Below are 54,993 nucleotides of genomic sequence, written 5' to 3'. Positions count from 1 at the left end.
CCAGAGCGCGACCGCGGTGTGGCGCATGTCGTGGATGCGCAGCGGTTCGACGCCGGCTGCGCGCACGGCCGGGGCCCAGAAGCGCCGGCGCCAGAGCGAGAGACGTACAGGGCCGCCCTCCGGTGCGGGGAAGAGGAGCTGATCGACCACGCAGGCGCCACCAGCGCGGGACCGGTGCCCGTGACCGCGTAGGCGACCCGACGCCCGGCGCGCTGCAAGAACCGGATCTCCGACTCCCACCCCACCGAACGAAGCGTAGGGGATGCACACATCGAACGACTCCGACACGATCGGTGCCCGAGCCCCGGTGAGTTCGCGGCGTCCGCGACGTCAAGGTGGAGGGAGTGCCGCCGACGCGGAAGGGACCAGACATGCCTGCTGCACCCGATCTCCAGCCGCTCGTCGCGCAGTGCTACGAGGCGCTCGCGGACGAGCTCGAGGCACTGGACACCACACGATGGGACGTCCCGTCACTGTGCGAGGGTTGGCGCGTTCGCGAGGTCGTCGCGCACGTCACCATGCCGGCGCGCTACGACGAGCAGACGTTCATGGCCGAGCTGCGTGACTGCGACTTCGACTTCACGCGCCTCTCCAACCGGATTGCCGCGCGCGACGCCGAGCTGCCGAACGCCGAGCTCGTCGCCAACCTGCGCGACGAGACGTTGCACCGGTGGACGCCGCCCGGCGGCGGGGTCGAGGGCGCGCTGAACCACGTCGTGATCCACGGCCTCGACGTCACCGTCCCGCTCGGCGTCCCGCGGTCCTCGCCTGACGCGGCCGTCGTGCACGTGCTCGACCAGCTGACGCGCGGTGGCGGCCGCGCCAACTTCGGTGTCGACCTCGGCGACGGCGCGTTCGAGGCGACTGACGTCGACTGGTCGTTCGGCCGCGGATCGCCCGCCCGAGCTCCGGCCGGCGACCTCGTGCTGCGGTTCGCCGGGCGGTCCCGCGGGACCACATGAGCGTGCCTCTCATTGGCACTTGAGTGCCGTATGACGACCGAAATCCATCAATGAAGGACGGCGGCAGGGAGGGTGCGGCGCGCCGTCAGCGGCGCGGGCGGCGGCGGAGGTGGAGCGAGACGACCCGCCAGATGCACGTGGCGACGTCGGGCGCGGCCTCGATGCGCTGCTGCAGCCCGTCGTAGAACTCGGTGATGACGGCATCGCGCTGCGCCTCGGTGCGCGCAGGGTCGAGCGAGCGGAAGAAGGGGTTCTCGGTGACCGCTCGGACGAAGCCGATGTACGCCCGTGCGAACGCGGCGGCGTCGTGGTCGCGCGCGTACTGCGGGAACGTGGCGCTGTCGTCGCTCGCATCTTCGCGGTGCTCGAGCACCTCGAAGTCGTCGGAGGCGGGGCCGGACGAGAAGGGTGCGAGCCACTCCGCGAGCGTCCGGTTCCAGGTCGGGTAGAAGATCCGCTCGGCCTCCGCGCGCTGCAACGAGCCCCGCTCGACCATTGCGTGCAGCTCGTCGCCGATCAGCCCGAACAACCCCTCCGCGCCCGCACGCCCGGCGTCGTCGGAGGCGCCGGCGACGATCACGAGCTCGCCGCCGTCGACGAGCTCACGCGCGCGTTCGCGTAGGAACGTCGACCAGTCGTCGGCGGCTTGACGCTGCAGCGCGTCGCGTACCGCGCCGGTGGTGAGGTTCGAGAACACGGCGTCGGGGACCGGGCACGGCACCGTGCTGAGCCAGTGCAGTGTGATGCCCGACCAGCCGAGGTGGGTGCTCCGGTCGGGCACGAGCGGCCCGTACAGCGTCCGGCCGACGGCCGACGGGAACACGCTGTCACGTCCGGCTGTGTAGCTGCTCGCGCTGTCGAGCAGCGCGAACAGGGAACCGAAGTCGTTCTCGGGGAGGTCCGTGTGGAGGACGCAGACCGGTGTGCGGGCGTCTCGCGCGCGCACGCCGTCGATCGCCAGCGCGATCGGCTCCATCTCGTTCTGGCCGCCCGCGCAGCCCATGTCGAGGATCTGCAGCGGCGCCGGCGCGTCCGGGAGGGGAACCCGTGCTGCCGCGCTCCGCAGGTACGGGTACGCCACTGCGGCCGCCGCGTGCTGCGGGCGCGAGTGCCGGCTGTACTCGCCGTGCGTCGCCATGACGCTCTCGTCGATGCGTGCCTGCTCCACCATCGGTCAGCTCGCGCCCCACTCGCGCTCGGCCCACGGCTCGCCCGCGGTCGACCCGAGCTCATCACGCAATTGCGGGAGCAGCGTGTCGCGGACCTCGAGCCACGCGGCGTGCATCTCGTCGAGCGACTCGAACGGGAACGGCGCCATCGCGCCCTGCTGCGCGGGCAGCGGTGGCCCGGCCTTGAACAGGAGCCGCACCATCGGGTCGCTCACCCAGCGACCCGCGGCGGCGTTCGTGCTCTGACGCTTTCGAAGTTGTGCCATCGCGGCCTCCGACCGTCCGGCGGTGACACGTCAATTGAACATCACCGCCGGACGGTGCCGTGCCGCCTAGTTGCCGCCTCAGTTGCTGGCCACCGTGAACTCGGGGAACGCCTGGAGCGGCGCGCCCACGAGGTTGCCGGCCGCGTGCACGTTCGTGTTGCCGGGGTAGAACGCGATCGGCGCGATCGCGTCGGGGAAGGTGTTGCCCGACACGTCGACGTTCGTCGTGTTGGCGAGGCCGACGCCCGAGATCCCGCGATCGGGCTGCGCGGGGACGACGTTGCGCTGCACGACGACGTCGCTCGTGCCGTCGAAGTAGATGACTCCGCCACCGGACTGGCTCGCCGCGGTGTCGCTCGTGTTGCCGATCACGCGGAAGTGCGACCGCACGCCGGGCGTGCCTTCGACGTGGATCGTCATCGGCATCCCGACGAGCCGGTTGCCGAGGAACGCGAAGTCCTCGGTCGGCGCGGACGCGCCGTGGAGCGACACGAGGAACAACCGGCCCTCGCCGATCGTGTTGTTGCTGAACGTGATCCGGGTCTGTGCCGACTCGACGGAGTTCGGCTCCATGTCGATCGTCGCCCGGCGGGTGTCGCTGATCGTGTCGTGGTCGAACGTGACCTGGTCACCGCCGGCGACCGTCCAGCCCTGCCGGCCGTTGCGGCGGAACACCGAGTTCTCGACGGTCACCTGGCGGCTGGGCGCGCCGACGTACACGAAGTCCCCGTACACGTCGTAGACCTGTACGTGGTCGAGGACGATCCCGACGGTTCCGCCGATCACGAAGCCGTGCTGGGCCTCGAGATCCGCGACGTACGCGCCGTCGTCCAGGCCGGCGTCCGGGTTCGCGCCGCGCACGATCACATCGCGCACGGCGATGTCCGACCCGCCCGCGAACACGAACTGGCTGCGCGCGCGGGCAGCCGACGGGCCGAGCTCGCGTCCGTCGGTGAACGCGCGGAACGTCGCGTTGTCGCCCTCGAACGTCAGGTGGTTGCGGTTCTCGATCCGCAACGTCGCGTCGATCCGGTAGCAGCCGTTGGGCGTGAAGCGCAGCACGGACCCGTCGCCGATCGTGGCGATCCACCGCGTCAGGTCGGGGGTCACGTCCCGCGAGCAGTCGCTCGGGATCGACGCCGGGACGGTGAAGGTCCCGTTCGGGCGGGGGACGGTAGACACGGGCGCGACCCGTGCGCACGCGGACAGGGCAGCGGCGAGCAACGCGGCACACGCGAGCACGGGACCGAGACGACGGGCACGGACGGTCGGACGGTGATGCACGGAGTGACCCCCCTCGGTGCAGGACGCACGGATCCCGCGCGCTCGGCGTGAACCCCTGCCCGGCTCACCTCACGGTCTGTGTCATCGGCGTTCGGAGCGGGCGAGCTTGAACGGCACGCGACGACCACCGCACGCCGAGCGCTCATCGCGGTCTCATCCGCCTGTCAGGAGGGCTGGTGAGCGCGACCCGTCGCTCATGGCGTGCTCACGTCACAGTTCGCACGGTCGCGGCGGATGGCGATCGGAAGCGATGTGCGTGTGCGGGAGGGGCGACCCCGTGTGCGGCCCGGGCGGCCGCGTCCGGCCCGCCGCGACACCGTCCTCGCGGTAGCCCGGCGCGGACCGGAGCTCGATGCCGCGTTCGCGTTCGCCGGGGTCGCGGTCCTCGTGTACGCGGCCGTCGGCTTCTCGCCGGCCTTGCTCGCGCCGGTGCACACCAACCACGCCTTCGGGTCCACCGGCGTCGCGGTCCTCGACGGGTGGATGCACTGGGACGCGGGTTGGTACGCCAACGTCGCTCGGCACGGGTACGGATACCGCACCGGCGGCCAGTCGAGCGTCGCGTTCTTCCCGCTGTACCCGTTCCTCATGCGGTCGGTCGCGCTCGCGACGCGGGATGTGCTCGTCGCCGGTGTGGCCGTGACCGTCGCGTCCGGGCTCGCGTCCGTCGCGCTGTTCGCGCACTGGCTCGACGGTCGCGTCGAGACGCGCGCGCGTGCGCTCGCCGTCTCGCTGCTGCTCGTGTTCCCGTACGCGTACTTCCTCTACGGCGCGGTCTACTCCGACGCGCTGTTCCTCGCGTGCGCGCTCGGCGCGTTCGTGCTCCTCGAGGACGGGCGACCGTGGGCCGCGGGCGTCGTCGGTGCGCTCGCGACCGCCGCACGTCCGATCGGGCCGTTCCTCGTCGTGGGACTCTTCGCACGCACGATCGAGCTGCACCGGCAGCGGGGGGAGGGGAGCGCGGTTCGCGCCGTCCTCCCGGTCGGGACGTCCGCGCTCGGGCTCGTCGCGTACGCGACCTACCTGGGTGCACGGTTCGGCGACCCGCTCGCGTTCGCGCACACGCAGACGGCATGGGGTCACGGTTGGTCGATCGCCACGCTCGCGAAGATCCCGCTCGTGCGCGACCTTGCGCATGCGTCGTATCCGTACGCGCTCGTGCGCTACGCCGCGGCGCCGGCCGTCACGCTGGCCGCGCTCGTCGCGATCCCGTTCGTGTTCCGGCGCTTCGGTGTCGCGTACGGCCTGTACGCGCTCGGGGTCGTCGCGTTCCCCGCGCTCGTCACCGACGACCTGTTCAGCATGGGCCGCTTCCTGCTCGCCGCCTTTCCGTGCTTCGCGGTCGGGGGAGTGGCACTCGCGAGGTGCAACCGGACGGCGGGCGCGGCGGTCGTCGTCGCGAGCGCGACCGGCCTTCTCGTGGTGTCCGCGATGCTCGCCCGGGGCTACTACCTCGCGTGAACCCTCATCCCGCTCTCACTCCCGACCACAATGGTTGTCGCACCGGCCGGACGCGCCTGCGTCCCCGGCCCCGATCCGACGCGCGCGAGGAGGTGCGACCGTGGTGCGACGACCGCCGTCACCGGCCGACGCGCTGCGTCGCCGGCGCCGCGCCCGTTCGGAACGGCTCCTGGCGCGCCGCGCGGTCCGCGAGTCGCTCGTCTCGCTCGCGGGGCTGATCGGCAGCCCCGTCCGCCACGGCGAGAGCGCTGAGCTCGGCCGGCTCGTCGACGTGGTCGCGCGATGGGACGGCGCCGTTCACTACCCGCCGGTCACGGGGCTCGTCGTGCGCGTCGCGCGCCGGCTCGCGTTCGTTCCCGCCGCGCAGATCGAGACCATCGCGGCGAAAGCCGTCACCCTGCGATCGGCGCGCCTCGACCTCCAGGACTTCCGCCGGCGATCCGGCGAGGTGACCCTGGCCAAGGACGTCCTCGACCACCAGCTCGTCGACGTCGACGGCGTGCAGGTGATCCGCGCCGCGGACCTGTACCTGGCGCCCGTCCTCGGACGCATCCTGCTCGTCGGCGTCGACGTGAGCGTGTCGTCACTGCTGCGCCGCCTCGGACCCGCGCGCTGGCGCACACGACCGACGCCCGAGCGCGTCATCGACTGGGCCTCCATCCAACCGTTCAGCGACCCCGAGGCCGACGTGCAGCTGCGCGTGCCGCACGCGGGCCTGCGCGAGCTGCGCCCGAGCGAGCTCGCCGATCTCCTCGAGGACCTCGGGCGCGACGAACGCCACGAGCTGCTCGGCTCGCTCGAGCCCGAGACCGCCGCGGACGCGCTCGAGGAGATGGAGCCGGGCGAGCTCGAAGCGCTGCTGCGCGAGGCACCGCCCGAGCAGGCCGCGATGCTCGTCGCCGCCATGGAGCCCGACGAAGCGGCGGACGCGCTGCGGACCCTCGGCGCCGACGAGCGCGCCGCGCTGCTCCTCCGCATGCCGCGCGAGACGTCCCGTCACCTTGCCGAGCTGCTCGAGTACCCCGTCGGCACCGCGGGCGGGATCATGACGACCCACGTCGTGTGCGTTCCCGCGTCGGACACGATCGCGTCCGTGAAGCGCGCGCTCGCCGACATGCGCGAGCACCGCTCGGACATCGACGCGGTCGCGGTCGTCGACGGCGACGGGTACCTGCTCGACGACGTGACGTTGTTCGACGTGTTGCTCGCGCCCGACGACCGCCACGTCGGTCAGCTCGTCGGCGAGCCGCGCTGCGCGGTCGTGGAGCCCGACATGCCGATCGACGAGCTCGCCGACCGCCTCATCGACGCGCGGCGCTCGTCGCTCGTCGTCGTGGACCACGACAAGCCCGTCGGCCGGATCCTCGCCGACGACGTCATCGACGCGCTCGTGCCCGGGCGGGGCCGCTTCCGCTTCCCGCGGCTGCTGCAATGAGGGAGGGGACGCGGCGGCGGACGCGCTTCCTCGCCTACCTCGCGATCGCCGGACCGGGTCTCATCGCCGCGAACGCCGGGAACGACGCCGGCGGCATCGCGACCTACGCGTCGGCGGGTTCGCAGTACCGGTACCGGACGCTCTTCTTCATGGTGCTCGTGACCGTCGGGCTCGTCGTCGTGCAGGAGATGAGCGCGCGTCTCGGTGTCTTCACCGGCAAGGGGCTCGCGGCGTTGATCCGCGAGCAGTTCTCGATCCGGTTCGCGACGCTCGCGCTCGCGTGCCTGCTGCTCGCGAACCTCGGGCTCGTCGTGTCGGAGTTCGCCGGCATCGGCGCGGCGCTCGAGCTGCTCGGCGTCACGCGCTATCTGAGCGTGCCGGTCGCGGCCGTCGCGCTGTGGGCGCTGGTGATGTTCGGCTCGTACCGGTACGCCGAGCGCGTCTTCCTGCTGCTGTCGCTCGTGTTCCTGACCTATCCGATCGCGGCGGTGCTCGGTCACCCGGACTGGCACGCGGTCGCGTCGCAGACGGTGCTGCCGCACTTCACGGGTGGGCAGGCGTTCGTGTTCGTCGGCGTCGCGCTGATCGGCACGACGATCTCGCCGTACATGCAGCTCTACACCGCCGCCGGCGTGGTCGACCGTGGCATCACGGCGGACGAGTACTCGCTCGAACGTGTCGACGCGGTCGGGGGCGCCGTGTTCGGTGACTTCATCGCGATGTGCATCATCATCGCGACCGCGGCGGCGATCGGCGGACACGGGCCGCTGTCGAGCGCGAAGCAGGCCGCGGAGGCGCTGCGCCCGGTCGCGGGCGCAGGCGCAGAGCTGCTCTTCGCGATCGGCCTGCTCGGCGCGTCGGCGCTCGCCGCCGCGGTGGTGCCGCTGTCGACGTCCTACGCGATCTCCGAGGCGGTCGGCGTCGAGCGATCCGTGTCGCGGCGCTTCCGCGAGGCGCCCGTGTTCCTCGGCCTGTTCACGTTCCAGGTGTTCGTCGGCGCGCTGGTCGCGCTCACACCGGTCAACCTGATCCGGCTGCTCGTCGGCACGCAGGTGCTGCAGGGGATCATCACGCCGGTCATCCTCGTGTTCATCCTCACGCTCGCGAACCGTCGCAGCCTGCTCGGTGACGCGGCGAACGGCCCGGTGTTCCGGGCCGTCGCCTGGGTGTGCGTGATCGCCGTGGCCGTGCTGTCGAGCGTGCTGCTCGCGCAGACGGTCCTCGGCTGGTTCGGCGTCGCCTGACGCCGTTCAGCACCCTGCGGCGTTGATCGTGTACGTGAACGGGTGCAGCCCGCCCCAGCCGTCGAGCACGACGCCGTTGCCGTTGTTGTCGATCGCGACGCCACGCGCGATGTCCCACGCCTTGTGCCCGAAGGACGGCCCCCAGTACGTGTCCGGTGGCGTCGCCAGCTGCGCCTTGCCGAACGCATGGACACCGCCCCAGCCGTCGAGCGTGAAGCCGCCCTGGCCGTTGGGCAACAGCGCGAGGCCGCGCACGATGTTCCACTTTGGCCAGTAGGGCGCGTTGCACGTGTCGATCGTCTCGGTCACGGTCGAGAACGGATGGATCCCGCCCCACGCGTCGATCGTCGCGCCGTTGAGGTTGTACGCGCTGCCCGCCGGCGCGGGGTCGAGCGAGATCGCACGCGTCGGCACGTTGTACAGGTACGACTGGTCGTTCGTGGCGTAGGTCACCGGGGTCACGCCGTTCGCTCCGAACGGGTAGGCCTTGGCGTGGGTGTTGATGACCGCACCACGGACCGGCGGATTGGTCGGGTTGAGTACGTCGCTGCCCTCGATCGCCATGTTGTGCGCAACGACTTGTCCCACGGCGTGCTTGCCGCCGAACAGCGCGGGCGGCGGTGGGTTGCCGAACGGATGGAAGCCGCCCCAGCCGTCGAGGACGTACCCGCGGCAGGTTCCGTCGTGGAGCAGCGCGACGCCCGTCGCGATGTCCCAGCCCTGCCAGTACGGCTGGTTCGGGAATGGCGGCGTGCACGGGCTCGTCGCCGCGGCGCGCACCGTCCCACCCTGGGCTGCACCGGCCGTGGCCGTGCCGACCGACCCGATCCCGAACGTCGCGAGCGCGACCACCACACTCGAACCGACCAACCATGACCAGAACCGACGCATCGGTCCCCTCCCTGCCACGTCGCCCCATTGCGACACGATTGCGATCCTGCGCGGCGCTCCATGAGCGCGTCGTGAAAGCGGATGCGCGTGGGGCTTGACGCGTGGCGTCAGGCGTGATCGCGGTCGTGGGCCGCGCGGGCACGCGCCTGGAGCTCGCGCAGCCACCGCTCCAGATCCGCCCGGGGAATGCAGATGCGGCGGTTCTCGAGCAGCGCACGCAGGTCCTCGCGCGCGAGGACGTCCTCGACCGCGTCCGGTCCGAGCCAGGCCGCGAGGTCGTCGACGTGGAACGCCAACTCGTCGGTCTCGCCGGTGCGCGCGGCCTCGTCCTCCACGTAGTGGGTATCGGCACCGGAGCGCCCGTCCGAAGGGGAAATCTCGTCCGGGGCTGGTGACGCGCCGGTCAGCGGCCGGCCAAGGCCCGCGCGATCACCTTCCCGACGGCCTCGTGCTCCACGAGGAACCCGTCGTGACCGGAGATCGACTCGACCACCTCGACGCTGCTCGCGCGGGGTATCAGCTCGGCGAGCTCGTGCTGGAGGCGGAGGGGGTAGAGGCGGTCCGACGAGATGCCGGCAACGGTCACGTCGGCCGTGATGCGCGCGAGCGCGGCCGCGATCCCGCCCCGGCCGCGACCGACGTCGTGGTGGTTCATCGCCTCGCTCAGGACGACGTAGCTGTTCGCGTCGAAGCGGCGCGCGAGCTTCTCGCCCTGGTACTCGAGATACGACTCGATCGCGTATCGGCCACCCGCGAGCGGGACCTCGTCGCCCTGGTGGCCGCGACCGAAGCGCCGTTCGAGCTCGAGCTCGCTGCGGTAGCTCACCTGCCCGATGCCGCGCGCGAGCGCGATCCCCGCGTGTGGACCGTCGCCCGGTCGCGCGTCGTAGTACTCGCCGCCGCGGTAACGGGGGTCGCTGCGGATCGCGCGGACCTGCAACGAGCACAACGCGATCTGCTCCGCGCTCGCGGTGGCACCGCAAGCGATGACGACCGCGCTCCCGACACGATCGGGGAACGCGACGGCCCACTCGAGCACGCGCATCCCGCCCATCGAGCCGCCGACCACCGCGTTCCATCGTTCGATGCCGAGCCGGTCCGCGAGCGCGGCCTCCGCGACGACCTGGTCGCGGATCGTGATGACGGGGAAGCGCGACGCGTACGGCTTCCCGTCCGGCGCGAGCGACGCGGGACCGGTCGTCCCCTGACATCCGCCGAGGACGTTCGGACACACGACGAAGAACCGCTCGGTGTCGATCGCCTTGCCCGGCCCGACGACCGCGTCCCACCAGCCTTCCTGCACGTGCCCGGGCCCGACGGACCCGGCCGCGTGGCTGTCACCGGTGAGCGCGTGGAGCACGAGGACCGCGTTGGAGCGCGACGCGTCGAGCTCGCCCCAGGTCTCGAACGCGACGGTCACGTCCGACAGCCGGCCGCCCGCTTCCAGAACGTGCGGGCGCGTGTCGAACACCGTCGCGAACCGGCGGTGCCCCGGCTCGTCGCCGGGGCACCACGCGCCGGTTGCGGGAATCAGGTCACGCGCGCCCACCGAATCGTCAACACTAAGCGCTCGCGACGACAGGTCCGCTCGGGTTACGCGCCCTTGGCGGCGCGGAACCCGGCCTCGAGGTCGGCGAGGATGTCGTCGAGGGTCTCGATGCCGACCGAGAGACGCACGAGATCCGGCGTCACGCCCGCGGTCGCCTGCTCCTCCTCGGTGAGCTGTGAGTGCGTCGTCGACGCGGGGTGGATCGCGAGGCTGCGCACGTCGCCGATGTTGGCGAGGTGGCTGTGGAGCTCGAGCGCGTCCACGAAGCGACGGCCGGCTTCGAGACCGCCCTCGATCCCGAACGCGAGGATCGATCCCGCACCCCGCGGCATGTACTTCTTCGCGCGGTCGTACCACTTGCTCGACGTGAGCCCTGCGTACGAGACCCACGCGACCTCGTCGCGTGCCTCGAGCCACTGCGCGACGGCGAGCGCGTTCTCGCAGTGCCGCTCCATGCGCAGACTCAACGTCTCGAGTCCCTGGATGAAGAGGAACGCGTTGAACGGCGAGACCGCGGGGCCGATGTCGCGCTGGTACTGCAGACGCGCTTTCAGGATGTACTGCGCGGGACGCAGCTCGTCCGGCAGCTGCGAGAAGACGAGACCGTGGTAGCTCGGGTCCGGTTCCGTGAAGCCTGGGAACCGGCCGCTCGCGACGTAGTCGAACGAGCCGCCGTCCACGATCACGCCGCCGATCGACGTGCCGTGACCGCCGATGAACTTCGTCGCGGAGTGCGTGACGATGTCGGCGCCGTGACGCAACGGCTGGCAGAGGTACGGCGTCGCCACGGTGTTGTCGATCACCAGCGGGACGCCCGCCTCGTGCGCGACCGCCGACACACCCTCGAAGTCGAGGACGTCGTTCTTCGGGTTGCCGAGCGTCTCCGCGTAGAACGCCTTCGTGTTCGGGCGGATCGCGGCGCGCCACGCGTCGAGATCGTCGGGGTCGTCGACGAAGCTCACGTCGACGCCCGCCTTCGGGAACGTGTAGTGCAGCTGGTTGTACGTGCCGCCGTAGAGCGACGCGGACGAGACGATGTGGCCGCCGTTCTCGGCCAGGTTCATCAGCGCGACGTACTGCGCCGCCTGCCCGGAGCTCGTGGCCAGGGCACCGACGCCCCCTTCGAGCGCGGTCATCCGCTGCTCGAAGACGTCCTGGGTCGGGTTCATGATGCGCGTGTAGATGAACCCGAGCTCCTCCAGCCCGAAGAGCGCGGCGGCGTGCTGGGTGTCTCGGAACACGAAGCTCGTCGTCTGGTAGATCGGCACGGCCCGCGCGCCGGTCGCCGGGTCCGCGACCGCTCCCGCGTGGACCTGACGAGTCTCGAATCCCCAGTCCGGCATCACGTGCTCCTGTCGTCGTCGAGTGCGGCCCACCGTAAGCAGCGAAATCCGAGTGATCAAGTCGGATTTTGCGGACGGGATCTCGTGCGGCCGGAATGCGCAGCGGCGTGACGCGGTTGTGCCGTTCGCGGGTCGAGCGGCGGGCACCTGCTCTGGCCCTCCCCCTCCGGCTCGGTGCAACGCTCGCCGCTCCCCGCGCTGTTCGTGTCCGTGCGGCGATACCGCGGATGAACCGACGCGCGACGGGGTAGAAGCACCCACAGATGACCGCGGCGACGACGCCACCGCTCGTGATGGTCCTCGACCGCATCGGTCCCGGCACCGTCGCGGAGACGAGGCTGGCGGTCCGCGAGCTCGTGCGGCACGCCGGCATCGGCGATCTCGCCGACTCCGCAGCGCTGCTCACCACCGAGCTGGTCGCGGACGCGGTCGCGCGCGAGCCCGACGCGCTGATCGTCTACGCCGAGTGCGACCGCCGCCACGTGCGCGTCGAGGTCGGCGAGACGGGCGAGGCCGCGAGCACCGCGGCGCGCCGTGCTCCCGGGTCGGTCGCCCACGGCGAGGCGCGCACGGCGGGCGCGCTGCGCAGTCGCCTGCTCGACGAGCTCGCCGACGGGTGGGGCAGCATCCGCACCGGCGACGGCGGGATCGTCTGGTTCGACGTCGGGATCCGCACCTCCGTCTGAACGCGCGGCGGCAGACTCTCTGCCGGTCGATCGGTGAGCGGTCCCGCCGGGCCGTTTCGAATCGCGTTCGGAGCTCGCGTCAGACGAGCCGCGGGCTCCCGCGGCGAGTGCAGGTCACAGCGCGAGCCCGCGCGAGATGTCCCAGCCGTGCCAGTACTGCCCGGTCTGGAGTGGCGGCGCAGGCTGTGTGAGCTGGAACGGGTGCACACCGCCCCAGCCGTCGCCCACGTATCCGCCCGTCCCGTCGTGTGAAACCGTGATGCCGCGTGCGATGTCCCACGGCTTCCAGTACGGGCCGTTCGATGCGCTGGGCGTTGCCCCGCCGAGGGAAAAGCCGTGGATGCCGCCGTACCCGTCGAGCACCAGCCCGCCGGCGGACGTCAGCGAGAGTGAGCCGCTCGGGACCGTCGCGATGCCCCGCACGATGTCCCAGCCCGGCCAGTAGTTCGGCGTCGACAGGTTGGGCGGCATCGGCGCGTTGCCGACCGCGAACGGGTGGAGCCCGCCGTAGCCGTCGACGACGTAGCCGCCCGTTCCGTCGGGCAGGAACGCGACGCCGCGCGCGATGTCCCAACCGGGCCAGTAGCCACTCACGCGCGCGCCCGGCGGCGGGGTCTGTGTTCCGACACCGAACGGGTGCAGTCCGCCATAGCCGTCGAGGACGTAGCCCCCCGCGCCGCTCGGGAGCACCGCGACGCCGCGCGCGATGTTCCACGTTCGCCAGTACGGCCCGCCACTGGTTGTCGGCGGTGCGGTCCCACCACTCGCCGCGACCGGATGCAACCCACCAAACCCGTCGAGCTCGTATCCACCGCTCAGCGGGGTGACGAGCACGGTCGACGAAGCACGTGGGCTGCCGCTCATCCGTGCGGTGACCGTCACGGTGTACGCCGCGTTCGTCGTCAGTGACGAAAGGGTTGTCGTCGACGATGCTGTCGTCGTACTGCCACCCCCGCTCTGGCTGATCGCGTAGTCGGTCGCGCCGCTGCAGGGCGCGTTCCACGCGATGAGCGCGCTGCCGTTCGACTGCGTCGCACGAAGACTCTGTGGCGGGGTGAAGACGCCAGCCTGAGCGAGCGCCTTGCACACATCCAGGCGGCCGCCGCTCGAGACCTTGGACGACAGCGAGCTGCTCGGGTCGACGCTGTTCACCATGTCGACACGCAGCTGCGTCGCGTCCGCGCTCGGCGCGGCCGCTGCGATGAGTGCCGCGGTGCCCGAGACGAACGGTGTCGCCATCGACGTGCCGTCGAGGTACGCGTAGTTGCGCGGTGGCGTCCCGCAGTACGGATCGTTCTCGCCGAAGGGGAACTCGGTGGGGACCGTGGACAGGATGCACTCGCCTGGCGCGGCGAGCGCGACCGTGCTCGCGCCGTAGTTCGAGAACCACGACAGCCCGTCGTACGGGTCGCTCGACGCGACGCACAGCACTCCCGACGTGGAGCACGGGTACTGAGGCGTCGTGTCGACGTCGATCGGCGTTCCCGAGTTGTCCCCGTTCCCCGCGGCGGCGACGAAGAGGATGCCGGCCGCGTTCGCGCTCTGGATCGCGTTGTCGAGCGCGGTGTCGTCGCCGCTGCCGCCCCACGACGCGTTGATGACGCGCACGTTGACGCCGTGGTTCTTCGCGTCGACCACCCAGTTGATCGCGGCGATCGCGGCGACGTCGTCACCCGATCCCGAGCTGTCGAGGAACTTGACCGCCATGATGCGCGCTTGCCACTCGACGCCGGAGACCCCCGTTCCGTTGTTGCCCGCGGCGCCGATGATCCCTGAGACGTGGGTGCCGTGGCCGTCGTCGTCGAACGGGATGCACGGGTCGAGGCCGTAGTACGGGGAGCCCGCCTCTTGTGCCAGCGCGTCATAGCCGTGCGTTCCCGCGCGACAGGAGCCGATGCCGCCGGGGTTCGTCCACATGTTGGTGGCGAGGTCGGGGTGCACGTAGTCGACCCCGCTGTCGATCACGGCGACGACGGGCGCGTTGCTCGCGGCCGACCCGCGCGCGACGTCCCACGATTCCGGCGCAGCGATCTTCGCGGGACCCCATTGCTGCGCGTAGTAGGGATCGTTCGGGATCGTCTCGGTTGCGTGGTAGAGGTAGTCCGGTTGCGCGAGCGTGACGCTCGGGTCCGCTTTCAGGTGGGCAATCACGCCCATGACGTCACCGTTCGGGACGGACACCGTCTGCACATCGCTCCCGCGCGCGACGGTGCGTGCTCGAGCGCCATGGAGGCTTCGCGCCTGCTGCTGGGCGCTCACGCCGGGCTTGAACTTCACGAGCACACGGTCCGTGCGGTAGCGCGCCGTCGCCGACGAGGGCGAGGGGCGCGCCGCGCGCGGCGTCGCCGGTGACGCGCCCGCGGGGTTGGGGACCACGACCAGCGCGGTCGCGACGGTCACGAGGACCGCGACGAGCACACGGATGGGCGAGCGGGTCATGAGCGCACCAGCGTGCCATGTCCCACGCCGTGGCTCGCGCCACTGGTGGACGCGCCCGTAGCGCTTGCGCGGGCCGGGATCACGTGTGCGCTACGCGGGTCGGCGCTGGTCCTGGGATGCGGACGAGACCGCCGTCTCCCACGCGGCGTGCAGACCGGTCCGCGTGTCGCGCGCCGCGTACGCCACGGACGCGAGCGCGTCGTTCGCGGCCAGCTCGCGCTCGAGGCGAGCGGCGAAGGCCGCGACGCCGGCGTCGTCTGCGCCGACCGAGAGCACTGCGAACGTGCCGTCGCCGGTACGCGCGACGACGTCCTCCTCGCGACACTCCGTCCGCAGGACGCGCGCCGCGCGTCGCAGCAGCACCTGTGCGGCGTCGTCGCCCTCGATCCCGCGGATGACCTCGTATCCGGCGAGCTCGACGACTGCGATCGCGGCGCGGTCACCGTAACGACGGCACCGGCTCTCCTCCGCGACGAGGACCTGCTCCCAATACGCGCGGTTGCCCACGCCTGTCACGCCGTCGTGCATGTCGGCGGCGTCCGCGCGCGCGACCGTGCGCGCCGCGTCGGATTCGCGCAGCTCCGCTGCGAGGTGCGTGCCGAGCAGGCGGGCGAGGAGCTCGATCAGCGCGGTCGTCTCGGTGACCGCGACGTCAGCGGGCCGCGTGCCGACACCCGCGACGATCCCGAACAGTGTCCCGTCGGCACGGCAGAGGGGCGCGCCCGCGTACGCGGTGATGCCGTGTTCCCGCGCGGCGGGTGCGTCCCGGTACGACTCGACGTCGGCGAGCGGGGCGGCGACGCGCGGTCCGCGCTCGGCGAGCATGCGCGCCGAGATCGACGCGGTCCACGAGAACGTGTCGCCCGGACGCGCACGTACGGAGGCTCCCGCACTCGCGAGCACCACGGCCTCGTCGCCGTCGACGCGCGCGACGACCCAGGCGTCCAGGGGCAGCGTCGCGTCGAGATGGGCCAAGACGGCCTCGCAGGCGTCTGCGAAGTCCCCGAAGGGCGCGAGCGACCAGCCCGGCAGCGGCGACGGCTGGGCGAGGTTTGGCACGTCTGTGTTGTCGGCAGATCGGTTCCGGAGTTGAACACCGTCCCGCTTGTACGCTCCCGTCCCCACCGGCCGGAACCGTGACGAGGAGGACCCGTGCCGACGCCCGAGCAGGTCCGCGCCGCCGTCGACGCGTACGTGGACGCCTACAACCGCGACGACCGCCAGGCGTTCCTCAGCGCGTTCAGCGACGACGGCGTCGTCGTCGACCCGGTCGGGACGCCGCCCCACGAGGGGATCGACGCCCGCGGCGGGTTCTGGGACTCGGTCCACGCCCTGGCGGATCGGCTCGAGCTGGTCCCCGAGGACGTGATCGTGTGCGCCGACGAGGCGGTCATGGTCTTCGAGATCCTCGCGACCAGCGGCGGAGCGACGACCGTCCTCGACGCCGTGGACGTCTTCCGAGTGGACGACGACGGCCGGATCACGTCGATGCGGGCCTACTGGGACCTCACCCGGGCCCGTCCCGCCTGACGCCCGGGGACCGCATCGGAGCCGGCGAGACCGGGATCGACTGGCTCGCTCCGGCGCGCGTCGGCAAAAATGAACGAGCGATGCATGTCGAATCCCGTGATTCCGTCTCGCTGAAGCCGGCCGAGCTCGACGAGCTGGGCCAGCTCCTCTCCGCCGTCGGCGTCTCACTGGGCGACAGCGACCTCGATCAGCAGGTCGAGCAGTTCGCGCTGGTGGTCCAGGCGTCCGAGGACGGCGACCGCCAGGGCTTCCTGTTCGGCTCGCTCGAACGGGTCGGCGGCACGCCGTGCATCCTCTGGGGCCTCGGAGCCGTCCGCCGGTCGCGCAACGCCAACGCCGTGCTGAAGGGGCTCGTCGCGGAGCTGTACCGCAGGGCCGCGATCTCCTTCCCCGACGAGGACGTGCTCGTCGCCGGGCAGGTCGCCCACCCCGCCGCGTACGCGCTGCTGTCGCCGTTGACCGACATCGTGCCGCGCCTCGACTACTCGCCGACCGGCGAGGAGCGGGCCTGGGGGCGGCGCCTCGCGCGCCGCTTCGGGTGCGACGGCCGCTACGACGACCGCCGGTTCCGGCTCGCGGCGATCGGCAAGCACGCGCCGATCCTCGACGCCAGCACCGTGAAGGCGGGTGGCAAGGCCGCCACGACGCTGCTCGATGGTGTCGACGCGACCCAGGGCGAGGCGATGATCGCGTTCGGCTGGGCGCTGGCGGACGCGCTCGCCAACGGCCTGTCGTCCGGCAGCTGACGGCTCGCCCGGCGCGTCCTAGATGCCGGCCCGCGCTGCGAGCGCGTCGTCGAGCTGCGCGCGCAGGCCGGCTGGGTCGGTGACCGGCTGCTTGCACGCGTAGTACTCGCACACGTACGCGCTCGGCCGTCCGTCGACCGTCGACCGGTCGGCGAGCAGCGGACTCAGGTCCGAGGCGCCCCGCTGGGGGCGCGCGACGGTCACCACGCTGTCGGGGAGGAATCGGCCGCTCACCTCGCGCCACAGCGCGCGGGTCGCCGCGTCGTCGGGCTCGCCGACGACCGCGACCTCGATCGGCGCGCTCGTCGCGCGCTCGAGCGCCTCGAGCGCGTAGATGCATGCCGACGGCTGCCGCTGGAGCAGCGGTGACAGGAAGCGCAGCGCGCCGAACGCCGGCTCGTCGTAGCCCGTCCGGCCCGACAGCGCGGCGAGCCGGAGCAGCGCGTCGGCGGCGAGCGAGGTGGCGCTGGGCGTCGCGCCGTCGAACAGGTCCTTCGGGCGGACGATCAACGTCTCGGCGTCGGTCCCGGTCGTGAAGAACCCGCCTGCGTCACGGTCCAGGAACAGGTGCAGCAGGCCGTCGGCAACCTCGAACGCCGGTTCGAGCCAGCCGATCTCGTCACGCTCGGCGAGGGTCACGAGCGCGGCGAGCAGCGCGGCGTAGTCCTCGGCGTACGCGAGATGGCGGGCGCGTCCCGTCGCGCCCCACCCGTCGCGAGCGCCGACGGTCGCCTGCCACGACCGCAGGAACCGGCCGTCGTCACGCCGCAGCTCGCGCAGCAGGAACCGCGCGTTGGCCCGTGCCGCATGGAGCCAGTCGTCGCGGTCGAGCGCGCTCGCGGCTTCCGTCAGCGACCGCAGGAACAGCGCGTTCCAGCCGAGCAGCACCTTGTCGTCGAGCCCGGGCCGCACGCGGGGCGCGCGCGCCGCGAACAGCGCGTGCCGCGCGCGCTGCACCGCGGCCGGTCGGTCCTCGCCCGGATCGACGACGTGGAGGATGTTGCTGCCCTCGAAGTTCCCGCCCGCGGTGACGCCGTAGTAGCGGACCGCCTCTGGCGCGTCGGCGCCGCACACCCGCTCCAGCTCGTCGAGCGACCAGACGTAGTAGCGACCCTCGTGGCCCTCGGAGTCGGCGTCCTCGGCGCTGAAGAACCCGCCGTCGGGATGGTGGAGGTCGCGCAGGACGTACGTGATCGTCTCCTCCACGACCCGGCGGTAGCGCGCGCGGCCCGTCACGAGGAACGCGTGCAGGTACGCGCGCGTGAGCAGCGCCTGGTCGTAGAGCATCTTCTCGAAGTGGGGCACGAGCCAGTGCGCGTCGACCGAGTAGCGGTGGAACCCGCCGCCGATCTGGTCGTACATGCCGCCCGCGGCCATGTGGTCGAGTGTCGTCGCGGCCATCGCGATCGTGTGGTCGTCGCGGTCGCGCAGGTACGCACGCAGCAGCAGCTCGATCGTCCCGGACGGCGGAAACTTCGGCGCGGGACCGAAGCCGCCGAAGCGCGCGTCGAACTGGTCGCGCGCGTTCGCGACAGCGAGACGGATCGCGTCACGGGAAAGGTCGGCCGGCTCCTCGCCCGCCGGCGCGCGGAACGACGCCTCCGCCGCGATCACGTCGTGCACCTTGCCCGCCTGGTCGAGGAGCTCGGCGCGTCGGGTGCGCCATGCGCCGTCGATCGCGGCGAGCACGCGCGGGAACCCGGGCATGCCGTGACGATCCTCGGGCGGGAAGTACGTGCCCGCGAAGAACGGGAGGCCGTCGGGTGTGAGGATCACGGTCATCGGCCAGCCGCCCCGGCCGCTCATCGCCTGGACGGCCTGCATGTAGATCCCGTCGACGTCGGGCCGTTCCTCGCGGTCGACCTTCACGCTCACGAACCGGTCGTTCATCACGCGCGCGATCTCGGGGTCCTCGAACGACTCGTGGGCCATGACGTGACACCAGTGACACGACGAGTACCCGACCGACAGCAGCACCGGGACATCGCGCCGGCGCGCCTCGCTGAACGCGTCGGCGCCCCACGGGAACCAGTCGACCGGGTTGTCGGCGTGCTGGCGGAGGTACGGGCTGGACTCCTGCGCGAGCCGGTTCATGGTTCGACGGTACCCGGGCGGTCACGCGCCGACGCCGAGACGCTCCTTCGCGGTCTGCTTGCCCCAGCGGTAGTCGGGCTTGCCCGACGGTGACCGGACGATCGCGTCCACGAGCAGAACCTGACGCGGCACCTTGTAGCCCGCGACGTGGCGGCGGACGTGCGCGTCGAGCTCGTCGAACGTCGGTTCACGACCGGGTCGGGGTTGCACGAGCGCCACAACTCGCTCGCCCCAGCGCTCGTCCGGCACCCCGACCACGACGGCGTCGAACACCGCCGCGTGCCCCTTGAGCGCGGCCTCGACCTCCTCGGGGTAGACCTTCTCGCCGCCGGTGTTGATCGACACCGACCCGCGGCCGAGCAGCGTGATCGACCCGTCGGGCTCGATGCGCGCGTGGTCACCGGGGACCGACCAGCGCACGCCGTCGACGACCGGGAACGTCGCCGCGGACTTCTCGGGATCGCGGTAGTAGCCGAGCGGGATGCGACCGCGGCGCGCCAGCTTCCCGACGACGCCGGGCGCCGCGGGACGGAGATCGTCGTCGAGAACGGTGGTCTCGTCGTTCACCATGAAGCGCGGCTGCGTGCTCACGTCCGCGCCGGCGACGGTGACGGACTGGCCCTGCCCACCCGCCTCCGACGATCCGTACCCGTCGACGATCAGCGAACCGGGCAGCTTCTCCGCCAGCGCGCGCTTGACGGACGGCGACAGGATCGCACCTCCACTGAGGATGACGGAGCAACCCGACACGTCCACGCCGGGTGGTAGCCGGTCGAGCGCCTCGGCGAGCGGCCGCGCGAACGCGTCGCCCACGATGACGAGAAAGTTCACGCGCTCACGCGCGACGAGCTCCCACAGCCTGACCGGATCGAGCCGGTGCTCGGGCGAGATCACCACCGCGCCGCCCGTGTACAGCGTGGAGAACGCCATCCAGTGCGCGGTCCCGTGCATGAACGGGCACGCGGGGAGACAACGGGTGATGCGCGCGTCGCGGGCGCGGTCGGCGAGCTCCTCCGGCGTCGACACCTCGTTGCCGATCCCGCCGCCGCCGAAGGCGCCGAAGAAGATGTCCTCGTGGCGCCACATCACGCCCTTGGGCATCCCCGTCGTGCCGCCGGTGTAGAGGATGTAGAGGTCGTCGGCCGAGCGAGGTGCGAAGTCGCGCGCGGGTGACGCGTGCGCGAGCGCATCCTCGTAGTCGGTGGCACCGAGCGTGCGCGCGGCGTCGTGCGTGTCGCTGCCGTCGTCGACCGCGACGAACGCGCGGAGGTTCGGGAGCTGTTCGCGGATCGCGACGAGCTTCGGCGCGAACTCGCAGTGGAACACGACCGCGACGGCGTCGCAGTCGTCGAGCAGGTAACGGAGCTCCTCCTCGACGTACCGGTAGTTGACGTTGATGGGGACGGCTCGCACCTTGTACGCGGCGAGCATCGCCTCGAGGTACTCGGTGCCGTTGTAGAGGTACAGCGCGACGTGATCGCCGGCGCCGACGCCCGACGCGGCGAGATGGTGCGCCAGCCGGTTCACGCGCGCCTCGAGCTCGCGGTACGTCAGCCGGCGGTCACCGCAGACGAGCGCCTCGCGGTCGGGGACGGTGTCGACGACGATCTCGAACAGGTCCGCGAGGTTGAACTGCACGATTACATGGCTCCCTCGGGCCGGGCCGTCCCGTGCTCCGCACACGGCCCGGCTTCGTCCGCACTCGTGGCTCCCTCGGGCCGGGCCGTCCCGTGCTCCGCACACGGCCCGGCTTCGTCCGCACTCGTTCGCTCCCGCTCCGCTCGGGCGGCGAACGTAGCGGGCGCCCGGCGCGCCCGGGCAAGCTGACAGCGCGTCAGACGCGCAGCGCCCGCAATGCGTCGTCCACGAGCGGCCACGCGCCGTCGACCACACGACGCAGCGCGGCCTCGGTGCCGGTGGCGACGGCGTCGTCGGCCGCGTCCCACAGCTCGGCCTCGACGGGGGCGAACCGGGCCCGCACGCCAGCGAGCGCGTCAGCGTCCTGCTCCACACGAGATCGCAGCGCGGCGAACCGCGACCACGTCTCGGTGCGGGCGAGCTCCGCGGGCACGGTCGCGGTCGGGAACACGGGGACGTACACGCTCGCGCACGGGCTGCCGAGCGCGACCCAGGCGCGCACCGGCTCGTCCTCGTCGCGAGGTAGCTCGGCCACCATCGACGCCGCGGTCGCCTGGTAGCCGCGGAGGTGCATGCACACGGTCACCCCCGTTCCGTCCGCCTCGATGCGTGTCGGCAGGGGCGAGGCGTCGTCGGCTGCGGCGCCGGGCCGTCCCCATGGGCGCTCGCCGTGATGGCGCAACGTCGCGACGACGTCGCGCGCGCTCACCGCGCGTGCGCTGGTCGCGACGCACGCACCGGTCGCGGCCAGGCGGACATCCGCGTGGCCGGTCGGCTGCGTCGGGTCGCGCCACGCGCCGAAGTCGGCATCCGGAGGCACGTCGGACGACGCGCGCGTCCAGTCGCGGCCGAGCGAGACGCGATTCGAGATCGACGCGCCGTCCTCGACGGGCCGCGCTGCCCACGTGCGGGCACTCGTCTCGAGCACCCACGCGGAGCTTGGATCGGCGACGAGGAAGGAGGAGAAGTACGGCTCGTCGTGCTCCTCCTCGCCGCTGCCGCCTTGACCGTGGCGCTCGAGCAACGAGGTCGCGACGTCGATCGCCTCGTCAGCGTTCGCCGCGCGCTCGAGCGCGAGACGCACGAGGTCCATGCCGATGAGCGCGCGCGGCGCGACGCGCGCGTCGTCGACCGTCCAGACCCGCTCGTTGCCCATCGCGACGCGGCGCTCGTTCACGCCGTGCTCGAAGCCCCACAGCCAGGCGGGGCGCGATCCGAGCACGGGCATCGCGCCCGCGTCGGGCACGTCGACGTACTGGGCGCGCACCGACACGCCCCGTGGGCGCGGGCCGAACGACTCGACGACCTGGGCCTCGCGCACCGGCCGGTCCGAGTTCTTGGCGAAGACCGTGCGGTCCCGGCCGATCAGGCAGAGCGTGTCGCACACGGCTCGTGCTTCCGACGGAAGCGGGCTGGGGGCGGGGCTGGGGGCGGGGGTGGGGGCGGCATCAGAAGAAGTCGCTGCCGCCGTCGACGGGGATCGTCGCGCCGACGATGTAGCTCGCCGGCTCCGAGCACAGGAACACGACGAGCGCGGCGACCTCCTCGGGGAGGCCGATGCGGCCGATGTCGTTCGGCGTCGCGAAGTCGCGCTCGATCGCGGCGTACGCCGCCTCGAGCGGGCCCTCGGGGAGGTCGCTGCGGTCGGACTCGTCGAGGTACGTCTCGATCGCCGGGGTCATCACCATCCCGGGCGCGACGGTGTTCACGATGATCCCCTGACCTGCGAGCTCGCGGGCGAGGTTCTTCGACGCGCTCGCGAGCGCGGACTTCGCCGCCGTCCACCCGATGAGCCCGGGGCTCTGGTGCCGGATGTTGCTCGACGCGACGTTCACGATCCGGCCGAACGCGGCCTTGCGCATCAGCGGCAGCCCGGCACGCACGCAGCGGATCGCGGACACCACGCCGGCATCGAACGCGTCGAGCCATTCGTTGTCGGTGAGCTCGTCGATCCCGCCGAGGTGCGCGGGGCCGGCCGCGTGCACGAGCACGTTCAGCTCGCCCCACCGCTCCTCGAGGAACGAGAACGCGGCCTCGACCTCGCCGGTGTCGAGCAGGTCGCACTGCAGGCCGAGGGGGTCGGGAGAGCCGCACTCGCGCAGCTCGTCCTCGGTCTCACGCAGGTCGGACTCCGTGCGTGCGAGCACCGCGACGCGGCAGCCCTCCGTCGCGAGGAGCTCGGCCGTCGCGCGGCCGATCCCACGCGAGCCGCCGGCGACGACGGCGGCCCGTCCGCGCAGTCCGAGATCCATCCCGCGTGAACCTCCCGGTCGTGCCCGCCCGCGTGACGCGGCGGCAATCTACGCGGGCGACGCGAGCTGCGCGGCGAAGTGCCGCGGCGTCAGCGGCTCGCCGGTCGCGTGCTCGACGAGACGGTCCCACCGCATCGACGTGCCGGGCCCGAAGAAACGGTCGGCGAGCAGCGCGCCCGCCTCGGGCCGGCCCACGAGACCGCCGGCGCGCGCGTGCAACGTCGCGTCGAGCTGCGACGCGACCATCTCGCCGTACAGGTAGTTCTGGTAGTAGACGGGCGCCGCGGCGAGATGGATCTTCGCCGCCCAGTCGGGCGCGCGGCGGCCGGCCGGACGGGGCACCTGTTGGTACCGCTCGACCAGGTCCCACCAGCGCGTGTCGTGGTCCGCGTCCGGATCCGCGTACAGGCCCCGTTCGAAGTTCGTCATCACGAGCACCCATCGCGCGAACACGAGCAGGGCGCCGCGCTGCATGCGCGCGAGGCCGTCACGCAGCGTGTCGACGCGCCCGTCGTCGAGCCCGGCGACGCCCGCGAGCCACCGCGGGTCGCGCGGCAGCCTGCCGAACAGCATCGCCACACCCTCGGTCGTCAGCGGGTGCATCGTGCGCAGCAGCCACGGCAGGTCCCGGCGCACCCCGAGGTCGTAGACGGCGTGCCCGAACTCGTGGAGCATCGTCTCGACCCAGCGCTCGTTCGGGACGATGTTGCACAGCACGCGGACGTCACCCTCACGGTCGACGTCGATGCAGAACGCGTGCTGGCTCTTCGCGTCGCGGGGCAGCAGGTCGCTGCGCCCCAACGCGGGACGGATGTCCAGCCCGATCCCGTCGTAGGTCCGGAGCGTGAGCGCCTCGACGTCCGCGTCCGCGAAGAGCGGATCGAGGTCGACGTCGTCGCCGCCGGGAGGGTCCTGGAAGAACGGGTCGTCGTAGTGCCACGGGCCGAGCGCGGCGACCGAGCAGCCGAATCGGGTCGCACGTCGCTCGTCGACCTCCACCTTCCACCGCGTGAACGGCTCGCGCGTGACCCGGTCGACCTCGTCGAGCGTGGCCATGAGCCGGTCTTCGTCGAGCTCGCCCGTCGCGAGCGCGAGCTCGAAGTGATCGCGGAAGCCGAGCGTCCGTGCCGCCTCGTTGCGCAGACGCGCGAGCTCGCGCACGAGCTCGGCGACCTGCGCGCCGACCTGCTTCGACGCCTCCCACGCGCGGCGTCGCAGGTCGCCGTCGTCGCTCGCCCGGAGGATCTTCGCGATCTCGTTGTCGTCGACGGGCGTCCCGTCGAGGTCGCCGCGGAACGCGTTGAACGTCCCCTCGACCTGCGCCTCCAGCTCGACGATGCGCGTCCGCAGCGCGGCCGGGACCTGCTGCGGCGCGAACCCGTCGAACAGCACGTCGAGCTGGCGCGCGACGAGCGGGTCGAGATCGCGCTGCTCGCGTGCGTCGCGGATCGCCGCGAACGCCTCGGGGTCCGCGAGCGCGTCGCGCAGCGCGACGTCGGCGGCGACGCGTCGTGCCTCGGTCTCGTCGGACACGAAGTTCGCGGCGTCCCACCACGCGTGCGCGGCCGCGATCTCGAGCGGCTTGATGCGCGCCTCGAGCTGCGCGACGAGCTCGACCGGATCGGGACGCACGCCTGCTAGTGGAACCAGATGCGCTGGTAGTCGCGACTCATCGGGTGGACCAGGAGCGCGACCAGGGCGACGTCGAAGATCGTGTTGAGGATGTAGCTGCCCTGGAAGTAGAAGCCGACTCCGAGCCCGAGGATCAACGGCCAGCACAGGTTGAGCACGGCCCCGACGACGCCGAGCGCGTACCCCCACTTCTTCTCGTTCGCGATGCCGAAGGCACCGACCGCCATCGCGGCCATGGTGATCAAGAAGAGCGGATAGGTGAGCGCGCCGCCGATCAGCATGAAGACGGCGTCGAGGTACAACAGGATGACGGCGATCTGGAGCGTCTGTGGTTGGTGCGGGTTGAACCACCGGCGTTCGTTCACGGGACCATTGTGGCCGACAGGCGGCCGGAAGGAGAGCCGGGTCGCCGGCGGAGCTGCCCGCAGGCGGCGTCGATGTCGGTGCCGCGGTTGCGCCGGACCGTCGCCCGGACGCCGGGACGCTCGACCCGCGCCGCGAACGCGCGTGCCCGGCCGACGGACGGCGCGCGCCCGGCGAACCCGGCGGTCGGGTTCAGTGGGATGACGTTCACGTGAGCACCGCCGCGCAGGCCCGCATCGGCGAGCAGCGTGCCCAGCCGCGCCGCGTCGGCGGGCCGGTCGTTCACACCGTCGATCAGCGCGTACTCGAACGTGACCCGGCGACCCGCAGCCGCGGCGACCTCGCGGGCCGCGTCGAGGACGGCGTCGATGGGGTAGTGACGGTTCAGTGGGACGAGCGACGCGCGCAGGTCGTCGTCGGGCGCGTGCAGGGAGACGGCCAGCGTCACGGGGAGACCGGCGCGCGCGAGGCGACGCATGCCGGGCACGACGCCGACGGTCGACACCGTGATGTGGCGGGCGGAGATCCCGACGTCGTCGTGCAACCGCTCGACGGAGGCCCACACCGCGTCGAAGTTGGCGAGCGGCTCGCCCATCCCCATGTAGACGACGTTCGAGACCCTCTGCGGCGAGCGGTGCGCGGCTCGCAGGACCTGCTCGACGATCTCGCCGGCCGTCAGGTGACGCTCGAAGCCGGCCTGGCCGGTCGCGCAGAACGTGCAGCCCATCGCGCACCCGGCCTGCGACGACACGCACACGGTGGCGCGGTCGTCGGAGCGCATGAGGACCGTCTCGACCTGCGCGCCGCCGTCCGCGCACGCGTAGAGCCACTTCGTCGTGAGGCCGTCGCGCGACGTCTGCTGCAGGACCGGTTCGAGCGCCGTCGGGAGCGCGTCCGCGAGGTGTGCTCGCAGACGCTTGGGGAGGTCGGTCGCGTCCTCGAGGGGTTCCGCGCGCCGGTACAGCGCGTCCCACACCTGGCGCGCGCGATACGCGGGCTCGCCGCGTTCGCGCACGATCGCGGCGACGTCGTCGAACGTCGCGCCGTAGCGGGGCGCCGGCGCGGTCGTCATCGCGACGCTCCGTCGTGCAGGTCGCGCTCGTACGCGCGGTCGACGCGTACCGTGCGGAACCCGAGCGACCGGTAGAGGGAGACGGCGGCGTCGTTCGCGGCGTCGACGTAGAGCATCCCGGTCGTCACGCCGCGCGCCGCGAGGGACTGGAGACCCGCGACGACGAGCGGACGGCCGAGGCCCCGGCCCTGTCGTGACGGGTCGACGCCGATGACGTAGATCTCGCCGACGCCGTCGGCGTGTATCTTCGTCCAGCAGAAGCCGGCCAGGCCACGCTCGTCGAACGCGACGACGAAGCCCTTCGGGTCGAACCACGGTTCCCGCATCCGCCGTTCCAACGTCGCGTGCGTCCAACCACCCTGCTCGGGGTGACCGGCGAAGGCGGCGTTGTTGACCGCGAGCCAGCCGTCGTCGTCACGGCCGGGGACGAACGTGCGGACGTCGACACCGTCGGGCCAGCGGGGCTCCTGGCCGAGGGGGAGCAGGACCTCCATGCGGTGCAGGTCACGCGACGGCCGGAAGCCGGTCCGGGTGGCAACCGCGTCGCTGCTGTCGTCCGCGCCGATCCGCCACCAGGTCGCCGACGTCGCGTGCTGCGCGCGTGCCGCGTCGACCGCGGCGTCGAGCAATGCCGCGGCGACCTCACGGTCACGCGCGTCCGGGTGCACGACGAGGCCGATCTCGGCGTCACGCGTGGCGCGCGCGCCGTCGCCGGTCGCGACGTGTGCGAACCCGACGAGGCGATCCCGGTCTGTCGCGACCACCTCCGCGTGCGGCCCCGCACTCGCGGGATCGGCGAGGTCGCGCCAGACAGCGTCGCCGAGCGACTCGTGCCCGTCCGCCGCGACCGCGGCGGCGTGGAGCCCGCGCACGTCCTCGAGCTGCGCGCGGTCGAGGGACGCGACCGTGCGGACGGCGACCGTGGTGGGATCGGTCACGGCGTCCGAGCGTACCGGCGACCGTGTCGGGCCGAGCCGGTAACGTCGGCGCGATGGCCCGACCCCGAGGAGCGCGGGCGCGCGCGGCCGAGGTCGTGCGCCGTCTCGCCGAGGAGTATCCCGACGCGCGCTGCGCGCTCGAGCACCGCAACCCGTTCGAGCTGCTCGTCGCGACGATCCTGTCCGCGCAGAGCACCGACGTCATGGTCAACAAGGTGACGCCCGCGCTCTTCGCGCGGTGGCCGGAGCCCGCGGAGCTCGCCGCCGCCGACCCGGCCGAGCTCGAGGACGTCATCCACCCGACGGGCTTCTTCCACGCGAAGGCGAAGAGCCTGATCGGGATGGCGAGCGCGCTGCAGGACCGCTACCAGGGCGAGGTCCCGACCGAGCTCTCCGACCTCGTCACGTTGCCCGGCGTCGGTCGCAAGACGGGCAACGTCGTGCGGTCGGTCGCGTTCGATCTCCCCGGGTTGCCGGTGGACACGCACGTCAAGCGGCTCGTCGGCCGGCTGCGGCTCAGCAACGAGACCGACCCGGACAAGATCGAGGCCGACCTCGACGCGATGGTCGAGCCGGCGGACCGCGGCCTGCTCTCGCTCCGGCTCATCGAGCACGGCCGCAGGGTCTGCCTGGCCCGCAAGCCGCGCTGCGACGCGTGCGTGCTGGCCGACATCTGCCCGTCCGCCCAGCTCCCGACGGCCGCGCCGGCAGCCGCGAAAAAATCGCGCGGTCGCGGTTTGGCGGCGCGAGGGGCCGGGTAACCAACCCTCGTCCGCAGCCCACCCTGCCGGACCTGAGCGAGCGGCGCCTCCCTGCCGGCGCCGCTCGTTCGCGTCTGCGGAGATCTCGCAGCGGTGTTCCGTGAAGCGTCAAGCACACATCGTGTGCATGACGCTTCACAGAACGGACGCGGTGGTCACTCGAGCGCGCCGATGGCCTTGTCGAGCGATCGGCGCGCCGCCGTGAGCGACCGCTCGGCGGCGAACAGATCGAACGCGACGGCCGAGTCCGGTGTCCTCCCGAAGCGCTCGGCGATGCGCGTGACGCGCTCGCTCAGGTCGTCGAGCTGCGATCGCAGCGTCGAGAGCTCGGCGTGGTCCGATGCGGGGCTCACGGTGCACGAGCGTTACCCGTGGTCGTGACGGCCGCAATCCACCGCGGCCGGCCGGGACCCCGTGGTTACGATGGCCGACCGCATGCTCGCCCGCCTCGACCTGCGCGGCAACCACCGCGACCTGCACCGCGCCCTCGAACCGCCGCGCGCCGAGCGCAGCGACGACGGCGACGCGCGGGCCGCGGTCCGCGCGATCGTGGACGACGTCCGCGCGCACGGCGACGCGGCCCTGCGCGAGTACACGGAGCGGTTCGACGGCTGCGTGCCGGAGCGGCTTCGTGTCCCGTCGCCCGATCTCGACCGCGCGCTCGACGGGCTCGCGCGCGACGTCCGCGACGCGCTCGAGTTCGCGGCTGACCAGATACGGGCCTACCACCGCCTGCAGGACGTGCCCGAGATCCGGACCGTCCGCTCGGGCATCAAGGCCCACGAGGTCGTCCGGCCCGTCGACCGCGCCGGGCTCTACGCGCCCGGGGGTCGCGCCCCGCTCGCGTCGACCGTCCTCATGACCGCGATCCCGGCCCGCGTGGCGGGCGTCCCCGAGATCGCGCTGTGCGTCCCGCCCGGCGAGGACGGGCGTGTGCACGAGGTGATGCTCGCCGCGGCCGCGCTCGGCGAGGTCGACGAGGTCTACGCCGTCGGGGGCGCGCAGGCGATCGCGGCGCTCGCCTACGGGACGGAGACGATCCCGGCCGTCGACGTCGTGGTCGGTCCGGGCAACAAGTACGTGGCGCTCGCGAAGCAGGAGGTCGCGGGCGTGGTCGGGATCGAGTCCACCGCGGGTCCGTCGGAGCTCGTCGTCCTGACCGACGGCTCGGCGCCGCCCGAGTACGTCGCGATCGACCTCATGGCCCAAGCCGAGCACGGGCCCGACGGTGCGGCGATCGTCGTCGCGTGGGACGAGAACGTGCTCGACGCCGTCGACCATGAGCTCGCGCGCCTCGTCGCCGAGGCACCGCGGCGCGCCGAGATCGAGCAGACGATGACCCGCGGCGGTCGCAGCGTCCTGGTGGACGACGCGTCGCACGCGGTGCAGCTCGCGAACGCGGTCGCACCGGAGCACCTCGAGCTCATGGTCGCCGGACCCGAGCGGCTCGTGGGAGGCGTGCGCAACGCCGGTGCCGTGTTCTGCGGCGAGTGGGCACCCGCCGTCATCGGCGACTACGTCGCGGGGACGAACCACGTGCTGCCCACCGCACGATCGGCCCGGTTCGCCAGCGCGCTGCGCGTCGACGACTTCCGCAAGCACATCCACGTCGTGGGGCTCGACCGCGACGCGCTCGAGCGTGTCGCCGATCGCGTCACGACGCTCGCCCACGTCGAGGGCCTCGACGCGCACGCGGAGACGATCACGATGCGGGTCGGAGGCGACAACCGATGACCCGAGCGACGCGCACGTTCGCGCCCGTCCCGCCGCGTGACGACCTGCAGGCGCTCGAGGGCTACCACTCGCCGCAGCTCGACGTGCGGGTCCGCCTCAACACGAACGAGAGCCCCTTCCCCCCGCCGCGCGCGTTCGTGGACGCGTGGCTGGCGGAGCTGGGCACCGTCCCGTTGCACCGGTACCCCGACCGCGCCGCGCGCCAGCTGCGGGTTGCGCTCGCCGAGCGGCTCGACCAGCCCGTCGAACGCGTCTTCTGCGCCAACGGGTCGAACGAGGTGCTCCAGACGCTGCTGTTGACCTACGGCGGCGCGTCGCGTCGCGCGCTCGTGTTCGAGCCGACATACGCGCTCCACTCGCACATCGCGCGCATCACCGGGACGCCGCTCGTCGAAGCCGAGCGCCGTGACGACTTCTCCGTCGACGTCGACGTCGCGCGCGCCGCGATCGCGGAGCACGACCCGTCGCTCGTCTTCGCGTGCAGCCCGAACAACCCGACCGGCACGGTCGACGAGCACGGGACGATCGACGCGCTCACGTCGACGCTCGCCGACACCGGCCGCGCGCTGCTCGTCGTCGACGAGGCGTACGGCGAGTTCGCGCCGCGCACCGCGATCGACCTCGTCGCCGAGGACCGGCCGCTCGTCGTCGTGCGGACGTACTCGAAGATCTGGTCGATGGCGGCGCTGCGCCTCGGTTTCTGCGTCGCGCCGGAGTGGGTGGTCGAGGAGCTCGAGAAGGTCGTGCTGCCGTACCACCTCGGCGTGCCGACCCAGGTCGCCGGGCGGCTCGCGCTCGAGTACGAAGAGGCGATGCGCGCGCGGGTCGACGAGCTCGTGCGCGAGCGTGACCGCGTGCAGGACGCGCTGGAGTCGCAGCCCGGCGTGACGCCGTTCCCGTCGGGCGCCAACTTCGTGCTCTTCCGCGTCGACGGCGACGGGCACGCGGTCTGGGAGCGGCTCGTGGCGCGCGGCGTGCTGGTCCGTGACTTCGCCCGCTGGCCCCGGCTCGACGACTGCCTGCGCGTCAGCATCGGGACGCGTGACGAGAACGACGCGTTCGTCGCCGCCCTGCGCGACGCGGTCGCGGAGGAAGGGTTGCACCGGTGAGCGCGCAGATCAGGGAGTCGCAGCAGCACCGCGAGACGAAGGAGACGACCGTCGACGTCGAGCTGCGCGTCGACGGTGACGGCCGCGCGTCCGCGGACACCGGCATCCCGTTCCTGGACCACATGCTGGAGCAGCTCGGCAAGCACGCCGGCTTCGACCTCACCGTGCGCGCCCGCGGCGATCTCGACGTCGACCTCCACCACACGGTCGAGGACGTCGGCATCGTGGTCGGAACCGCGCTGAAGCAGGCGCTCGGCGACAAGGCGGGTGTCCGGCGGTTCGCCGACGCGCTCGTCCCCCTCGACGAGGCGCTCGTGCAGGTGGCGCTCGACCTGTCGGGCCGTCCGTTCCTCGTCTACGAGGTCGACCCGGTCGCCGAGTGGATCGGCACGTTCGACCCGCAGCTCGCCGAGGAGTTCTGGCGCGCGTTCGCGTTCGCGGCGGGCATCACGTTGCACCTACGCAGCGTGTCGGGCCGCAACGGGCACCACGTGATCGAGGCGTCGTTCAAGGGCGTGGCGCGCGCGTTGCGGGACGCCGTGCGGGTCGAGGGGACGACCGTCCCCTCGACGAAGGGCGCGCTCTGAACCTCTATCCCGCGATCGACCTGCGTGGCGGCCATGCGGTGCGGTTGCGACAAGGCGACTTCGCGGCCGAGACCGTCTACGACGACGACCCGGTCGGTGTGGCGCGGCGGTTCACGGACGCGGGTGCGCGCTGGCTCCATGTCGTCGACCTCGATGCGGCGCGCACGGGGAGCGCGGCGAACCTCGAGGTCGTCCGGGCGGTGTGCGCGGCGGTCGACGCCCGCGTGCAGGTCGGCGGCGGTGTGCGTGACGCGGCCGCGGCCGCCCGTCTCCTGGACGCGGGTGCGGCGCGCGTCGTCGTCGGGACCGCGGCCGTGGAGACCCCCGCGCTGGTGGGCGAGCTGTGCGCCGCGCATCCCGGTCGCGTCGCCGTCGGGCTCGACGCGCGTGGGCGCGAGGTCGCGGTGCGGGGCTGGACCGAGGTGAGCGGCCGCGATCTCGTCGAGCTCGCGGTGGCGTTCGCGGAGACCGGCGTCGCAGCGCTCGTCGTCACGGAGATCGGGCGTGACGGCACGATGACCGGCCCTGACGTCGGGCAGCTCCGGGCCGTGCTCGAGGCGACCGACGTGCCCGTCGTCGCGAGCGGCGGCGTTGGCACGATCGACGATCTGCGGACGCTCGCGACGCTGCGGGTCGGGACCCGGGCACTGGCGGGCGTCATCGTCGGGCGGGCGATCTACGAGGGACGCGTCGGGGTGGGCGAGGCCGTGCGTGCGCTCGGGACGCCGGCCACCTGATCCCGCGCGCGGGGCGGTCACGAGGGGGTCGCCGGGCGGGTACGGTCGGCACGCGCGCCGCGGGGCGCGCGAGCCACGCCGGCCGACGACAGGAGCAGGCATGACGGAGACGAATGCCGTGTGCGACGAGGCCTTCCTGCGCAAGTACCGCGAGCTGCTCGACGCGGAGGACGCCGCGTTCGACGAGCTCGAGCATGCGTACGAGGACGGGGACCGCGCCCACTTCGAGCAGGACCTGTCCGAGTGGAAGGCGATCGTCGCACGCAAGCGCGAGTTCCTCGACCGCCACGGCATCACGCTCCAAACAGCCTCGACCTGACGAAGATGCGGCACTGAGTCCCGGAATCCGGGACTCAGTGCCGCATCTTCAGCCCAGCAAGAACTCCGGCGACGCGAGGGCGACCGCGACGACGCGTCGGGTGTCCGCCGCGCCGGCCGACGCGTGCAGCGCGCGCTCGGTGCGCGTGCTCCAGCCCGGCAGCCCGAACGCGTTGGCGAGCACCGCGGGACGACGCGTGGGAACGACCTCGGCGAGCCACCGCACGTCCGCGTCCCGGAGCAGGTGCGTGGCGATCCGGAGCCGCGCGTCCGCGGGCCAGTCGCGCAGCCACGCGCGGCGGTCGGGCCAGCCCGCGATGCTCGGCGGCCGGTACGGGAGCTGCCCGAGCGCGTCGAGGACGCGCACCGTCGTGTCGCCGACCGGGATCGCGAGCGCACGGTGCGCCGAGACGACCCACTCGAGCGGCGACTTCACGAGCGCGGCGCGGGCGTGCGCCGACTGGAAGAGCGGGTGGTGGAACACGTCGCGAACCAGCGCCGCGATCTCGAGATCGTTGTCGAGGAAGCGCGTGCCGAGCTCGTGTGCGAGGCGATCGGTCGGGTCGATCGGGTAGGCGAGCTCGCTCCACACGCGCGCCGCGACGTACGGCGCGCACGCTGGATGTGCCGCCGCGGCACGCACGACGTCGGCCGCATGGAGCGGACCCGTCCGCCCGAGCACCGTCTTGGTCCGGTTGTCGAAGCGTGACGCGTCGAAGCGCACCTGACCCGAGCGACGGTCGAGCACCCACCCGGTGAGCGCGCGCGCGGCGTCGTGCACGTCGCGCTCGGTGGAGCGACCGGGGCCGAGCATGAACCGCTCGAGCAGGACGCGCGCGTAGCGGTCGTCGGGCGCGTCGGCCGCGCTGCCCAGGCCGCCCACGCACGTCAGCATCGCGAGGTCGAGCGTGACGGCCTGCGTCAACGTCTCGAACCGGGCGGTCGCGAGGTCGCGCAGCATGATGTTCTGGTCGAGCAGCGTCGCCGGCCACACGACGCGCGCGGCAGCCGTCGGGAACCAGCCGTGCCAGAGCCACGTGAGCTTCTCGCGAAGTGGGTTCGTCGAGCAGACCATCCGGCGGAGCCACCACTTCACCACTGCGTCGGTCTCGACCTCGCGGCGATCCGACGTGATCGGCGACGGCGGGCGGGTGAGGCCCGGCGCGGGGACGGCGTCGGCGCCCGCGTCCGAGCGCGCGACGAGCCGCTCCACGGTCTCGGCGTACCCGCGCTCGAGGACGTGCTCGATCTCGCCCGCGGTCGCGCCGAACCCGGCCCTCCGGACGAGGTGCGCGGCACGCTCGCGCGCGTCGGTGCCGGCCCGAGTGACCACGCTTCGGCGGGGGTCGGATGTCACGGTCGTCCTCGCTGCATCTTCCGGTCGGATCTCTCATCGACCGGCGCGCCCGTGCAGGTGAGGGGGAATTCGACCGTCTTCTCGGCTCCTAGCCGCCCGGGTCACGCTCCGCCACGAGCTCGTCGGCGAACCCGAGCGCGAGCTCGACGAGGCGGTCCGTGCGCCCGACGAAGAAGTGGCTGGCACCGCCGACGACGTGGACCTCGGTGCTCGCCCAGCGGGCCGCGATCGCCTCGACCTCGGCCGGGTCCCGGACCTCGTCGTGCTGGGCGAGGGCCAGCAGCTTGGGCCGGGGATCGTCCTCGAGTCCGGCGAGGTCGTGGACGTAGCGAAGGGGAGGGGCGATCGCGAGCCACGCCGCGACCCGCGGGTCCCGGACCGACAGCGCCATGTCGGCACCGAACGACCAACCTGCGAGGAACAGCGGACCCGGGCCGGGCGCGTCGCGGTCCAGCAGCGCGACGGCGGCCTCCACGTCGACCCGTTCGAGGTTGCCCTCGTCCCACACGCCCTCGCTGCGCTCCACGCCCCGGAAGTTGAAGCGCAGGCACGTCACGCCTGCGCGCGGCAGGGCGTCGAACAGCGCACCGATCACGATCGAGCGCATGCTCCCGCCGTACTGCGGATGCGGGTGGCACAGCACGGCGCGGGCGCGGGCGGGCCCGTTCGCCGGCGCGAGCTCGGCCTCGAGACGCAGCCCGTCCTCGGTCACGCACGTGCGGGGCTCCGGCATCCCGCTCAGGCTAGGACGGGCGCCCGCCACGGCTGCGTTGGTACACAAGTCGCGCTCCTGACCGCGACTTGTGTACCAACCGGCGTGCCCCCGGGGCGGGAGACGGCGGTCGCGTCAGCCGGTCTGCGGGTGGGTCGGCGTAGTGCCGTCCGCGAGGAGCAGGTCGAAGCCGTCCGGTGTGTTCAGCAACCCGGGGGCGGTGCCGGGGACGTCGGTCACGCCGTACTGCCAGACGATCGCGGTGGTGCGCGGGTCGATGAGCGCGACGCGGTGGCGGTAGTCGTCGTTCACGCCGATCAAGCCGTTGGGGAGACGCTCGGCGAGGCTGGGATGGTCGAGCATGCCGGGCCCGGCCGGCGGCCGGTACTGCCACACGATCTGGCCCTCGCGCGTGAACTCGACGATCCCGCCCGGGCGTGTGTAGTCGGCGATCAGGTACAGGTCGGGGCCGAGCTGCTGTGGGTCGGACGGGTAGACGACGGGCAGGTGCACGGTCCACGCGAGCCGGCCGTCCTGCGTGTACTCCGACACCCACGAGCCGTTGATCTCCGACACGAGCACGTCGCCGTTCGCGAGCGGGGTGTCGCCGTTCGGATAGCCGACACCGCGGGGCGGGTCGTGCACGCAACGGCGCGTCGTGCCGATCTGTGAGAGCGGTTGGCCCTGCGCGCTGATGAACAGGATGCGGCAGTTCTTCGCGTCGGCCACGGTGACGCGCCCGTCGGGCAGGACGTACGCGTCGTCGGGCTGGTTCAGGAACCCCGGCAGCGCGCTCGGCCGACGCGGCTGGCCGTAGCTCCACAGGAGTTGACCGCTCGGGAACCCGATCCGGACGATCGTGTCGTTCTCCTCCTCGTTCGAGATGATCGAGCGACCGTGGTCGACGAAGAACGCGTCGTCGGGAAAGTAGAAGCCGCCCGCGGGAGGAGGTGCCGTCGCAGACGACGGGTACACCCACGAGACGTGCTTCGCGGCGTCCACGAGGATCAGCCGGTTGTTCCCGCGGTCCGCGATCAGCATCCGGCCGTCGAACGCGGCCGGCGGCGCCGCCGTCGCCGGCGCGCGACCCGGGGTCGACGTCACCGTGCGCAGCATCACGACCGACGCGACGGGTCCCGCCGACTCGCCACCCACGAGGTACGCGACGTCGCCGACGACGGCGGCTCCCGCGTCGGCGAGCGGCGCCGGCAGCGTCCCGGCGACGCTCGTACCACGCTGCGGGTCGAACCGCACGACGTTCGCGGTCGGCGCGCCGCCCGTGCGCCCGCCGGCGACGTAGATGGTCCCGTCGAGCGTCACCGCGCTCGCCTCGGTGACCGGTTGCGGGAGCTGCGCGACGACGCTCGCCGTCCCCGTCGCGAGGTCGACGCGCTGCACCGCGGTGGTCGCGGCTCCTGCACTCTCGCCGCCGAACACCCAGATCGCGCCGTTCGCGACCGCGACCGCGGGATAGCGGACGGGCTGCGCCAACGTCGCGACGGTCCGGAAGTGGCGGGCGTCGTCGGTCGCGAGTACGTCCGGCGTCGGGCGGGTCCCGTCGTATCCGCCGACGAGATACGTCGTCGTCCCGGACGTCACGGCCGCGAGATCGGCGCGCGGCTGCGGGAGGCGCGCGACCAGATGCGCGGTCGTGCCGTCGAGCTCCTGCACGGCGTCGGTGACGTGCTGCGCGCCACCTCCGAACACGACCAGCCGGCCCGCGACGATCGCGGCCGCGGCGTCGTGCGTGGCCTGCGGCAGGGCACCGGCGCGCGCGAGCGCCCCCGTCGCGGGGTCGAGCCGGAACACACCGTCGGCCGACGCGTTCGCCCGGTCGAGACCACCCGCGATGTCGATCGCGCTCCCGTCGGCGACGACCGCGGCGCGCGACACCGGCGCGGGGAGCTGCCATCCGGCGTCGGCGACGTCGAGGCGCGTCACCGTCGTCGCGAGCACGTGCGGCCGCGCACGCGCGGCGCGATGACGCGTCCCCCCCGGTGACGCGACGAACACGATCGCGGCGACGACGATCGCGACGACGACGGCCGCGGCGACGACGAGCAGGCGGTTGGCACGCATCCCGCACCGGGACGCTACGGGCCCAGGCGGCGCGCGACCGTCCCCAGCGGGCCAACGGACGGTAAACGATCCTGTGGACGGGCGCCGGTCACGTCGCGGTCAGGCGCCGGCCGTCTCCGGAGCGACCTGGTCGATCAGGAACGCGAGCACGAGCGCTTCGTCGCGCCAGGCGTCGTACCGGCCTGACGGGCCGCCGTGGCCCGCGCCCATCTCGGTCCGGAGCACGAGCACGTTGTCGTCGGTCTTCGTCGCGCGCAGCTTCGCGACCCACTTCGCGGGCTCCCAGTACGCGACGCGCGAGTCGTTCAGCCCTGCGGTGACGAGGATCGCCGGGTAGTCCTGGGCGCGCACGTTGTCGTACGGCGAGTACGACTTCATGTAGCGATACACCTCGGCGTCCTCGACGGGGTTGCCCCACTCGTCCCACTCGGTGACGGTGAGCGGCAGCGTCTCGTCGAGGATCGTCGTGACGACGTCGACGAACGGGACCTGCGCGACGACGGCGCGGAAGAGGTCGGGGCGCTCGTTGAGCACCGCGCCCACCAGCAGACCGCCCGCGCTCCCGCCGCGCGCGGCGAGTCGTGACGGCGACGTGTAGCGCTCGTCGACGAGGTGCTGCGCGCACGCGACGAAGTCCTCGAACGTGTGCCGCTTGCGCAGCAGCTTCCCGTCCTCGTACCAGCGACGGCCGAGCTCGCCGCCACCGCGGATGTGCGCGATCGCGAACACCCAGCCGCGCTCGAGGAGGCTGAGCCGGATCGAGCTGAACGTGGGGTCGGTCGACGACTCGTACGAGCCGTACCCGTACAGCAACGTCGGCGCGTCGCCCGTGCGCTCGACGTCGACGCGCGCGACGAGCGAGATCGGCACCCGTGTCCCGTCGGCCGACGTCGCCCACAGCCGCTCGGTCCGGAACCGGGTCGGGTCGTACCCGCCGAGCACGGGCTGACGCTTGACGAGCACCGAGACGCGCGCGTCGAGGTCGTAGTCGTACGACGACGCCGGCGTGGCGAGCGACGTGTACACGTAGCGGACGGTGCGCGTCTCGAACTCGAGGTTCGCGCCGAGGCCGGCGCTGTAGACGGGCTCCGGCATCTCGATCAGGTGCTCGCTGTCGTCACGCAACGACATGACGCGCAGCTGCTCGAGCCCGTCGGCGCGCTCCGACAGCACGACGTGGTCCGCGAACGCGTCGACCGCGTCGAGCCGCACGTCGGGACGATGGGCGACGACCTCGCGCCAGTGCGCCCGCCCCGGCGACGCGACCGGCGTCAGCATGAGCTTGAAGTTCTCGGCACCGTCGTCGTTCGTCACGACGTAGAACCGGTCACCGTCGGTGCGGGACCAGTGGTGCTCGACGACGTACTCGACGCCCTCACGGCGCGGCTCGACGACGCGAGGCGTCGCCGTCGGGTCGTCCGCGGGGACGAACCACACCTCGGTCGTGATCTTCGAGTGCGCGGTGATGATCAGGTACCGACCCGTGCGCGTGCGCTCGACGTCGAGGTAGAAGCGGTCGTCGTCCTCCTGGTGGACGAGCACGTCGTCCGCGGCCGGCGTCCCGAGGACGTGACGCCAGACCTGCCACGGGCGCATCGCCTCGTCGGGGCGCGTGTACAGGACCGTACGGTCGTCGCTCGCCCATGCCGCGCCGTAGTACGTGTCCGGCACGACGTCGTCGAGGTCGGTGCCGCGCGAGAGGTCGCGGAAGCGCATCTCGAAGCGCTCCGAGCCGTCGAAGTCGACCGAGTACGCGAGGAGCCGCTGCGCGGGGTTCACGCTCAGCGCACCGAGCGCGAAGAACCCGTGCCCCTCGGCGAGGACGTTCTCGTCGAGCAGCACCATCTCGTCCTCGCCGACCGGCGCGCCCGCGCGGCGGCGGCCGTGGATCGCGTACTGCAGGCCCTCGATCGTGCGTGTGAAGTAGTCCCAGCGCCCCTTGCGGACGGGCGCCGAGACGTCGGTCTCCTGGATTCGGCCCTTGATCTCGTCGAACAGCCGCTGCTGCAGCGCGTCGGTGTGGGCGAGCGCCGTGCGCGCGTAGTCGTTCTCGGCCTCGAGGTATGCGACGACGGCGGGATCGTCGCGATCGCGGAGCCAGTACCACTCGTCGACGCGCTCGTCGTCGTGCGCGCGAAGCGTCACCGGGCGGCGTTCGGCGCGCGGAGGCGTCGGGGATGACATGGCTCGGCATCCTACGGTCGGCCGAGCGACGCGCCCGGGCGCGAAACGACGGGGGAGGCGGAAACGGCGGCGACTACGCTGCTCGTGATGCCCGCGACACCGACCGCCACACCCATCGGCTACACGGACGACGAGCTCGCGTCGGTCCAGTACGACGCCGACGGTCTCGTGCCCGCGATCGTGCAGGACGAGGCGACCGGGCAGGTGCTCATGTTCGCCTGGATGAACGACGAGGCGCTGCGGCGCACGCTCGACACCGGGCGAACGTGGTTCTGGAGTCGCAGCCGGCAGGAGTACTGGTGCAAGGGCGAGACGTCGGGCGACCGCCAGTGGGTGCGCGCGGCGTACTACGACTGCGACATGGACGTCCTGCTGTTCGTCGTCGAGCAGGAAGGGCGTGGCGCGTGCCACACCGGTGAGCGCTCGTGCTTCTTCCGCGCCTTCGGCAGCGGGTCGGCGCCCGGTCCGGTATGACCACCGCGCCATGGCCGTCTCCCGCTCGAAGCCGTCGCTCGACGAGTTCCTGAGCCTCGCCGCCGACCACACCGTCGTACCGGTGTGGCGCGAGGTGCTCGCCGATCTCGAGACCCCCGTGTCCGCGTACTCGAAGCTGGTCGGCGACGGCGAAGGGTTCCTGCTCGAGTCGGTCGAGCACGCGCAACGCTGGGGCCGGTTCTCGTTCATGGGACGCGACCCCGCGTTGACGATGGTCGTGCGTGGTCGCGACGTCACGTTCGAGCACGGCGCGGTCGCGCCTCCCCGCGACGTCCCCACCGACCGCGGCGCGCTGTGCGCGCTGGAGGCGTTGCTCGCGCGCTATCGAGCGCCGCAGCTCGCGGACCTGCCGCCGTTCCACGGCGGCGTCGTCGGCTATCTGGGCTACGACGTCGTGCGCGAGGTCGAGCGTCTCCCGAGCGTGCCCGTCGACGACCTCGGCACGCCGGACGCCGTGCTGTCGCTCACGGGTCACGTGACCGCGTTCGACCACTTCCGGCAGCGGCTGTACCTGATCGAGAACGTGTTCGTGCCGGACGGCGCCGACGTCGCGACGCTGACGAACGCGTACGAGCGCGCCTGCGCGCGGCTCGACGCGCTCGTCGACGAGCTCGCGCGCCCGTTGCCGTATCTCCCGTCCGCGCCGCCGCCGGAGCCGCTCAGCGAGCTCCCGCCCTTCCGCTCGACGATGACGCCGGCGCAGTTCGCGGACGTCGTCGAGGCCGCCCGCGAGTACATCCTCGCGGGCGACATCTTCCAGGTCGTGCTCGCGCAGCGCTTCGACCTCGAGGGCGAGTACGACCCGTTCGACGTCTACCGCGTGCTGCGCCAGGTCAACCCGTCGCCGTACATGTACCTCTTGCGGCACCACGAGGCGACGCTCGTCGGCTCGTCGCCCGAGACGATGGTGCAGGTGCGTGACGGGCGTGTGATCAGCCGTCCGATCGCCGGCACGCGGCGTCGTGGCCGCACCGAGGAGGACGACCGGCGCATGGCGGCCGAGCTCGTCGAACATCCGAAGGAGCGTGCCGAGCACGTCATGCTCGTCGACCTCGCACGCAACGACGTCGGGCGCGTCGTGCGCTTCGGCACCGAACGTGTCGAGGAGCTCATGGTGCTCGAGCGGTACTCGCACGTCATGCACATGACGAGCCAGGTCACCGGTGAGCTCGCCGAAGGAAAGAACGCGGTCGACGTGCTGCGCGCGACCTTTCCCGCGGGAACGATGAGCGGCGCCCCGAAGGTGCGGGCGATGGAGATCATCGACGAGCTCGAGCCGACGAAGCGCGGCCCGTACGCGGGAGTCGTCGGGTACGTGGACTTCTCGGGGAACGTCGACACCGCGATCACGATCCGCACGATGGTGTGGCGCGACGGGCAGGCGAGCGTCGAGGCGGGTGCCGGGATCGTCGTCGACTCCGACCCGGAGCTCGAGGACCTCGAGTGCCACAACAAGGCGCGCGCGCTCCTCACCGCAGCCGCGGCGTCGCGCGACTTCGCTCGTGCGGAGGAGGCGGCGCTGCCGTGAGCACGGCGCGGACGAAGCCGGGCCGTGCGTGGAGCGCGGGACGGCCCGGTCCGAGGGAGCCATGAGCACCGCGCGGATGGTCGATCGCTCGGACCGCGGGTTGGTCGTCGTCGAGGGACCTGACGCGAGGACGTTCCTGCAGAACCTGCTGTCGCAGGACGTGCTGCGCGTGCCCGTCGGCGAGTGGACGCACACGCTGCTGCTCACCCCGCAGGGGAAGCTCGACGTCGACATCCGGCTGTACCGCGCTGGCGAGGACGAGCTGTGGCTCGACACCGAGCCCGGCTACGGCGAGCGTCTCGCGGCATCGCTGAACCGGTACCGGATCCGAGTGAAGGCGGACGTCGCCGACCGCAGCGAAGAGTTCGGCTGCCTGTCGGTGCTCACCGGGGACGGCGACGTCGCGCGGCCCCATGCCAGGGGCGCCGCAGTGCTGGACATCGCGAGGCCGCGCGGGTTCGACGTGATCGGACCGCAGCGCGCCGTCGACGAGGCGCGCGGCGACGCGGAGGTCGCGAGCGCAGACGAGTACGAGGCCGTCCGGATCGACGAGGGTGTCCCGCGGCAGGGGCTCGACCTCGACGACCGGACGATCGCGCAGGAGGCGTTCCTCGACGTCGACGCGGTCTCGTTCACGAAGGGGTGCTTCATCGGCCAGGAGCTCGTGTGCCGCATCGACACGCGCGGTCACGTCAACCGGTTCCTGCGCCGTGTCGAGCTCGTCGACGGCCCCGAGCCTCCGCGCGGCGCGGAGCTCGTCACGGACGCCGGCAAGGTCGTCGGCTCGCTCACGAGCGTGACGCCGGCGGGCTTCCCGTGGCTCGCGCTCGGCTACGCGCGCCGGGAGGTCGAGCCCCCGGCCGAGCTGACCGCGCGCTGGGACGACGGCGAGGCACGCGTGCGCCTCCTCGAACTGTCCATGCGTCGTTCGTCGTCGTAGAGCAACGCTCAGCGACGCATGGACGTGGGGGTGCCGTCGGTTCCAGGTACGACGGACGCAGGGAGCGGCAAGCGCACCACGAAGCGCGTCCCGCCCGTGTCGCCCGTCTCGACCGTCGCGGCGCCGTTCATCGCGGCCGACAGCTCGCGGACGATCGCGAGCCCGAGCCCGGTCCCGACCTTCCGGCCCGGGATCGTGCGTGACGTGTACAGCCGGTCGAACACGTGGGGGAGGTCGGCGGTCGTGATGCCGGGCCCGTCGTCGACGACCTGCAGGACGACGTCGCTCCCCGTCCGCTCGACACGCACCTCGATGCGCGCGACCGCGTACTTCAGCGCGTTCTCCACGAGGTTGGCGACGATCTGACCCAGGCGCTCGGGGTCGGCGTCGGCGGGGAGGCGCTCGCGCGCGTCGACGTCGAGCGTGATGCCGAGATCGTCGGCCGCGGGCACGAACGCGAGGGCGGCTGCCTCGACGACCTCCGCCGCGTCGATCGGCCTCGGCGTGAGCGAGAACTGGTGCGCATCGAGACGGGCGAGATCGAGGAGGTCGGCGACGAGCCGCTCGAGCCGGCGCGCCTCCGAGGCGATGATCTCGGCCGAGCGCTTGAGCCCGTCGTCGCCCTGCACGGTGCCGTCGGCGATCGCCTCCGCGTACCCGCGGATCGACGTCAGGGGGGTGCGCAGGTCGTGCGACACGCTGAGGATGAACCCCCGCTCGAGACCGCGCGCGTTCTCGAGCTCGCTTGCCATGCCGTTCAGCGCGCGGGCGAGGTCGGCGAGCTCGTCGTGCGGGTGACCACCGAGATCGACGCGCGCCGTGAGGTCGCCGCCCGCGATGCGACGGGCCGCGTCCTGCATCGCGCCGATCGGCCGGGTCAGACGCCGGGCGAGGAAGAACGCGATGAGGGCGGCGATCGCGGTCGCGATGCACGCGGCGAGGATGAAGAAGATGCCGGCGCGCTTCGCGACGGTCCGCTGCACCTGCTGCGTCAGCACGAGGACGGGCGTGCCGGCCGGCACGGGCGTGAGCGGGTGCGCGACGAAGACGAGCTGCCCGCGCTGGCCGCTCTGCTCCTGCCCCGCCACGAGCGCGCGCTGGTCGAGATCCGACGTCTGCAGCCCGTGCGGCAGCTGCAGGATCGGCGCGTTGCTCGCGGCGCCCGTCGCGCCGAAGCCGTCGACGACCGTGCCGTCCGCTCGGATCGTCACGACGCTCGCACCGGACAGCTGCAGCGACCTGCGGACCGCGTTCGTCACGAGGTTGCGGTTGCGCAACGTCGTCGCCGTACCAGTTGCGCTCAGTCGCGCCTGCAGGAGCTGGTCGAGGACCGTCGCGAGCTTCGGCGCCTTGCCCTGCAGGTCCTTCGTCGCGCTCTCGGTGTCGGCCTTGCGCGCCAGCCCGAGCGTCGCGAGCGCGGTGACCGCGAGCACGCCGATCGCGAGCGCCACCATCGCCGCGACGAATCGCGTGCGCAGGTAGTGCTTGCGGGGGACGGGCGGCGCCCAGCTCACGGTGCTCGTCTCACGTCGTCCGTCTCGCGTCGCGCGTCACGCGTCGAACCGGTAGCCGACGCCGCGGACGGTCTTGATCGTCGCCGCGTCGCCGAGCTTCTTGCGGACCTGCGCGATGTGCACGTCGACGGTTCGAACGTCGCCGAACCAGTCGTAGCCCCAGACGCCGTCGAGGATCTGCTGGCGGCTGAGCGCGAGGCCCGGGCGCTCCGCGAGGTAGCGCAGGAGGTCGAACTCCTTCGTCGTGAACTCGACCGGCTCGTCGTCGATGCGCACCTCGCGGCGGCCGACGTCGATCGCGGCGCGGCCCGCCTGGACGATCTCGGCGCCGGGACCGCCGTCGACGCGGCGCAGCACCGCCTTGACGCGCGCCACGAGCTCGGCAGGTGAGAACGGCTTCGTGACGTAGTCGTCGGCCCCGAGCTCGAGCCCGAGCACGCGGTCGACCTCGCCGTCGCGCGCGGTCAGGAAGATGACCGGCACCTGCGACGTCGACCGGATGCGCCGGCACACCTCGAGCCCGTCCATGTCGGGCAGCCCGACGTCGAGGACCACCAGACGCGGCCGCTGGTCGCGCACCGCCTGGATGCCCGCCTCGCCCGTCGCCGCCTTCAGGACGCGGAACCCGTCGCGCGCCAGGTAGAGGTCGACGAGATCGGCGATGTTCGGCTCGTCGTCGACGACGACGATCGTGCCCTTGTCCACCACGTCATTGTGACTCGGCACGTGCCGCGTGCCGGTGAAGCGCGGATGAGGGAACTGTGAAGCGCCCCGGGGCAGTCGTTCTGTGAAGCCTCAGACACACATCGTGTGCATGAGCCTTCACAGAACGTTGGTGCGGGCGATCGCGCCGAGCCAGTGGGCGCTCGGCTTCATGGTGCGGAGCTGTGTGGTGCGGTCGACGGCGATCAAACCGAACTGCGGCTTGTAGCCGAGGGCCCACTCGAAGTTGTCCATCGCGGACCAGTAGAAGTAGCCCCGCACGTCGAGCCCGTCGGCCAGGCAACGGCCGAGCCCCTCGAGCGCGGACCTCACGTACCGGATGCGCTGCTCGTCGTCGGTCGTGCCGATGCCGTTCTCGGTCACGTAGACGGGCACGCCCGCGACGTCCGCCGCGTGCCGGACTGCGACCTCGAGCGCCTGCGGCCAGTACTCGTATCCCATGTCGAGCACCTCGACGCCGTCCTCGGGCCCGATCGGCATGCCGTCGGCACCGAGCCGCGTGCGCGAGTACGCCTGCACGCCGACGAAGTCGTCGCCGCGCGCGGCCTCGAGGTAGATCCCCTCGTGCTGGTGACGGATCCGCGCCAGCGTGTCCTCGGCGCCCTCGGGCGCGTCCCAGTCGCCCATGGCGATCGTGATGCCGACGGGGAAGTCGCCCGGACCCGCCTTGAGCGCGTCGACCGCGCGCTTGTGGGCGTCGATCAGCACGTCGTTCGAGCGCGCGTACTGGTCGATGTCCTGGCGGCCGGGCGGGAACACGCCGACCATGTAGCCCATCAACGCGACGATGTTCGGCTCGTTGATCGTGCACGCGATGCCGACGAGATCGCCGACCGCGTCGACCGCACGCTCGCAGAACCGCGCGAACCGCTCGGCCGTGACGGGATCGGCCCACGTGTCGCCCGTCGCGGCCCACCGCGGCGTCGAGAAGTGATGGAACGTGACGACGGGGACCATCCCGTGCTCGAGACACGCCGCCATCATCCGGCGGTAGTGGTCGAGCGCGGCGCGCGAGAACTCGCCCTCCTCGGGCTCGATGCGCGACCACTCGATCGAGAAGCGGTACGCGTTGAACCCGAGACCCGCGACCATCGCGAGGTCCGACGGGTAGCGATGGAAGTGGTCGACCGCGTCGCCCGACACCTCGACGCAGGGCGTCCCGTCCCGGTGCTCGAACTCCCACCAGTCGTTGTTCCAGTTCCCGCCCTCGACCTGGTGCGCGGCCGTGGCCGTCCCCCACAGGAACCCGTCCGGAAAGCTGATCGCCATAGGCGGGGGATCGTAGGTGCGTGGCGGCGGCGTTGCCGCTGACAGACTGGGCGGCCCATGTCGGTGCTCGACCGGATCCTCGAGACGAAGCTCGACGAGATCGCCGCGCTCCGAACGCGTGAGGCGGCGTTGCTCGACGCCGCGCACGCGGCCGGCCCGACGCGCGACTTCGGGGGCGCGCTCCGCCGCGATGACGGCACACTGGCCGTGATCGCGGAGTGCAAGCGGCGCTCGCCGTCGAAGGGCGACCTCGCGCCGGACCTCGACCCCGCCGCGACGGCGAAGGCCTACGAGGCGGGCGGTGCGAGCGCGCTGTCGGTGCTGACCGACGCCGAGTACTTCGGCGGCTCGCTCGCCGATCTCGCCGCAGCGCGTGACGCGTGCACGATCCCCGTGCTGCGGAAGGACTTCACGGTCGACCCGCTGCAGGTCGTCGAGGCGCGCGGCGCGGGCGCCGACGCGATCCTGCTCATCGTCGCCGCGATCCCGGACGACGCGTTGCTGACCGACCTGCGCCTGACCGCGGAGGGATGGGGGCTCGGCGTGCTGGTGGAGGCCCACGACGAGCCGGAGCTCGAGCGCGCGCTCAGCACGGGAGCCCGCGTCGTCGGCGTCAACAACCGCGACCTCGGCGACTTCGCCGAGGACCTGTCTGTCGCGCACGGGCTCGCGTCACGCATCCCGCGCGACGTCGTCGCGGTCGCGGAGAGCGCGATCCGCAGCGCGGACGACGCCGCGCGCATGGCGGGCGCGGGGTTCGACGCCGTGCTCGTCGGCGAGGCGCTCGTCCGCAGCGACGATCCCTCCGCGCTCGTCGCGGCGATGCGGAGGGACGCAGTAGCGCGGCGTTGACCGGTCGGCCACACTCGTCGACATGACGCGTTTCTTCCTCGACGACGACAAGCTGCCGACCGCGTGGCGCAACGTGCTGCCCGACCTCGCGGAGCCGCTGCAACCGCCGCTGCACCCGGCGACGCGCGAGCCCGTCGGCCCGGACGACCTCGCGCCGCTGTTCCCGATGGGGCTCATCGCGCAGGAGGTCGCGACCGAGCCGTGGGTCGACATCCCCGGCGACGTCCTCGACGTGCTGCGGCTGTGGCGGCCGACGCCGCTCGTGCGCGCCGAGCGGCTCGAGCGCGCGCTCGGCACGCCGGCGCGCATCTACTACAAGGACGAATCGCTGTCGCCCGCGGGTTCGCACAAGCCGAACACCGCGGTCGCGCAGGCCTTCTACAACGCGGCGGAGAACGTCACGCGCCTCACCACCGAGACGGGCGCGGGCCAGTGGGGGACCGCGCTGGCGTTCGCGTGCCGGCAGTTCGGCATCGAGTGCAAGGTCTACATGGTCCGCGCGTCGTACCAGCAGAAGCCCTACCGGCGCGTGCTGATGGAGACGTGGGGCGGCGAGGTCGTCCCGTCACCGGCCGACGATCCCGATCACCCCGGTTCGCTCGGTCTCGCGATCAGCGACGCGGTGCGCGACGCCGCGCAGCGCGACGACACGCACTACTCGCTCGGTTCCGTTCTGAACCACGTCCTGCTGCACCAGACGGTCATCGGCCTCGAGGCCAAGGAGCAGCTCGCGCTCGCGGGTGAGGCGAAGCCCGACGTCGTGATCGGGAGCTGCGGGGGCGGGTCGAACCTCGGCGGGATCGCGCTGCCGTTCCTCGACGACGACACCGTGCGGCTCGTCGCGGTCGAGCCGTCGTCGTGCGCGACCCTCACCGAGGGACGCTTCGACTACGACTTCGGTGACACCGCAGGCATGACCCCGTTGCTGCCGATGTACACGCTTGGTCACGACTTCGTCCCGCCGCCGATCCACGCCGGCGGGCTGCGCTACCACGGCGACTCGCCGATCATCTCGAACCTCGTGAAGACCGGCCGGATGGAGGCGCTCGCGTACCCGCAGGGGAAGACGTTCGAGGCGTCCGTCCAGTTCGCGAACACCGAGGGCAAGCTGCCCGCGCCGGAGACCGGTCACGCGGTGCGCGCGGCGATCGACGAAGCGCTCGCGGCGAAGGAGCTGGGCGAGGAGCGCGTGATCCTGTTCGACTTCTCGGGCCACGGCTTCCTGGACCTCAGCGCCTACGACGACTTCCTGCACGGGAGATTGACCGACTGAGAGAAAGCAGCGGCGGGCGCGCGCCCTTCCAGTACCGTTGGCTTCGTGTTCGTGAAGGTCTGCGGGGTCACGAACGAGGACGACGCGCTCCTCGCGGTCGCGCTCGGCGCCGACGCGCTCGGCTTCGTGTTCGCGCCGAGCCGGCGCCAGATCCGTCCCGACCTCGCGGCCGAGATCGTGCACCGCTTGCCGCACGGTGTCGTCACCGTCGGCGTCTTCCGCGACGAGCGTCCCGAGCGCGTCGTGGAGGTCGTCAACCGTGTCGGCCTGACCGGCGCGCAGCTGCACGGGCGCGAGCCGCTGTCCGAGGTGCGGTGGGTGCGCCGCCGCGTGCAGTTCGTGATCCAGGCGTTCACGGCGGGCGACGCCGCGCTCGCGACCGCGGCGAACGGCCCGGCCGACGTGGTCCTGGTCGACTCGCCCAGCCCGGGCTCGGGCCGGGTGTTCGACTGGGCGCTCGCCGAGGGCGCGCCAGGTGGGATCCGGTTGCTCCTGGCCGGTGGGCTGAACCACGAGAACGTCGGGCAGGCGATCCGGCGCGTCCGTCCCTGGGGCGTCGACGTGTCGACGGGGGTGGAGGCCGCCCCGGGCCAGAAGGACGCACGCAAGATGCGCCGCTTCATCGAGGAGGCGCGCGCCGCCGCGGACGCGCTGTCCGCCACACCGGGCGGAAACGGCAACGGCAACGGCGCGCACCACCCGTCCGACCGCGTCGACCACGAGCTCGCGCCGTTCGCACGCGCGGACCGGCCCTACGACTGGGCCGAGGACGAGGTGTGACGGCCTCGATCGCGCGCGGCCAGCGCGTGCAGCTCGGCGATCCCGGACCCGAACCGACCGGCCTCGGCCGCTTCGGTGACTTCGGCGGGCGGTTCGTCCCCGAGAGCCTCGTGCCCGCGCTCGTGCAGCTCGAGCGCGAGTTCCGCACCGCGTGGTACGAGACGGAGGACTTCCGCGCCGAGTTCGCGCAGCTGCTCGAGTCGTACGCGGGCCGCCCCACGCCGGTGACGTACTGCGACCGGCTGTCGGAGCAGCTCGGTGTCGACGTCTGGCTCAAGCGCGAGGACCTGACCCACACCGGCTCGCACAAGATCAACAACGTCCTCGGTCAGGCCTTGCTGACGCGGCGCATGGGGAAGCGGCGCATCATCGCGGAGACGGGCGCGGGCCAGCACGGCGTCGCGACCGCGACCGCGGCCGCGCTGTTCGGGCTCGAGTGCCTCGTGTTCATGGGCGCGGTCGACGTCGAACGGCAGGCCCTCAACGTGTTCCGCATGCGGCTGCTCGGTGCCGAGGTCGTCCCCGTGCACTCGGGCTCCGCGACGCTGAAGGACGCGATCAACGACGCTCTGCGCGACTGGGTCGCGACCGTCGAGTCGACGCACTACTGCATCGGCTCGGTCGTCGGCCCGCATCCGTTCCCGTGGTTGGTGCGCGAGTTCCAGCGTGTCGTCGGCGAGGAGGCGCGCGAGCAGTGCCGCGTCCTGCTCGGCGACGATCCCGATGTCGTCGTCGCGTGCGTCGGCGGCGGGTCCAACGCGTTGGGCACGTTCGCCGGCTTCCTCGACACGCGCGCGCAGCTCGTCGGCGTCGAGGCCGCCGGGCTCGGGCTGGAGACGGGCCGCCACGGCGCGTCGATCAACCGCGGCGTGCCGGGCGTGCTGCACGGCGCGCGTTCGATGTACCTGCAGGACGAGCACGGCCAGATCCTCGAGGCGCACTCGATCAGCGCGGGTCTCGACTATCCGGGTGTCGGCCCGGAGCACGCCCAGCTCGCGGCGAGCGGTCGAGCCCGCTACGACTGCGCGAACGACGACGAGGCCATCGCGGCGTTCCAGCTCCTCTCGGTGACGGAGGGCATCGTGCCCGCGCTCGAGTCGTCGCACGCGCTCGCGTGGGTGGTGCGCTCTGCGCAGGACGGGTCGCTCGCACCCGGGTCGAAGGTCCTCGTCACGCTGTCGGGCCGCGGCGACAAGGACGCGATGCAGGTGGCCGGACGGCTCAGCGAGCGACCGAGCACGTGAACCTCGAGCGTCGTCTCTCGGACCGGCGGGCGCGCGGTTGCAAGCTCCTCGTCCCGTACGTGACGGGCGGGCTCGGCTCCGCGTGGCTCGACGTCGTGCGCGCCGTCGCCGCCGCCGGCGCCGACGCGATCGAGGTCGGCATCCCGTTCTCCGACCCGGTCATGGACGGCAAGACGGTCCAGGAGGCGTCGCAGCGCGCGCTCGACATCGGCGCGACGCCCGACGCGATCGTCGCCGGGCTCGCGACCGTCGACGTCGACGTCCCCGTGGCCGTCATGACGTACTACAACCCGGTGCAGCACGCCGGGCACGAGCGGTTCGCGTCGTCGCTCGCCGACGCGGGCATCGACGGCGCGATCGTGCCCGACCTGCCGTTCGACGAGCTCGACGGCTGGGCCGACGCAGCCGACCGCGCGGGTGTGGAGACCGTGTTGCTCGCGGCGCCGACGACGCCCGACGAGCGGCTCGCGCGCATCTGCGCGCGCTCGCGCGGCTTCCTGTACGCGGTCGCGCTGATGGGCGTGACGGGGGAGCGGGCCGAGCTCCCGTCGCAGGCGATCGAGATGGGACGGCGGTGCAAGGCCGCGACCGACATGCCGGTGCTGCTCGGCGTCGGGATCTCGACACCGCAACAGGCGGTCGCCGCGAGCGCGGTCGCCGACGGTGTCGTCGTCGGGAGCGCGCTCGTGCGCCGACTGCTCCAAGGAGGCGGCCCGGAGGAGGCCGGCCGGTTCGTCGCCGAGCTGCGCAGCGCGCTCGACGGGTCCGCGTAGGGTCCGCGTAGGGTCGCACGCCGATGACGGACCCGGCTGTGTTCACGCCTCCGCCCGCGGACGCCGACTGCGACCTGTGCGAGGCCGCGCGGATCACGCCGTGGTACCACGAGGACGACGTGTGCTGGATCGCGGAGTGCGAGATCTGCGCGGTGCCGATGGTGGTGTGGCGCCACCACGGTGTCACCCCACCGGCCGATCACCTCGAGCACATGCACGAGCAGCTCGCGCGCGTCGCGGGCGAGCAGCTCACCGTCGAGCACTACGTCGACGACAACATGCGCAACATCCCCGACCACTACCACGCGCATGCACGGCCGCGGGGCGGCTTCTTCGGTCACGGCTTCCGGCGGACCTGAGCTCATCCCGTGATCAAGTACATCGGGTCGAAGCGCCGGCTCGTCCCCGTCCTCGGCGCGATGGCGGGAGCGGTCGAGGCGCGCACCGCGCTCGACCTGTTCACCGGTACGACGCGCGTCGCGCAGGAGCTCAAGCGGCGCGGCGCGCACGTCACCGCGGTCGACACGGCGCGGTACTCGCACGTCCTCGCGCGCTGCTACGTCGAGACCGACGGGCGCGCGATCGACACGGATGCACTCGACGACGCCGTGACGAGCCTCGACGCGCTCCCGCCCGCTCCCGGCTACTTCACCGAGACGTTCTGCGTCCGGTCACGGTTCTTCCAGCCGCACAACGGCGCGCGCGTCGACGCGATCCGTGACGCGATCGAGCGCGACCACCGCGACACACCGCTGTACCCGATCCTGCTGACGAGCCTCATCGAGGCGGCCGACCGCGTCGACTCGACGACCGGCGTGCAGATGGCGTACGTCAAGCGATGGGCGCCCCGCTCCTTCAAGCCCCTCACGTTGCGGGTGCCCCGTCTCGTCGCGGGAGCAGGAGCCGCGCGGCACGCGGACGCGTGCACGCTCGTGCGTTCGCTCGCGCCCGTCGACTTCGCGTACCTCGACCCGCCTTACAACCAGCACCGCTACTTCACGAACTACCACATCTGGGAGACGCTCGTCGCGTGGGACGCGCCCGCCCACTACGGCGTCGCGTGCAAGCGCATCGACGCGCGGGAGCCGCACACGCGCAGCGTCTTCAACTCCCGCGCCGAGATGCCCGACGCGCTCGCCGCGCTCGTCCGCGAGGTCGACGCGCGTGTCGTCGTCCTGTCGTACAACGACGAGTCGTGGATCACGCTCGACGACTTGCGTGACATGTGCGCGGTTCGCGGCACGGTCGACGTGCTCGCCGTCGACTCGAAGCGCTACGTCGGTGCGCAGATCGGCGTGCACGACCTGCGCGGCGTGCGCGTCGGGACGGTCTCGCACCTCCGCAACGTCGAGTACCTGGTGGTGAGCGGGGAGCGCGCCGACGTCGAGCGTGTCGCCGGGGCGGGCCGGGACGCGCTCGCCGGAGGTCGGGGTGGGGCGGTCCCCGGCGGCGGCTGTGACGGCCCGGGTGTGGGGGGACCGGGCCGTCTCGACACGCGGGGGCACGGGACGAGCGCCGCGCGCGGCGCTGCCGGGGACCGCGCCTCCTCCGCGACGGCCGGGCGAACGGGGCCGCGCGCACCCGGCCGGGCGGAGGCCGTCACGGACGGAGCTCAGTAGCCGTAGCCCGAGCTGCCGCCCGACGAGCCGGACGTCGACGGCGCGGACGTCGCCGGGCTGGTGGACGGCGTGCTCTGGCTCTGCGGCGCGGTGGTCGCGCCGCTCGCGCCCGTCGCCGCGGCGGCCGTCACGCTCTGGCCGGGCGCCGTGTAGATCGCGCCCTGCATGCCCATGGCCCGGTGGAACCGGCAGTAGAAGTTCAGCGCACCCGAGGTGGGCACCTTCACCTGCACCGTCGCCTGCTGGTCCGGGTTCAGCATCTGGTCCGCGACGCCGTCGATCGTGAACGTGTGCGCGGCCTTGCCCTCGTTCTTCAGGTGGACGGTCAGCGTCGCACCGGGCGTCGCCTTCACGAAGGTCGGCTGGAAGTAGTAGTCGTCGGCCTCGACGGACACCGTCGTCGCGCCGGCGAGGTCCTTGGTTCCCTTGTTCGTGACCGTGCCGGTCAGCGCGACCGGGGCGGTGGCGGTCTTCGCCGTCGTCGTGCTCGTGCTCTTGGCCCCTTTCGAGCTGGAGCCGCACGCACCGAGCACGAGCAGCGCGGTGGAGACGAGCACCGCCGGCATGACGATCCTGCGCATCGAACCCCCCGGGGTGTCGGTCGGTTCCGTCCGGTGTGACGTGACGCCGGGGTTACGACCGTGGGCCCGGTGCGGATTGCGCGCGGGAGGGGCTAGCGTGACCGAGGGCTCATGGGCGGGGTCAATCCGTCCCGACGCGGGGGCCGTAGGTACAGGCGTGTGGTCGGTGTCGGACGACGCACTGCTCGCCGGTCTCGCGACCGGTGATGCGGACGCGGCCGCCGCGTTCGTGCGGCGGTTCCAGCGGCGCGTCTTCGGGCTCGCGCTCTCGATCGTCGGCGACGGCGCCCTCGCGGAGGACATCTCCCAGGAGGCGTTCGTGCGCGCCTGGCGCCACGCCGGAGCGTACGACCCGCGGCGTGGCACGGTGACGACGTGGCTGCTCGCCATCACCCGGAACCTCTCGATCGACGCGTTGCGGCTGCGGCGCCCGGTCGCGATCGACCCGGAGTCGGTGCTCGCGATGCAGCAGCCGTCGACCGCGCGCAGCCCGGAGGACCACGCCGCGGTCAGCGCGGACGTCGCCCGGCTCCGCAACGCGCTCATCGAGCTGCCTGCCGAGCAGCGACGGGCGCTCGTGCTCGCCGCCTTCCATGGCCAGACCGCGCGCGAGGTCGGCGAGACGGAGGGCATCCCGCTCGGCACCGCGAAGACCCGGATCCGCACCGCCATGCTGCGACTACGCGCCGCGCTCGTCTCGGAGGGACAAGGTGACTGAGCGCGAGTTCGGGTGCTCCGAGGTGCGTGATCTCGCGCCCGAGCTGGCGCTGGGCGTGCTCGCGGGCCCGGAGCGGGCCGAGGCGATCCTCCACGTCGACCGGTGCCCGGCCTGCCGCGCGCACGTCGCCGAGCTGTCGGACACCGTGGACGCGCTGACGTTGCTCGCACCCGAGGCCGAGCCGCCGACGGGCTTCGAGCGCAACGTGCTGCGCGCGATGGGCGTCGAGCGCGCGCACGGGTGGCGCCGCTTCCGTCCACCCCGTTGGGCCGCGGCTGCCGCGCTCGTGTGCGCGCTCGCGACGGGTTCGGCGGTCGGCGGGTTCGCCGCGGTCGGGGCGCTCGGCACGCATCACGACCGGTTGCACGACGAGTACGTGCAGTCGCTCCGCGCGCTCGGCGGGACGTCGCTGCGCGCCGCCCCGATGCTGGGTGCAGGCGGCCGCCGGGCGGGCGAGGTGTTCGCGTACCAGGGCAAGCCGTCGTGGGTATACGTGTCGGTCGACTACTGGGTCCCGGGCGGGACGTACCAGGTCGTCGTGGACGGACCGAACGGCGCCCGCCAGATCGGCCAGATGCAGGTCGTCGGGGGCCATGGGTCGTGGGGCGGTGCCGCGCCGACCACGGTCGGTCAGGCGACCGCCGTCCGCCTGCTGGACCACAACGGCAAGATGCAGTGCGAGGCGCGCCTCACGACGTGAGGCGCTCCGGCGTGAGGCGCTCGCGCAGGAACTCCAAGACCCGGTCGAGCGCGACGCGCGTGGGGTGACCGGGCTCGTCGACGAGGTCGTTCGTCAGCACCGAGTGCGCCCGTCGCGGGATGCCGTACGGGTTCCCGGGCGACGAGTCGATCTCGACGCCGACGAACCCGTCGCCGAGCTCGCGGCGCAACGTCTCGAACCGCTCCGCCGGCACCGCGACGTCGGCGGTGAAGCGGAGCCCGAGCACGCACACGCCGCTCGCGACGCGCTCCTTCACGCGTCGCAGGTCGGCGTCGCTCACGCCGACCGCGGCCTTGCGTCGTCTCCCGATCGGGAACGGCAACGACGGCTGGCTGAGGACGGGCGCGACGACGTCGTCGTCCAGCATCATCCCGAGGGCGAACCCGCCGGTGAAGCACATCCCGACCACACCGACCCCGGGACCGCCGCAGCGGCTGTGCGCGTCGCGTGCGAGCGCGCGCAACCAGGACGTCACGGGACTGGTGCGGTTCAGCGCGAGCGTTGCGAACTCGCGCGCGATGCACGCCCGGAAGAACACGCCGCCCGCGTAGGCACCGCTCAACGGTCGGCCGGGCTCGCCGAACAGCTCGGGGAGGACCGCGGTCATCCCCGCGTCCGCGACGCGTCGTGCGAAGCCGGCGACCTCGGGGGTGATGCCGGGGATCTCCGCGATCACGACCACCGCGGGCCCGGCGCCGATCTCGTGCACCGGTCGCGTCACGCCGTCGGCCGTGAACGACGACGTGCGGAAGCCCGCCAGTGCATCGCGCATGCCCGTGACGTTAGATCTGCGACGGGCTGACATCGTCGAGGGTGCGGTGGGCGGATTCCGGGAGCCGGGGCGCGAGGAGCAGCGCGCCGAGGAACGGCGCGGCGCCGCACAGCGCGATGGACGGCCCCAACCCACCGAGCACGCTCTTCAGGTTCCCGGCGACGACGAGGCCGACGACGGAGCCCGCGACGCCGCACACGAGCAGGAGCGAGTTGGACGTGCCGCGCACCTCCGTCGGGAACAGCTCGACGTCGAGCGTCCCGATCGCGAGCGCGGCCGCCCCGGCGCCGATGATCGCGAACGTCGACGTGAGCCACAGCAGGATCCCGGACGCGAGGAAGAAGCCGACCTGGATCGCGGTCGAGACGGCCAGCGCGACGACCGTCACCCATCGGCGACCGCGGCTCTCGGCCAGCCGCCCGCCCAACACGAGACCGAGCACGCCGGGTACCCCGTTCGTGACCGCGCGGAAGAGCGCGATCGCGGAGTTGGAGAAGCCGCGCTCGTCGCGCAGGAACGTGTTCGTCAGCTGCGCGGACGGCGCGGAGAACACGCTCGTGAGGAACGCGAGCGCGGCGAGCGCGACGAACCGCGGACCGTACGCGCGGTCCACGACCTG

The 54,993-nt window shown here is 72.4% G+C and carries 53 protein-coding genes; 25 read left to right on the top strand and 28 right to left on the bottom strand.

The window, feature by feature from the left end:
- The first annotated feature begins 371 nt into the window (after positions 1-371).
- Positions 372-962: a maleylpyruvate isomerase family mycothiol-dependent enzyme gene (locus tag VFC33_09830; GenBank protein HZR13540.1), complete on the top strand. Its 591-nt coding sequence runs from the start codon at positions 372-374 to the stop codon at positions 960-962.
- A gap of 85 nt (positions 963-1,047) precedes the next feature.
- Here the strand turns inward: VFC33_09830 and VFC33_09825 are convergent, their stop codons facing one another.
- The 3 genes from VFC33_09825 to VFC33_09815 form a co-directional block, all read right to left on the bottom strand.
- Entirely contained in the window at positions 1,048-2,133 is a 1,086-nt protein-coding gene (locus VFC33_09825) for a hypothetical protein (protein ID HZR13539.1), read from the bottom strand.
- Positions 2,134-2,136: 3 nt separating this feature from the next.
- Complete coding sequence (locus tag VFC33_09820; GenBank protein HZR13538.1) at positions 2,137-2,397, bottom strand: hypothetical protein; 261 nt, start codon at positions 2,395-2,397, stop codon at positions 2,137-2,139.
- A gap of 78 nt (positions 2,398-2,475) precedes the next feature.
- A complete protein-coding gene (locus tag VFC33_09815; protein HZR13537.1) occupies positions 2,476-3,579 on the bottom strand; it encodes a right-handed parallel beta-helix repeat-containing protein in 1,104 nt (367 codons plus the stop codon).
- A gap of 336 nt (positions 3,580-3,915) precedes the next feature.
- Between VFC33_09815 and VFC33_09810 the strand changes: the two genes are divergently transcribed.
- The 3 genes from VFC33_09810 to VFC33_09800 all read left to right on the top strand — a co-directional run bounded on the left by VFC33_09810 (position 3,916) and on the right by VFC33_09800 (position 7,821).
- Positions 3,916-5,142 (top strand): mannosyltransferase family protein, encoded by a 1,227-nt coding sequence (locus tag VFC33_09810; GenBank protein HZR13536.1) that lies wholly within the window; start codon positions 3,916-3,918, stop codon positions 5,140-5,142.
- A 100-nt stretch (positions 5,143-5,242) separates the two neighbouring features.
- Positions 5,243-6,577, top strand: coding sequence for a CBS domain-containing protein (locus VFC33_09805; protein ID HZR13535.1), 1,335 nt, complete (start codon positions 5,243-5,245; stop codon positions 6,575-6,577).
- Positions 6,574-7,821, top strand: a complete 1,248-nt coding sequence (locus VFC33_09800; GenBank protein ID HZR13534.1) for an NRAMP family divalent metal transporter — start codon at positions 6,574-6,576, stop codon at positions 7,819-7,821. Before VFC33_09805 ends, VFC33_09800 begins: the two co-directional genes overlap by 4 nt.
- 6 nt (positions 7,822-7,827) lie before the next feature.
- Here the strand turns inward: VFC33_09800 and VFC33_09795 are convergent, their stop codons facing one another.
- The 4 genes from VFC33_09795 to VFC33_09780 all read right to left on the bottom strand — a co-directional run bounded on the left by VFC33_09795 (position 7,828) and on the right by VFC33_09780 (position 11,604).
- Positions 7,828-8,712 carry a hypothetical protein gene (locus VFC33_09795; protein HZR13533.1) on the bottom strand — a complete coding sequence of 295 codons (885 nt, stop codon included), beginning with the start codon at positions 8,710-8,712 and terminating at the stop codon, positions 7,828-7,830.
- 107 nt (positions 8,713-8,819) lie between these two features.
- Positions 8,820-9,047, bottom strand: coding sequence for a hypothetical protein (locus VFC33_09790; GenBank protein ID HZR13532.1), 228 nt, complete (start codon positions 9,045-9,047; stop codon positions 8,820-8,822).
- A gap of 68 nt (positions 9,048-9,115) precedes the next feature.
- Positions 9,116-10,261, bottom strand: a complete 1,146-nt coding sequence (locus tag VFC33_09785) for a homoserine O-acetyltransferase (protein ID HZR13531.1) — start codon at positions 10,259-10,261, stop codon at positions 9,116-9,118.
- A gap of 44 nt (positions 10,262-10,305) precedes the next feature.
- Entirely contained in the window at positions 10,306-11,604 is a 1,299-nt protein-coding gene (locus tag VFC33_09780) for a bifunctional o-acetylhomoserine/o-acetylserine sulfhydrylase (protein ID HZR13530.1), read from the bottom strand.
- 263 nt (positions 11,605-11,867) lie between these two features.
- Here VFC33_09780 and VFC33_09775 point away from each other — a divergent pair, with 263 nt between their 5' ends.
- A complete protein-coding gene (locus VFC33_09775) occupies positions 11,868-12,290 on the top strand; it encodes a hypothetical protein (protein HZR13529.1) in 423 nt (140 codons plus the stop codon).
- Between the two features lie 114 nt (positions 12,291-12,404).
- On the opposite strand, the gene VFC33_09770 is transcribed toward VFC33_09775, so the two are convergent.
- On the bottom strand, positions 12,405-14,729 hold the full coding sequence (locus VFC33_09770) for a S8 family peptidase (protein ID HZR13528.1): 2,325 nt from the start codon (positions 14,727-14,729) through the stop codon (positions 12,405-12,407).
- Between the two features lie 90 nt (positions 14,730-14,819).
- Positions 14,820-15,788: a diguanylate cyclase gene (locus tag VFC33_09765; protein ID HZR13527.1), complete on the bottom strand. Its 969-nt coding sequence runs from the start codon at positions 15,786-15,788 to the stop codon at positions 14,820-14,822.
- A gap of 93 nt (positions 15,789-15,881) precedes the next feature.
- On the opposite strand from VFC33_09765, the gene VFC33_09760 reads away from it, so the two are divergent.
- Both VFC33_09760 and VFC33_09755 read left to right on the top strand, forming a co-directional pair.
- Positions 15,882-16,259, top strand: coding sequence for a nuclear transport factor 2 family protein (locus VFC33_09760; protein ID HZR13526.1), 378 nt, complete (start codon positions 15,882-15,884; stop codon positions 16,257-16,259).
- Between the two features lie 80 nt (positions 16,260-16,339).
- Entirely contained in the window at positions 16,340-17,005 is a 666-nt protein-coding gene (locus VFC33_09755; protein HZR13525.1) for a hypothetical protein, read from the top strand.
- Between the two features lie 18 nt (positions 17,006-17,023).
- Here VFC33_09755 and VFC33_09750 read toward each other — a convergent pair whose 3' ends face one another.
- The 8 genes from VFC33_09750 to mshD form a co-directional block, all read right to left on the bottom strand.
- Positions 17,024-19,099, bottom strand: coding sequence for a thioredoxin domain-containing protein (locus tag VFC33_09750; protein HZR13524.1), 2,076 nt, complete (start codon positions 19,097-19,099; stop codon positions 17,024-17,026).
- A 21-nt stretch (positions 19,100-19,120) separates the two neighbouring features.
- Positions 19,121-20,737, bottom strand: a complete 1,617-nt coding sequence (locus VFC33_09745) for an acyl-CoA synthetase (protein HZR13523.1) — start codon at positions 20,735-20,737, stop codon at positions 19,121-19,123.
- Between the two features lie 196 nt (positions 20,738-20,933).
- Positions 20,934-22,124 carry a hypothetical protein gene (locus tag VFC33_09740; GenBank protein HZR13522.1) on the bottom strand — a complete coding sequence of 397 codons (1,191 nt, stop codon included), beginning with the start codon at positions 22,122-22,124 and terminating at the stop codon, positions 20,934-20,936.
- A 61-nt stretch (positions 22,125-22,185) separates the two neighbouring features.
- A complete protein-coding gene (locus VFC33_09735; GenBank protein ID HZR13521.1) occupies positions 22,186-22,989 on the bottom strand; it encodes an SDR family oxidoreductase in 804 nt (267 codons plus the stop codon).
- Between the two features lie 48 nt (positions 22,990-23,037).
- The gene (locus tag VFC33_09730) at positions 23,038-24,621 is read right to left on the bottom strand and encodes a M2 family metallopeptidase (protein ID HZR13520.1); all 1,584 of its coding nucleotides are present in this window, start codon (positions 24,619-24,621) and stop codon (positions 23,038-23,040) included.
- A gap of 5 nt (positions 24,622-24,626) precedes the next feature.
- The gene (locus tag VFC33_09725) at positions 24,627-24,986 is read right to left on the bottom strand and encodes a hypothetical protein (protein HZR13519.1); all 360 of its coding nucleotides are present in this window, start codon (positions 24,984-24,986) and stop codon (positions 24,627-24,629) included.
- Complete coding sequence (gene rlmN, locus VFC33_09720) at positions 24,983-26,056, bottom strand: 23S rRNA (adenine(2503)-C(2))-methyltransferase RlmN (protein HZR13518.1); 1,074 nt, start codon at positions 26,054-26,056, stop codon at positions 24,983-24,985. Before rlmN ends, VFC33_09725 begins: the two co-directional genes overlap by 4 nt.
- Positions 26,053-26,994: a mycothiol synthase gene (gene mshD, locus VFC33_09715; GenBank protein HZR13517.1), complete on the bottom strand. Its 942-nt coding sequence runs from the start codon at positions 26,992-26,994 to the stop codon at positions 26,053-26,055. Before mshD ends, rlmN begins: the two co-directional genes overlap by 4 nt.
- A 53-nt stretch (positions 26,995-27,047) precedes the next feature.
- On the opposite strand from mshD, the gene nth reads away from it, so the two are divergent.
- Entirely contained in the window at positions 27,048-27,755 is a 708-nt protein-coding gene (nth, locus tag VFC33_09710; GenBank protein ID HZR13516.1) for an endonuclease III, read from the top strand.
- A 155-nt stretch (positions 27,756-27,910) separates the two neighbouring features.
- On the opposite strand, the gene VFC33_09705 is transcribed toward nth, so the two are convergent.
- Positions 27,911-28,108 (bottom strand): hypothetical protein, encoded by a 198-nt coding sequence (locus VFC33_09705; protein ID HZR13515.1) that lies wholly within the window; start codon positions 28,106-28,108, stop codon positions 27,911-27,913.
- Positions 28,109-28,190: 82 nt separating this feature from the next.
- On the opposite strand from VFC33_09705, the gene hisD reads away from it, so the two are divergent.
- The 5 genes from hisD to VFC33_09680 all read left to right on the top strand — a co-directional run bounded on the left by hisD (position 28,191) and on the right by VFC33_09680 (position 32,241).
- Positions 28,191-29,489: a histidinol dehydrogenase gene (hisD, locus tag VFC33_09700; GenBank protein ID HZR13514.1), complete on the top strand. Its 1,299-nt coding sequence runs from the start codon at positions 28,191-28,193 to the stop codon at positions 29,487-29,489.
- Complete coding sequence (gene hisC, locus VFC33_09695; GenBank protein ID HZR13513.1) at positions 29,486-30,598, top strand: histidinol-phosphate transaminase; 1,113 nt, start codon at positions 29,486-29,488, stop codon at positions 30,596-30,598. Before hisD ends, hisC begins: the two co-directional genes overlap by 4 nt.
- Positions 30,595-31,185 carry an imidazoleglycerol-phosphate dehydratase HisB gene (gene hisB, locus VFC33_09690; protein HZR13512.1) on the top strand — a complete coding sequence of 197 codons (591 nt, stop codon included), beginning with the start codon at positions 30,595-30,597 and terminating at the stop codon, positions 31,183-31,185. Before hisC ends, hisB begins: the two co-directional genes overlap by 4 nt.
- The gene (gene hisA, locus VFC33_09685) at positions 31,182-31,922 is read left to right on the top strand and encodes a 1-(5-phosphoribosyl)-5-[(5-phosphoribosylamino)methylideneamino]imidazole-4-carboxamide isomerase (protein ID HZR13511.1); all 741 of its coding nucleotides are present in this window, start codon (positions 31,182-31,184) and stop codon (positions 31,920-31,922) included. The genes hisB and hisA overlap by 4 nt, the downstream gene beginning before the upstream one ends.
- 100 nt (positions 31,923-32,022) lie before the next feature.
- Positions 32,023-32,241, top strand: a complete 219-nt coding sequence (locus VFC33_09680) for a hypothetical protein (GenBank protein HZR13510.1) — start codon at positions 32,023-32,025, stop codon at positions 32,239-32,241.
- Positions 32,242-32,289: 48 nt separating this feature from the next.
- Here VFC33_09680 and VFC33_09675 read toward each other — a convergent pair whose 3' ends face one another.
- The 4 genes from VFC33_09675 to VFC33_09660 form a co-directional block, all read right to left on the bottom strand.
- Positions 32,290-33,573 (bottom strand): DUF1800 family protein, encoded by a 1,284-nt coding sequence (locus tag VFC33_09675; protein HZR13509.1) that lies wholly within the window; start codon positions 33,571-33,573, stop codon positions 32,290-32,292.
- 112 nt (positions 33,574-33,685) lie between these two features.
- Entirely contained in the window at positions 33,686-34,330 is a 645-nt protein-coding gene (locus tag VFC33_09670) for an alpha/beta hydrolase (protein HZR13508.1), read from the bottom strand.
- A 114-nt stretch (positions 34,331-34,444) separates the two neighbouring features.
- Positions 34,445-36,388: a hypothetical protein gene (locus VFC33_09665; protein HZR13507.1), complete on the bottom strand. Its 1,944-nt coding sequence runs from the start codon at positions 36,386-36,388 to the stop codon at positions 34,445-34,447.
- Between the two features lie 99 nt (positions 36,389-36,487).
- The gene (locus VFC33_09660) at positions 36,488-38,572 is read right to left on the bottom strand and encodes a S9 family peptidase (protein ID HZR13506.1); all 2,085 of its coding nucleotides are present in this window, start codon (positions 38,570-38,572) and stop codon (positions 36,488-36,490) included.
- A gap of 87 nt (positions 38,573-38,659) precedes the next feature.
- Here VFC33_09660 and hisI point away from each other — a divergent pair, with 87 nt between their 5' ends.
- The 3 genes from hisI (at position 38,660) to VFC33_09645 (ending at position 41,535) form a co-directional block, all read left to right on the top strand.
- A complete protein-coding gene (hisI, locus tag VFC33_09655) occupies positions 38,660-39,046 on the top strand; it encodes a phosphoribosyl-AMP cyclohydrolase (protein ID HZR13505.1) in 387 nt (128 codons plus the stop codon).
- 10 nt (positions 39,047-39,056) lie between these two features.
- A complete protein-coding gene (gene trpE, locus VFC33_09650; protein HZR13504.1) occupies positions 39,057-40,595 on the top strand; it encodes an anthranilate synthase component I in 1,539 nt (512 codons plus the stop codon).
- Between the two features lie 61 nt (positions 40,596-40,656).
- On the top strand, positions 40,657-41,535 hold the full coding sequence (locus VFC33_09645; GenBank protein ID HZR13503.1) for a hypothetical protein: 879 nt from the start codon (positions 40,657-40,659) through the stop codon (positions 41,533-41,535).
- Positions 41,536-41,543: 8 nt separating this feature from the next.
- Here the strand turns inward: VFC33_09645 and VFC33_09640 are convergent, their stop codons facing one another.
- The 3 genes from VFC33_09640 to VFC33_09630 all read right to left on the bottom strand — a co-directional run bounded on the left by VFC33_09640 (position 41,544) and on the right by VFC33_09630 (position 45,041).
- Positions 41,544-43,049 carry a HAMP domain-containing sensor histidine kinase gene (locus VFC33_09640; protein HZR13502.1) on the bottom strand — a complete coding sequence of 502 codons (1,506 nt, stop codon included), beginning with the start codon at positions 43,047-43,049 and terminating at the stop codon, positions 41,544-41,546.
- Between the two features lie 36 nt (positions 43,050-43,085).
- Positions 43,086-43,757, bottom strand: coding sequence for a response regulator transcription factor (locus VFC33_09635; GenBank protein HZR13501.1), 672 nt, complete (start codon positions 43,755-43,757; stop codon positions 43,086-43,088).
- A gap of 114 nt (positions 43,758-43,871) precedes the next feature.
- Positions 43,872-45,041 carry a glycoside hydrolase family 1 protein gene (locus tag VFC33_09630; protein ID HZR13500.1) on the bottom strand — a complete coding sequence of 390 codons (1,170 nt, stop codon included), beginning with the start codon at positions 45,039-45,041 and terminating at the stop codon, positions 43,872-43,874.
- A 57-nt stretch (positions 45,042-45,098) separates the two neighbouring features.
- On the opposite strand from VFC33_09630, the gene trpC reads away from it, so the two are divergent.
- Genes trpC through VFC33_09595 form a run of 7 tightly spaced genes read left to right on the top strand, consistent with a single transcriptional unit; the run spans position 45,099 to position 51,582 of the window.
- Positions 45,099-45,893 carry an indole-3-glycerol phosphate synthase TrpC gene (trpC, locus tag VFC33_09625; GenBank protein ID HZR13499.1) on the top strand — a complete coding sequence of 265 codons (795 nt, stop codon included), beginning with the start codon at positions 45,099-45,101 and terminating at the stop codon, positions 45,891-45,893.
- Between the two features lie 22 nt (positions 45,894-45,915).
- Entirely contained in the window at positions 45,916-47,166 is a 1,251-nt protein-coding gene (locus VFC33_09620; GenBank protein ID HZR13498.1) for a TrpB-like pyridoxal phosphate-dependent enzyme, read from the top strand.
- 45 nt (positions 47,167-47,211) lie between these two features.
- Positions 47,212-47,946, top strand: coding sequence for a phosphoribosylanthranilate isomerase (locus tag VFC33_09615; protein ID HZR13497.1), 735 nt, complete (start codon positions 47,212-47,214; stop codon positions 47,944-47,946).
- A gap of 26 nt (positions 47,947-47,972) precedes the next feature.
- Entirely contained in the window at positions 47,973-49,190 is a 1,218-nt protein-coding gene (gene trpB / locus VFC33_09610; protein HZR13496.1) for a tryptophan synthase subunit beta, read from the top strand.
- A complete protein-coding gene (gene trpA / locus VFC33_09605) occupies positions 49,187-49,963 on the top strand; it encodes a tryptophan synthase subunit alpha (GenBank protein ID HZR13495.1) in 777 nt (258 codons plus the stop codon). Before trpB ends, trpA begins: the two co-directional genes overlap by 4 nt.
- Before the next feature lie 23 nt (positions 49,964-49,986).
- A complete protein-coding gene (locus VFC33_09600) occupies positions 49,987-50,322 on the top strand; it encodes a hypothetical protein (protein ID HZR13494.1) in 336 nt (111 codons plus the stop codon).
- A gap of 9 nt (positions 50,323-50,331) precedes the next feature.
- Positions 50,332-51,582, top strand: coding sequence for a DNA adenine methylase (locus VFC33_09595; protein ID HZR13493.1), 1,251 nt, complete (start codon positions 50,332-50,334; stop codon positions 51,580-51,582).
- On the opposite strand, the gene VFC33_09590 is transcribed toward VFC33_09595, so the two are convergent.
- Entirely contained in the window at positions 51,576-52,163 is a 588-nt protein-coding gene (locus VFC33_09590) for a cupredoxin domain-containing protein (GenBank protein HZR13492.1), read from the bottom strand. The genes VFC33_09595 and VFC33_09590 overlap by 7 nt on opposite strands.
- Before the next feature lie 166 nt (positions 52,164-52,329).
- On the opposite strand from VFC33_09590, the gene VFC33_09585 reads away from it, so the two are divergent.
- Entirely contained in the window at positions 52,330-52,881 is a 552-nt protein-coding gene (locus VFC33_09585) for a sigma-70 family RNA polymerase sigma factor (protein HZR13491.1), read from the top strand.
- A complete protein-coding gene (locus VFC33_09580) occupies positions 52,874-53,581 on the top strand; it encodes a zf-HC2 domain-containing protein (GenBank protein HZR13490.1) in 708 nt (235 codons plus the stop codon). The genes VFC33_09585 and VFC33_09580 overlap by 8 nt, the downstream gene beginning before the upstream one ends.
- Here the strand turns inward: VFC33_09580 and VFC33_09575 are convergent.
- Positions 53,571-54,374: a dienelactone hydrolase family protein gene (locus VFC33_09575; GenBank protein ID HZR13489.1), complete on the bottom strand. Its 804-nt coding sequence runs from the start codon at positions 54,372-54,374 to the stop codon at positions 53,571-53,573. The two genes, VFC33_09580 and VFC33_09575, sit on opposite strands and share 11 nt — an antisense overlap.
- 10 nt (positions 54,375-54,384) lie before the next feature.
- On the bottom strand, positions 54,385-54,993 hold a 609-nt coding region (locus VFC33_09570; GenBank protein HZR13488.1), incomplete at its 5' end, for an MFS transporter.

The sequence above is a fragment of the Acidimicrobiia bacterium genome, from assembly GCA_035651955.1.
GTDB lineage: Bacteria > Actinomycetota > Acidimicrobiia > IMCC26256 > JAMXLJ01 > JAMXLJ01.
Note: the sequence above shows the minus strand (reverse complement) of the source record. Positions and strands in the feature narration are given on the sequence as shown.

Bases quoted from the DNA above. Each gene is read 5' to 3' on its own strand.
- VFC33_09830 (HZR13540.1), top strand. From the start codon at position 372: ATGCCTGCTGCACCCGATCTCCAGCCGCTCGTCGCGCAGTGCTACGAG.
- VFC33_09825 (HZR13539.1), bottom strand. From the start codon at position 2,133: ATGGTGGAGCAGGCACGCATCGACGAGAGCGTCATGGCGACGCACGGC.
- VFC33_09820 (HZR13538.1), bottom strand. From the start codon at position 2,397: ATGGCACAACTTCGAAAGCGTCAGAGCACGAACGCCGCCGCGGGTCGC.
- VFC33_09810 (HZR13536.1), top strand. From the start codon at position 3,916: ATGGCGATCGGAAGCGATGTGCGTGTGCGGGAGGGGCGACCCCGTGTG.
- VFC33_09800 (HZR13534.1), top strand. From the start codon at position 6,574: ATGAGGGAGGGGACGCGGCGGCGGACGCGCTTCCTCGCCTACCTCGCG.
- VFC33_09795 (HZR13533.1), bottom strand. From the start codon at position 8,712: ATGCGTCGGTTCTGGTCATGGTTGGTCGGTTCGAGTGTGGTGGTCGCG.
- VFC33_09780 (HZR13530.1), bottom strand. From the start codon at position 11,604: ATGCCGGACTGGGGATTCGAGACTCGTCAGGTCCACGCGGGAGCGGTC.
- VFC33_09775 (HZR13529.1), top strand. From the start codon at position 11,868: ATGACCGCGGCGACGACGCCACCGCTCGTGATGGTCCTCGACCGCATC.
- VFC33_09770 (HZR13528.1), bottom strand. From the start codon at position 14,729: ATGACCCGCTCGCCCATCCGTGTGCTCGTCGCGGTCCTCGTGACCGTC.
- VFC33_09755 (HZR13525.1), top strand. From the start codon at position 16,340: ATGCATGTCGAATCCCGTGATTCCGTCTCGCTGAAGCCGGCCGAGCTC.
- VFC33_09750 (HZR13524.1), bottom strand. From the start codon at position 19,099: ATGAACCGGCTCGCGCAGGAGTCCAGCCCGTACCTCCGCCAGCACGCC.
- VFC33_09735 (HZR13521.1), bottom strand. From the start codon at position 22,989: ATGGATCTCGGACTGCGCGGACGGGCCGCCGTCGTCGCCGGCGGCTCG.
- rlmN (HZR13518.1), bottom strand. From the start codon at position 26,056: ATGACGACCGCGCCGGCGCCCCGCTACGGCGCGACGTTCGACGACGTC.
- nth (HZR13516.1), top strand. From the start codon at position 27,048: ATGGCCCGACCCCGAGGAGCGCGGGCGCGCGCGGCCGAGGTCGTGCGC.
- hisD (HZR13514.1), top strand. From the start codon at position 28,191: ATGCTCGCCCGCCTCGACCTGCGCGGCAACCACCGCGACCTGCACCGC.
- hisC (HZR13513.1), top strand. From the start codon at position 29,486: ATGACCCGAGCGACGCGCACGTTCGCGCCCGTCCCGCCGCGTGACGAC.
- VFC33_09680 (HZR13510.1), top strand. From the start codon at position 32,023: ATGACGGAGACGAATGCCGTGTGCGACGAGGCCTTCCTGCGCAAGTAC.
- VFC33_09670 (HZR13508.1), bottom strand. From the start codon at position 34,330: ATGCCGGAGCCCCGCACGTGCGTGACCGAGGACGGGCTGCGTCTCGAG.
- VFC33_09665 (HZR13507.1), bottom strand. From the start codon at position 36,388: ATGCGTGCCAACCGCCTGCTCGTCGTCGCCGCGGCCGTCGTCGTCGCG.
- VFC33_09660 (HZR13506.1), bottom strand. From the start codon at position 38,572: ATGTCATCCCCGACGCCTCCGCGCGCCGAACGCCGCCCGGTGACGCTT.
- hisI (HZR13505.1), top strand. From the start codon at position 38,660: ATGCCCGCGACACCGACCGCCACACCCATCGGCTACACGGACGACGAG.
- trpE (HZR13504.1), top strand. From the start codon at position 39,057: ATGGCCGTCTCCCGCTCGAAGCCGTCGCTCGACGAGTTCCTGAGCCTC.
- VFC33_09645 (HZR13503.1), top strand. From the start codon at position 40,657: ATGAGCACCGCGCGGATGGTCGATCGCTCGGACCGCGGGTTGGTCGTC.
- VFC33_09630 (HZR13500.1), bottom strand. From the start codon at position 45,041: ATGGCGATCAGCTTTCCGGACGGGTTCCTGTGGGGGACGGCCACGGCC.
- trpC (HZR13499.1), top strand. From the start codon at position 45,099: ATGTCGGTGCTCGACCGGATCCTCGAGACGAAGCTCGACGAGATCGCC.
- VFC33_09620 (HZR13498.1), top strand. From the start codon at position 45,916: ATGACGCGTTTCTTCCTCGACGACGACAAGCTGCCGACCGCGTGGCGC.
- VFC33_09600 (HZR13494.1), top strand. From the start codon at position 49,987: ATGACGGACCCGGCTGTGTTCACGCCTCCGCCCGCGGACGCCGACTGC.
- VFC33_09590 (HZR13492.1), bottom strand. From the start codon at position 52,163: ATGCGCAGGATCGTCATGCCGGCGGTGCTCGTCTCCACCGCGCTGCTC.
- VFC33_09575 (HZR13489.1), bottom strand. From the start codon at position 54,374: ATGCGCGATGCACTGGCGGGCTTCCGCACGTCGTCGTTCACGGCCGAC.